49 protein-coding genes, 1 tRNA gene and 1 pseudogene (1 of these 51 running past the window's edge) are annotated in these 56,291 nt (G+C 73.8%); 23 read left to right on the forward strand and 28 right to left on the reverse strand.

Annotated features, from left to right (window positions below):
* Window positions 1–65 precede the first annotated feature (65 nt).
* The 3 genes from IF23_RS0105720 (at window position 66) to IF23_RS0105730 (ending at window position 4,045) form a co-directional block, all read left to right on the forward strand.
* Window positions 66–1,850 carry a CocE/NonD family hydrolase gene (locus IF23_RS0105720; RefSeq protein WP_281179956.1) on the forward strand — a complete coding sequence of 595 codons (1,785 nt, stop codon included), beginning with the start codon at window positions 66–68 and terminating at the stop codon, window positions 1,848–1,850.
* 171 nt (window positions 1,851–2,021) lie between these two features.
* Complete coding sequence (locus tag IF23_RS0105725) at window positions 2,022–3,431, forward strand: CoA transferase (RefSeq protein ID WP_030280474.1); 1,410 nt, start codon at window positions 2,022–2,024, stop codon at window positions 3,429–3,431.
* A gap of 62 nt (window positions 3,432–3,493) precedes the next feature.
* Entirely contained in the window at window positions 3,494–4,045 is a 552-nt protein-coding gene (locus IF23_RS0105730; protein ID WP_030280476.1) for a GNAT family N-acetyltransferase, read from the forward strand.
* 19 nt (window positions 4,046–4,064) lie between these two features.
* On the opposite strand, the gene IF23_RS0105735 is transcribed toward IF23_RS0105730, so the two are convergent.
* The gene (locus tag IF23_RS0105735; protein ID WP_030280478.1) at window positions 4,065–4,400 is read right to left on the reverse strand and encodes a DUF6204 family protein; all 336 of its coding nucleotides are present in this window, start codon (window positions 4,398–4,400) and stop codon (window positions 4,065–4,067) included.
* Between the two features lie 196 nt (window positions 4,401–4,596).
* Between IF23_RS0105735 and IF23_RS0105740 the strand changes: the two genes are divergently transcribed.
* Window positions 4,597–5,538 carry an NADP-dependent oxidoreductase gene (locus tag IF23_RS0105740; protein WP_030280480.1) on the forward strand — a complete coding sequence of 314 codons (942 nt, stop codon included), beginning with the start codon at window positions 4,597–4,599 and terminating at the stop codon, window positions 5,536–5,538.
* A gap of 245 nt (window positions 5,539–5,783) precedes the next feature.
* On the opposite strand, the gene IF23_RS0105745 is transcribed toward IF23_RS0105740, so the two are convergent.
* From IF23_RS0105745 to IF23_RS0105755, 3 genes are all read right to left on the reverse strand, one after another.
* Window positions 5,784–6,134 carry a VOC family protein gene (locus tag IF23_RS0105745; RefSeq protein ID WP_030280482.1) on the reverse strand — a complete coding sequence of 117 codons (351 nt, stop codon included), beginning with the start codon at window positions 6,132–6,134 and terminating at the stop codon, window positions 5,784–5,786.
* 100 nt (window positions 6,135–6,234) lie between these two features.
* Complete coding sequence (locus IF23_RS0105750; protein ID WP_030280484.1) at window positions 6,235–7,050, reverse strand: methyltransferase domain-containing protein; 816 nt, start codon at window positions 7,048–7,050, stop codon at window positions 6,235–6,237.
* Between the two features lie 150 nt (window positions 7,051–7,200).
* A complete protein-coding gene (locus IF23_RS0105755) occupies window positions 7,201–8,685 on the reverse strand; it encodes a bifunctional phosphatase PAP2/diacylglycerol kinase family protein (RefSeq protein ID WP_030280486.1) in 1,485 nt (494 codons plus the stop codon).
* A 236-nt stretch (window positions 8,686–8,921) separates the two neighbouring features.
* On the opposite strand from IF23_RS0105755, the gene IF23_RS0105760 reads away from it, so the two are divergent.
* The 3 genes from IF23_RS0105760 to IF23_RS0105770 all read left to right on the forward strand — a co-directional run bounded on the left by IF23_RS0105760 (window position 8,922) and on the right by IF23_RS0105770 (window position 12,055).
* Window positions 8,922–9,362, forward strand: a complete 441-nt coding sequence (locus tag IF23_RS0105760) for a GNAT family N-acetyltransferase (protein ID WP_051739293.1) — start codon at window positions 8,922–8,924, stop codon at window positions 9,360–9,362.
* 306 nt (window positions 9,363–9,668) lie between these two features.
* Window positions 9,669–10,874, forward strand: coding sequence for an aminotransferase class I/II-fold pyridoxal phosphate-dependent enzyme (locus IF23_RS0105765; protein ID WP_037677380.1), 1,206 nt, complete (start codon window positions 9,669–9,671; stop codon window positions 10,872–10,874).
* 77 nt (window positions 10,875–10,951) lie between these two features.
* The gene (locus tag IF23_RS0105770) at window positions 10,952–12,055 is read left to right on the forward strand and encodes an MBL fold metallo-hydrolase (protein WP_030280492.1); all 1,104 of its coding nucleotides are present in this window, start codon (window positions 10,952–10,954) and stop codon (window positions 12,053–12,055) included.
* Window positions 12,056–12,062: 7 nt separating this feature from the next.
* Here IF23_RS0105770 and IF23_RS0105775 read toward each other — a convergent pair whose 3' ends face one another.
* The gene (locus IF23_RS0105775) at window positions 12,063–12,701 is read right to left on the reverse strand and encodes a DedA family protein (RefSeq protein WP_030280493.1); all 639 of its coding nucleotides are present in this window, start codon (window positions 12,699–12,701) and stop codon (window positions 12,063–12,065) included.
* Entirely contained in the window at window positions 12,698–13,489 is a 792-nt protein-coding gene (locus IF23_RS0105780; RefSeq protein WP_030280495.1) for an MBL fold metallo-hydrolase, read from the reverse strand. Before IF23_RS0105780 ends, IF23_RS0105775 begins: the two co-directional genes overlap by 4 nt.
* Window positions 13,490–13,714: 225 nt before the next feature.
* Here IF23_RS0105780 and IF23_RS0105785 point away from each other — a divergent pair, with 225 nt between their 5' ends.
* From IF23_RS0105785 to IF23_RS0105795, 3 genes are all read left to right on the forward strand, one after another.
* The gene (locus IF23_RS0105785; protein ID WP_037677382.1) at window positions 13,715–15,766 is read left to right on the forward strand and encodes a phage holin family protein; all 2,052 of its coding nucleotides are present in this window, start codon (window positions 13,715–13,717) and stop codon (window positions 15,764–15,766) included.
* 377 nt (window positions 15,767–16,143) lie between these two features.
* Window positions 16,144–17,559, forward strand: a complete 1,416-nt coding sequence (locus IF23_RS0105790) for an amino acid permease (RefSeq protein WP_051739254.1) — start codon at window positions 16,144–16,146, stop codon at window positions 17,557–17,559.
* A 134-nt stretch (window positions 17,560–17,693) separates the two neighbouring features.
* Window positions 17,694–18,002 carry a 4a-hydroxytetrahydrobiopterin dehydratase gene (locus IF23_RS0105795; protein ID WP_030280500.1) on the forward strand — a complete coding sequence of 103 codons (309 nt, stop codon included), beginning with the start codon at window positions 17,694–17,696 and terminating at the stop codon, window positions 18,000–18,002.
* A 10-nt stretch (window positions 18,003–18,012) separates the two neighbouring features.
* Here the strand turns inward: IF23_RS0105795 and IF23_RS0105800 are convergent, their stop codons facing one another.
* The 5 genes from IF23_RS0105800 to IF23_RS0105820 form a co-directional block, all read right to left on the reverse strand.
* Window positions 18,013–19,104 (reverse strand): YihY/virulence factor BrkB family protein, encoded by a 1,092-nt coding sequence (locus IF23_RS0105800; protein WP_245654901.1) that lies wholly within the window; start codon window positions 19,102–19,104, stop codon window positions 18,013–18,015.
* 117 nt (window positions 19,105–19,221) lie between these two features.
* On the reverse strand, window positions 19,222–19,740 hold the full coding sequence (locus IF23_RS0105805) for a DUF6286 domain-containing protein (RefSeq protein ID WP_051739256.1): 519 nt from the start codon (window positions 19,738–19,740) through the stop codon (window positions 19,222–19,224).
* 309 nt (window positions 19,741–20,049) lie between these two features.
* Window positions 20,050–20,910, reverse strand: coding sequence for an endo alpha-1,4 polygalactosaminidase (locus tag IF23_RS0105810; RefSeq protein ID WP_030280506.1), 861 nt, complete (start codon window positions 20,908–20,910; stop codon window positions 20,050–20,052).
* 151 nt (window positions 20,911–21,061) lie between these two features.
* On the reverse strand, window positions 21,062–22,456 hold the full coding sequence (locus IF23_RS0105815) for a cryptochrome/photolyase family protein (RefSeq protein WP_030280507.1): 1,395 nt from the start codon (window positions 22,454–22,456) through the stop codon (window positions 21,062–21,064).
* Between the two features lie 51 nt (window positions 22,457–22,507).
* Window positions 22,508–23,527, reverse strand: a complete 1,020-nt coding sequence (locus IF23_RS0105820; RefSeq protein WP_051739295.1) for a DUF1266 domain-containing protein — start codon at window positions 23,525–23,527, stop codon at window positions 22,508–22,510.
* A gap of 143 nt (window positions 23,528–23,670) precedes the next feature.
* Here IF23_RS0105820 and IF23_RS0105825 point away from each other — a divergent pair, with 143 nt between their 5' ends.
* From IF23_RS0105825 to IF23_RS34785, 3 genes are all read left to right on the forward strand, one after another.
* Complete coding sequence (locus IF23_RS0105825; RefSeq protein ID WP_030280511.1) at window positions 23,671–24,648, forward strand: class I SAM-dependent methyltransferase; 978 nt, start codon at window positions 23,671–23,673, stop codon at window positions 24,646–24,648.
* 113 nt (window positions 24,649–24,761) lie between these two features.
* Window positions 24,762–25,211 carry a hypothetical protein gene (locus tag IF23_RS0105830; protein WP_030280513.1) on the forward strand — a complete coding sequence of 150 codons (450 nt, stop codon included), beginning with the start codon at window positions 24,762–24,764 and terminating at the stop codon, window positions 25,209–25,211.
* 507 nt (window positions 25,212–25,718) lie between these two features.
* Complete coding sequence (locus IF23_RS34785; protein WP_051739260.1) at window positions 25,719–26,483, forward strand: DUF2637 domain-containing protein; 765 nt, start codon at window positions 25,719–25,721, stop codon at window positions 26,481–26,483.
* A gap of 69 nt (window positions 26,484–26,552) precedes the next feature.
* Here the strand turns inward: IF23_RS34785 and IF23_RS0105840 are convergent, their stop codons facing one another.
* From IF23_RS0105840 to IF23_RS0105850, 3 genes are all read right to left on the reverse strand, one after another.
* A complete protein-coding gene (locus tag IF23_RS0105840; protein WP_030280517.1) occupies window positions 26,553–27,386 on the reverse strand; it encodes an aldo/keto reductase in 834 nt (277 codons plus the stop codon).
* A gap of 120 nt (window positions 27,387–27,506) precedes the next feature.
* Entirely contained in the window at window positions 27,507–29,333 is a 1,827-nt protein-coding gene (locus IF23_RS0105845) for an AMP-dependent synthetase/ligase (RefSeq protein ID WP_030280519.1), read from the reverse strand.
* A gap of 271 nt (window positions 29,334–29,604) precedes the next feature.
* Complete coding sequence (locus tag IF23_RS0105850; protein WP_030280521.1) at window positions 29,605–30,468, reverse strand: LysR family transcriptional regulator; 864 nt, start codon at window positions 30,466–30,468, stop codon at window positions 29,605–29,607.
* 213 nt (window positions 30,469–30,681) lie between these two features.
* Between IF23_RS0105850 and IF23_RS0105855 the strand changes: the two genes are divergently transcribed.
* Window positions 30,682–31,758, forward strand: coding sequence for a bile acid:sodium symporter family protein (locus IF23_RS0105855; RefSeq protein ID WP_037677386.1), 1,077 nt, complete (start codon window positions 30,682–30,684; stop codon window positions 31,756–31,758).
* A gap of 28 nt (window positions 31,759–31,786) precedes the next feature.
* On the opposite strand, the gene IF23_RS0105860 is transcribed toward IF23_RS0105855, so the two are convergent.
* Window positions 31,787–33,718: an exo-alpha-sialidase gene (locus IF23_RS0105860; protein ID WP_037677388.1), complete on the reverse strand. Its 1,932-nt coding sequence runs from the start codon at window positions 33,716–33,718 to the stop codon at window positions 31,787–31,789.
* Window positions 33,719–33,921: 203 nt separating this feature from the next.
* Window positions 33,922–34,866 carry a quinone oxidoreductase family protein gene (locus tag IF23_RS0105865; RefSeq protein ID WP_030280527.1) on the reverse strand — a complete coding sequence of 315 codons (945 nt, stop codon included), beginning with the start codon at window positions 34,864–34,866 and terminating at the stop codon, window positions 33,922–33,924.
* Between the two features lie 109 nt (window positions 34,867–34,975).
* On the opposite strand from IF23_RS0105865, the gene IF23_RS0105870 reads away from it, so the two are divergent.
* Complete coding sequence (locus IF23_RS0105870; protein WP_030280529.1) at window positions 34,976–35,443, forward strand: MarR family winged helix-turn-helix transcriptional regulator; 468 nt, start codon at window positions 34,976–34,978, stop codon at window positions 35,441–35,443.
* A gap of 12 nt (window positions 35,444–35,455) precedes the next feature.
* Here IF23_RS0105870 and fdhD read toward each other — a convergent pair whose 3' ends face one another.
* Window positions 35,456–36,310, reverse strand: a complete 855-nt coding sequence (gene fdhD / locus IF23_RS0105875; RefSeq protein ID WP_030280531.1) for a formate dehydrogenase accessory sulfurtransferase FdhD — start codon at window positions 36,308–36,310, stop codon at window positions 35,456–35,458.
* A 173-nt stretch (window positions 36,311–36,483) separates the two neighbouring features.
* Between fdhD and IF23_RS0105880 the strand changes: the two genes are divergently transcribed.
* Together IF23_RS0105880 and IF23_RS0105885 are read left to right on the forward strand one after the other, a co-directional pair.
* Window positions 36,484–37,185, forward strand: a complete 702-nt coding sequence (locus IF23_RS0105880; RefSeq protein WP_030280533.1) for a GntR family transcriptional regulator — start codon at window positions 36,484–36,486, stop codon at window positions 37,183–37,185.
* A gap of 121 nt (window positions 37,186–37,306) precedes the next feature.
* The gene (locus IF23_RS0105885; RefSeq protein ID WP_037677390.1) at window positions 37,307–37,675 is read left to right on the forward strand and encodes a chorismate mutase; all 369 of its coding nucleotides are present in this window, start codon (window positions 37,307–37,309) and stop codon (window positions 37,673–37,675) included.
* 52 nt (window positions 37,676–37,727) lie between these two features.
* On the opposite strand, the gene IF23_RS0105890 is transcribed toward IF23_RS0105885, so the two are convergent.
* From IF23_RS0105890 to IF23_RS0105905, 4 genes are all read right to left on the reverse strand, one after another.
* A complete protein-coding gene (locus tag IF23_RS0105890) occupies window positions 37,728–39,182 on the reverse strand; it encodes an OFA family MFS transporter (protein WP_078653800.1) in 1,455 nt (484 codons plus the stop codon).
* Window positions 39,183–39,257: 75 nt separating this feature from the next.
* Window positions 39,258–41,417, reverse strand: coding sequence for an acetate--CoA ligase family protein (locus tag IF23_RS0105895; RefSeq protein WP_051739262.1), 2,160 nt, complete (start codon window positions 41,415–41,417; stop codon window positions 39,258–39,260).
* Complete coding sequence (frc, locus tag IF23_RS0105900) at window positions 41,417–42,646, reverse strand: formyl-CoA transferase (RefSeq protein WP_030280545.1); 1,230 nt, start codon at window positions 42,644–42,646, stop codon at window positions 41,417–41,419. Before frc ends, IF23_RS0105895 begins: the two co-directional genes overlap by 1 nt.
* Window positions 42,647–42,657: 11 nt before the next feature.
* Complete coding sequence (locus IF23_RS0105905; protein ID WP_030280547.1) at window positions 42,658–44,340, reverse strand: thiamine pyrophosphate-binding protein; 1,683 nt, start codon at window positions 44,338–44,340, stop codon at window positions 42,658–42,660.
* A 395-nt stretch (window positions 44,341–44,735) separates the two neighbouring features.
* Here IF23_RS0105905 and IF23_RS0105910 point away from each other — a divergent pair.
* A tRNA-Leu gene (locus IF23_RS0105910) sits at window positions 44,736–44,820 on the forward strand.
* Window positions 44,821–44,910: 90 nt separating this feature from the next.
* Here the strand turns inward: IF23_RS0105910 and IF23_RS0105915 are convergent.
* Window positions 44,911–45,675 carry a hypothetical protein gene (locus IF23_RS0105915; protein WP_030280549.1) on the reverse strand — a complete coding sequence of 255 codons (765 nt, stop codon included), beginning with the start codon at window positions 45,673–45,675 and terminating at the stop codon, window positions 44,911–44,913.
* Complete coding sequence (locus IF23_RS0105920; RefSeq protein ID WP_157847975.1) at window positions 45,672–46,367, reverse strand: hypothetical protein; 696 nt, start codon at window positions 46,365–46,367, stop codon at window positions 45,672–45,674. The genes IF23_RS0105915 and IF23_RS0105920 overlap by 4 nt, the downstream gene beginning before the upstream one ends.
* 177 nt (window positions 46,368–46,544) lie before the next feature.
* On the opposite strand from IF23_RS0105920, the gene IF23_RS0105925 reads away from it, so the two are divergent.
* Window positions 46,545–47,492, forward strand: a complete 948-nt coding sequence (locus IF23_RS0105925) for a hypothetical protein (RefSeq protein WP_157847976.1) — start codon at window positions 46,545–46,547, stop codon at window positions 47,490–47,492.
* Window positions 47,493–47,535: 43 nt separating this feature from the next.
* On the opposite strand, the gene IF23_RS0105930 is transcribed toward IF23_RS0105925, so the two are convergent.
* Window positions 47,536–49,029: an APC family permease gene (locus IF23_RS0105930; protein ID WP_051739297.1), complete on the reverse strand. Its 1,494-nt coding sequence runs from the start codon at window positions 49,027–49,029 to the stop codon at window positions 47,536–47,538.
* Between the two features lie 41 nt (window positions 49,030–49,070).
* On the reverse strand, window positions 49,071–50,540 hold the full coding sequence (locus tag IF23_RS0105935; RefSeq protein WP_030280556.1) for an aldehyde dehydrogenase family protein: 1,470 nt from the start codon (window positions 50,538–50,540) through the stop codon (window positions 49,071–49,073).
* A 375-nt stretch (window positions 50,541–50,915) separates the two neighbouring features.
* Here IF23_RS0105935 and IF23_RS0105940 point away from each other — a divergent pair, with 375 nt between their 5' ends.
* The gene (locus IF23_RS0105940; protein ID WP_245654902.1) at window positions 50,916–51,410 is read left to right on the forward strand and encodes a DUF6314 family protein; all 495 of its coding nucleotides are present in this window, start codon (window positions 50,916–50,918) and stop codon (window positions 51,408–51,410) included.
* A 58-nt stretch (window positions 51,411–51,468) separates the two neighbouring features.
* Here IF23_RS0105940 and IF23_RS0105945 read toward each other — a convergent pair whose 3' ends face one another.
* On the reverse strand, window positions 51,469–52,335 hold the full coding sequence (locus tag IF23_RS0105945; RefSeq protein WP_051739268.1) for a class I SAM-dependent methyltransferase: 867 nt from the start codon (window positions 52,333–52,335) through the stop codon (window positions 51,469–51,471).
* A gap of 187 nt (window positions 52,336–52,522) precedes the next feature.
* Here IF23_RS0105945 and IF23_RS0105950 point away from each other — a divergent pair, with 187 nt between their 5' ends.
* Both IF23_RS0105950 and IF23_RS0105955 read left to right on the forward strand, forming a co-directional pair.
* Window positions 52,523–52,984: an SCP2 sterol-binding domain-containing protein gene (locus IF23_RS0105950; protein ID WP_030280560.1), complete on the forward strand. Its 462-nt coding sequence runs from the start codon at window positions 52,523–52,525 to the stop codon at window positions 52,982–52,984.
* Window positions 52,985–53,495: 511 nt separating this feature from the next.
* Window positions 53,496–54,311: an SAM-dependent methyltransferase gene (locus tag IF23_RS0105955; protein WP_030280562.1), complete on the forward strand. Its 816-nt coding sequence runs from the start codon at window positions 53,496–53,498 to the stop codon at window positions 54,309–54,311.
* Window positions 54,312–54,380: 69 nt separating this feature from the next.
* Here the strand turns inward: IF23_RS0105955 and IF23_RS30960 are convergent.
* Window positions 54,381–55,288, reverse strand: a pseudogene (locus tag IF23_RS30960) (helix-turn-helix domain-containing protein).
* Window positions 55,289–55,378: 90 nt separating this feature from the next.
* Complete coding sequence (locus IF23_RS0105965; protein WP_030280563.1) at window positions 55,379–55,621, reverse strand: DUF397 domain-containing protein; 243 nt, start codon at window positions 55,619–55,621, stop codon at window positions 55,379–55,381.
* Between the two features lie 214 nt (window positions 55,622–55,835).
* Here IF23_RS0105965 and IF23_RS0105970 point away from each other — a divergent pair, with 214 nt between their 5' ends.
* Window positions 55,836–56,291, forward strand: partial view of an ATP-binding protein gene (locus IF23_RS0105970; protein ID WP_245654903.1) — the 5' portion only. Its footprint extends 39 nt past the window's final position; only the first 456 of its 495 coding nucleotides appear in the window; it begins with the start codon at window positions 55,836–55,838; its stop codon lies off the right edge, out of view.

Consider the following 56,291-nt stretch of genomic DNA (forward strand, 5'->3'; position numbering starts at 1 on the left):
TGCCCAGCGTCTTCCGCCCCGCGCACCGCCGCACCACCCGCCCCGCGCTCCGCACCGCCCTGACCGTGCTGACCGCCACGGCGCTCACCGCCCCCCTCGCCCTCGCCGCCCCGGCCACCGCCGCGCCCGCCGCCCCGTACACCGCCACCGCGCTGAAACTCACCGTCGACGCGGGCGGGCGCACCTGCACCGTGGACGCCGACCTCTACCGCCCGGCGGGTGTCGACGCGGCGCATCCGGCGCCCGCCGTGATGACCACCAACGGCTTCGGCGGCAGCAAGTCCGACGGCTCGACCGCCGCCACGGCCAAGGCGTTCGCGTCCCGCGGCTATGTCGCCCTCGCCTACTCCGGGCTGGGCTTCGGCAAGTCCGGCTGCCCGGTCTCGCTGGACGACCCCGAGATCGACGGCCGGGCGGCGAGTCAGCTGATCGACTTCCTCGCCGGGACCCGCGCCGCCGACGACGGCACCCGCGTCGACTACGTCACCGAGGACCGCGCCGCCGACGGCGGCCCGGACCCGCGCGTCGGCATGATCGGCGGCTCCTACGGCGGCGCGATCCAGCTGGCCACCGCCGCCGTCGACCCCCGCGTCGACGCGCTCGTCCCCCTCATCACCTGGAACGACCTCTCGTACTCCCTCGACCCCAACAACGCGGGCCGCACCGACGGCGTGACCGGACCGGTCCCCGGGGCGTACAAGAAGGAGTGGACCGGCGGGTTCTTCCTGATAGGTGAGGCGCAGGGGCTGCTCAACCCCAGCCTGGACCCGTCCCGGATCGGCGGCGCGGGCTGTCTGCACTTCGTCGCCGACGCCTGCCGCACCAAGCGGCTGCTGGACTCCGGCAGTTACCCCGCCGACCGCACCGCCGCGATGCTGAAGTACGCCCGCGGCGTCTCCCCGGTCTCCTACCTGAAGTCGGTCAAGGCGCCGACCCTGCTCGTCCAGGGCGAGGCCGACACCCTCTTCAACCTCAACGAGGCGACCGCCACCTACCGCACCCTCAAGGCCCAGGGCACCGACACCAAGATGATCTGGCAGTCCTGGGGCCACAGCGGCGGCATGGCCGATCCCGCCCCCGGCGAACTCGACCTGGGCAAGGGCAACCTGGAGACCAGCTACGTCGGCCGCCGCATCCTGGCGTGGTTCGACCGCTACCTCCACCACCGCACCGGCACGGACACCGGCCCCGCGTTCGCCTACTACCGCGACTGGGCCGCCGACGGCGACCCGTACGGCACCGCCGACACCTTCCCGGCGGGCGGCGCCCGCAAGCTCTACCTCTCCGGCGACGGCCGACTCGTCGACAGCCGCGCGAAGGTGGTCCGCGGCAGCCGCGAGTACCGCAACTGGCTAATCCCCACCAGCCATTCGGAGAGCTCCCTCGCCGGGACGCTGGGCATGTCCGACCCCGCGCCGTACGACCTCCGCGGCACCGCCCTGGACTGGACGTCCGACCCGGTCGGCGACACCCCGCTGGACGTCGCGGGCATCCCCCGGGCGACGCTGAAGGTCGTCTCGCCCGCGGCCGAGCGGACCCAGCACAGCGCCGACGCCGCCGACCGGCTGGTGCTCTTCGCCAAGCTCTACGACATCGCGCCCGACGGCTCCCGGACCCTGGTGCACCGCCTGGTGGCACCGGTACGGGTGCCGGACGCCACCCGGGCGTTCACCGTCCAGCTCCCGGGCATCGTCCACCGCTACGCCCCGGGCCACCGGCTCCGCTTCACGATCGCCGCGAGCGACGGCGCGTACAAGGGAAACCGCGGCATCAAGCCGGTGACGGTCACCAGCGCACCCGGCGACACCGGCGTCCTCGAACTCCCCGTCGTCCAGGGGAGCGTGCGGTAGCGGCGGGGGCGCGTCCACGGACCGTGCGCGCCGTCCGGTACCGCCGACCCGGCGGCGCCGGACGGCGCGCGCCACCCCTGCCGTCCCACCCGCCCCACCACGGCCGCGGCGCTCCGGCCGCCGTCCGCCCCCGGCTACCCCTGACCCCGCGCGCGGTGCCAGACTGCGCCCATGGGGCAACGACACGGCGGGGAAACCGCGCAGGCATGGGCGGCGCTCGGCGGCGCCCCGGAGCTGACGGACCGTATCCGGTACACCGGACCACCAGGGCTGCTGCCCGCCCGGCTGCCGGTGCGGGAACTGGCCCGCGCCACGGTCGCCTGCTGCGCGCTGGCCGCCGCCGAACTCACCGCGCGCCGCACCGGCCGCCCCGTCCCCGCCGTCCGCGTCGACGAGGGCGCGGTGGCCACCGCCTTCGTCAGCGAACGCCATCTGCGCATCGACGGCCGCGCCGCGTCCACCTTCGCCCCGCTCTCCCGCTTCTGGCGCACCGCCGACGGCTGGGTCCGCACCCACGCCAACTACCCGCACCACCGCGAACGGCTGCTGCACGCCCTCGGCCTGCCCGCCACCGCCGATGTCGCCGATGTCGCCTCCGAACTCGCCGGACGGCGCGCCGAGGAGGTCCAGGAGACGGTCTACGCGGCGGGCGGGCTGGCGGTCGCCGCCCGCACGCCCCGGGAGTGGGCGGTGCACGGCCAGGGCGCCACCGTCGCCACCCATCCGCTCGTCACCCGCCAGCGCCTCGGCGCGAGCGCCCCGCCGCGCCGCCTGCCGCCCCTCACCGGCACCCCGCTGCTGCCCGCCGCGGGGCTGCGCGTCCTCGACCTCACCCGGGTCATCGCGGGCCCGGTCGCCACCCGGACGCTCGCACTGCTCGGCGCCGATGTGCTGCGGATCGACGCGCCGCAGCTGCCGGAGAGCCAGGACGCCCACGACGACACCGGGTTCGGCAAGCGCTCCACCTCCCTCGACCTGGGCTCCCGCACCGACCGGGCGGTCTTCGAGGAGCTGCTGTCCGCCGCGGACGTGGTGGTGACCGGCTACCGCCCCGGCTCCCTCGACCGCTTCGGTCTCGCCCCCGAGGCGCTGGTCGAACGCCGTCCGGGGCTGGTCCTCGCCCGGCTCTCCGCCTGGGGTGAGGACGGTCCCTGGGGCGGTCGCCGGGGCTTCGACAGCGTGGTCCAGGTGGCCACCGGCATCGCCCTCGTCGAGGCGGCCGCCGACGGCACGCCCGGCGCCCTGCCCGCCCAGGCGCTCGACCACGGCACCGGCTATCTGCTGGCCGCGGCGGTGCTGCGCTCCCTCACCGAACAGGCCGAGACCGGCGACGCCCAGTTCACCACGCTCTCCCTGGCCCGCACCGCCCGCTGGCTGGTGCACGGCACGGACCGGGACGCCCCGCCCGGACCCGCGGCCGACGGCGCGTACGACCCCGCGCACCATCTGCGGAGCACCGACAGCCCGGTGGGGCGGCTGCGGTACGCGGCCCCGCCCGTCACGTTCGACGGCGGGCCCACGGACTGGGCCACCCCGCCCGGACTGTGCGGCACGGACGCGCCCCGGTGGCGCGACGGCTGACCACCGTGCCACGGCCCGGAAAGACCTGGCCGGACCTGCCCGCGGCTCCGTACGATCGGCCGATGACCGCTGATCGTTATCTCGCGACGGGGCCCCGGGTGGGCATCCGCCACTTCACCCCGGACGACTGCGCGGAGTTCACCGCCCGGGCCCGGGAGAGCGCCGCGCTGCACCACCCGTGGCTCCAGCCGCCGGCCGACGACGACACCTACGCCGGGTACACCGCCAAGCTCCGCGAGCCGCTGCGCGAGGGCTTCCTGTTCTGCGAACGCGACGGCGGCGGCATCGCCGGATATCTGACGATCAACAACATCGTCCACGGCGCCTTCCGCTGCGGGGCGATCGGCTACGGCGGCTTCGCGCACACCGCCGGACGCGGTCTGATGGGCGAGGGCCTGCGGCTCGTCCTGCGGTACGCCTTCGACGTCCTCGGGCTGCACCGCCTGGAGGCCAACATCCAGCCCGGCAACGAACGTTCCCTCGCCCTGGTGAGCCGGGCCGGTTTCCGTCTGGAGGGGTTCTCGCCGGACTTCCTCTTCATCGACGGCGCCTGGCGCGACCACGAACGCTGGGCGATCACCAGCGAGATGCTGCCGGAGGACGAGACGCCCTGACGGCTGTCCCCACGGGGCGTCAGCGGCCCTTCCGGTTGATCTTCATGGTGTCCATGTCCGTGGCCTTGGCCCGCAGATTGCGGTAGCCGTGCCCGGCCGCCCGCAGCGCCGTCTCCGCCTTCTCCTCGGCGAGCGCCGCCGCCATCTCCTCACCGTCCGCGGCGTCCGAGACGACGGTGTAGCGGTAGCTGAACGACACCAGCGCGGCGTCGTAGACCAGCGACCCCTCGGGCGTGAACCGCAGCTGCGCCATCCCGTGGTCGGCCACCTCCGAGAGGAGGGTGGCGCGGGACGCCTCCGACAGGCGGTCCCAGTTGCCGCGGACGATCACTCGGTAGGTGTGCTGCGCTGCCATCGGCCCGACTTCCGTGTTCCGTGCGGTGCGCGGCGCCCGTCGCCCCGCATCCGTACCGTCCCGGCGCCGCCGGGAGGGCGCGGCCAGCGTAGACGTGCGGGCGCGGCGCCGCGCGCGAATTTCTCCGCCCGGAAATTTCTCCGGAGAGTTCGGGCGGACACGGAATCATCTCCGATGGTTACTCGTTGTGACGAACATGAAGGCAATCATTGCGAACAGTTACGGCGGCCCCGAGGTCCTCACGCTCGCCGACCGCCCCGACCCCAAGGTCGGCCCCGACTCCGTCCTCGTCCGCGTACGGGCCGCCGGGGTCAACCCCGTCGACTGGAAGGTCGTCGCCGGAGCGCTCGATCCGATGATGGACGTCCACTTCCCGCTGATCCCGGGCTGGGACGTGGCCGGTGTGGTGGTGGCGGTCGGCGCCGACGCCACCGAATTCGCGGTCGGTGACGAGGTCATCGGCTATGTCCGCAAGGACGCCGTCCAGCACGGCACCTACGCCGAGCTGGTCGCCGCGCCGGTGCGCACCCTCGCCCGGCGTCCGGCGGCGCTCGGGTGGCAGCAGGCGGCGGGGCTGCCGCTCGCCGGGCTGACCGCGTATCAGTCGATCCGCCGGGTCGGGCTGCGGCACGGCGAGACGGTGCTGATCCATGCGGCGTCCGGCGGCGTCGGCTCGCTCGCCGTGCAGATCGCGGTGGCGGAGGGCGCCCGGGTCATCGGCACCGCGGGCGAGCGCAACCACCCCTTCCTCCGCTCCCTGGGCGCCGAGCCGGTGGCCTACGGTCCCGGGCTCGCCGAGCGGGTGCGGGAGATGGCGCCCGACGGCGTGGACGTGGCGCTGGACTTCGTCGGCGGCGGAGTGGTGGCCGTCTCGCAGGAGGTCCTCAAGGACAGATCCCGGGTGGCGTCGATCGCCGACGGCGAGGTCACCGCCCGCGGCGGACACCTGGTGTGGGTGCGGCCCGACAGCGCCGATCTCACGGCCCTCGCGACGCTGGCGGACGCCGGTCGGCTGACCGTCCCGGTCGAGGCCACCTTCCCGCTCTCCGGCGCGGCCGACGCCTTCCGCCTCAGCCAGGGCGGCCATGTCCGCGGAAAGATCGTTCTGGAGGTGGGGGAGGCGGGGGAGGCGGGATGAGGGGAGCGCGGTGAGCGGGCGGGTGTGAGGCGACGGGGCGCCGGTCGGGCCGGGGGCCGGTCCCGCGCGGGTGACCTGCGCGGACGGCGCGCGTACGGGCGGCCTCTCGCGGGTGACCTCGCGTGGGCGACCTCGTGCGGGCGGTGCGGCCGTCGGCGCGCGGGGCCGGGGCCGCACCGCCGGTCCGGCTGTCTTGCTGTCCGGTGGTCTCCGGCGATCCTTCCGCCGGTCGGGACGACGGTGTGTCAGTCGCCCTGCCGGTCGACGTACTCGAAGATCGAGCCGTCGGGGTGGCGGGCGATGAGGTTGCGGCCGATCGGGGTGGGCAGCGGCCCGGCGATGATCTCCGCGCCGACCGCCCGCAGATCCGCCACCGCCTCGTCCACATCCTTCACGGCCAGCGTCGCGGTCACCTTCGACAGCACCGAAAGCTCCGCCTCCGGCCCGCTCATGAGGAAGAAACAGCCCACCGCCGCGACCGCGACCGGACCGCGCTGGAAGCGCACGGCCTCGGTCCCGGTCAGACGCTCGTACACACCGACGGCGGCGTCCAGATCGCCGACGCACACCCGCAAGGAGGTCCCCAGAATGTCCATACGGGGCAGGGTAGTTGAGCAGGTGGGCGGCGCGCGATCGCCGGACGGGGGAGATCGGCCGGGGTGCGTGCGGCGGGCCGCGCCGACGCCTTCGGGGGCGTCAGACCCGGCAGCGGAGTTCGCCGTGCAGCACCGCGAACCAGGCGTCCTCCTCGGCGCCCCACGCCCGCCAGGTCGCCGCGATCTCCGCCAGCTCCCGCGGGGTGGTGTGACCGCCGTCCACCGCCAGCTCCGCGTAGCCCGAGGAGACCGTGCGGTCCGCCCAGAGCCCGCTCCACCAGGCACGCTCCTCGGGGGTGCGGTAGCACCAGGTACCGGCGGTCGCGGTGATCGCCTCCGGGGCGAAGCCCGCCTGCCGCGCCCAGGCGTGCAGCCGCCGACCGGCGTCCGGCTCGCCGCCGTTGGCGCGCGCCACCCGCCGGTAGAGGTCCAGCCAGGCGTCCATGCCGGGGACTTCCGGGTACCACGTCATCCCCGCGTAGTCCGCGTCGCGCACGGCGACGATGCCGCCGGGCCTGGTCACCCGGCGCATCTCCCGCAGCGCCTGGACGGGGTCGCCGACGTGCTGGAGCACCTGATGGGCGTGGGTCACACAGAAGGTGTCGTCCGGGAAGTCCAGTGCGTGGACGTCGCCGACCGCGAAGCGGACATTGGTCAGGCTGCGGCCCTCGGCGGTGGCGCGGGCCTGCTCCAGGATCCCGGGTGCCCGGTCGAGGGCGGTGACCTCCCCGTCCGGCACCAGCGCGGCCAGATCGGCCGTGATGGTGCCGGGTCCGCAGCCGATGTCCAGCACCCTCATGTGCGGGCGGAGCGCATCCAGCAGATAGGCGGCCGAGTTGGCGGCGGTGCGCCAGGTGTGCGAGCGGAGGACGGACTCGTGGTGGCCGTGGGTGTAGACGGCGGTCTCCTGCGGCATGCGGGCTCCTTCGCGGCGTCGGACGGCGGCTCCGCGCAGCCGCGGACCGCCCCGGATGCCCCCGGGGCGCCCGCGCCGCGGCGGCACGGACGCCCTCGCGGCGTGGTGGCTCCACCGTACGCCGCCATCTCGTATCACGAGAGTGGCATCTCAGGATTCGGGCAGCAGGCGGTAGACCGTCAGCGCCTCGTTCTCCTTCGTCAGCGTCAACGGGCCCGGCGTGGTGGCGACTTCACCGTCGTAGGCGAGGTCCGTGCCGTCCGGCAGCCCGCCGATCCGCAGGGTGCGCAGCCGGGCCTCCTTGAGGACGGGGGAGGAGCGCGGGGTGCCGGTCAGCGCCGCCACCAGCAGCCGGGTGCGGGCCAGCCGCCCGGCCCGCACCACCCGTACGTCCAGGACCCCGTCGGCGAGATCGTGGCGGCGTACGGGCGTCAGGCCCAGACCGCGGTAGGCGCAGTTGCCGACGAAGAGCATCCACAGCTCCATCCGGCGGCCGTTGATCTCGGCGGACACCGGCTGCGCGGTCCGCAGCACATGCCAGGCGGCGAGCACCCCCGCGGGCCAGGCGCCGATCCTGCCCGCCCACCGCTCCCGCAGCCGGACCAGTTCCGGATAGGCGCCGATGGAGAAGGTGTTGAGGAAGTACTGCCCCGCGCGGTGCGGCGCGGTGCGGAAGCGTGCCAGGTCGACGGCGACCGCCTCGCCGTCCTCCACGGCGCGCGCGGCCTCGCCGAGCGTCTCGATTCCCAGGTCGTAGGCGAAGTGGTTGTGGGTGCCGCCGGGCAGCACCGCCAGCGGCAGCCCGTGCCGGACCGCGACGGCGGCCGCCGCGTTGATCGTGCCGTCGCCGCCGAGCACGCCCAGCGCGCCACCGCACCGCTTGGCGCTCTCCGCGGCCTCCTCCAGCGCCTTGTCCAGATCGGGGGCATCGGCCCCGCCGCAGGTGACGACGGTGGCGCGGGGCAGCACGCCGTGCACCTCCGGCCCCCGGTCCGGACGGGTCTCGCCGCGCTGGCCCGACCCCTGGTTCGCCACCACGAACAGCCCGCGGCCGCCGGGCAGCGCGGGCGCGTCGGCGCGTGGCCGGGCCGGTGGCGCCAGTTGGGCGCGGGTCGGGGCGAGGCCACGCACCGCGAAGGCCGCACCGGCGCCGAGCGCGGCGCCCGCCAGCACGTCGCCGGGGTAGTGGACCCCGGTGTAGACGCGGGAGAACGCCACGGACGCGGCGAGCGGCGCCAGCGCCAGCCCCCACCACTTGTTCTCGAACGCGACCCCGGTGGCGAAGGCGGCCGCGGACGCCGCGTGTCCGGACGGGAAGGACGAGGTGAAGGGCTGGCGCCGCAGCTGACGTATGACGGGCACCGTGTCCAGCAGCGGGCGGGTCCGCCGTACGGAGCGTTTGCCCAGGGTGTTGACGGTCGCGGAGGCCACGGCGAGGGAGGCGACGCCCCGGACGGCGGCCCGGCGGGCCGGTCGGCCGCCGAGCGCCGCGGCACCGGCCGCGAGCCCCAGCCAGAGGAGTCCGTGGTCCGCGCCGCGGGTCAGCCGCGGCAGCACCCGCTGCGCGCCGGGCCACTCGCGGGTGGCGATGGTGTCGAAGAGCCGTCGGTCCACACGGGACAGGAGAGAGCGCATGCGGCCCCTTGTACCCCAGACGCGGGGCGCGATACGGGGAGGTTGCCGGAACGGGCACCGCCGTGGCGGGGCGGCGGCTGCCGTTCGGCCGGTGCGCGGGCCGGGTTCCCGGCGCCCCGGCGCGCGGTCGGGCGGCCCGGCGGGCCCGGGCGTACCGCGCGGCCGACGGCTCCCGGACGCAGACGGCCGCCGGAAAACCGGGCGCCTTCCGGGCCCCGGTGTGCTTGTCTTCCCCGGTGATCAGGAACCGTGACGCCACCGACCTCGACGCCTGCGCGGCGGTGCTGGCCGAGGTGCACCGCCACAGCGGCTACCCCCACCACTGGCCCGCCGACCCCGTGGACTGGCTCACCCCCGACGGCCTCACCGCCGCCTGGGTGGCCGAGGAGTCCGGCGTGATCGTCGGTCATGCCGCCCTGCGCGGCCCGGAGATAAGCCGCCTCTACGTCCACCCCGCCGCCCGCGGCCACGGCATCGGCGGCCTGCTGCTGCGCACCGCCCACACCGCGGCGCTCGCCCACGGCAGCCCGCCCGTCCTGGAGGTCAAGTCCACCAATCTTGAGGCCGTCGCCCTGTACGAACGCCACGGCTGGACCCGCACCGCCACCGAGGAACAGGAGTGGCTGCCGGGGGAGCGGGTGGTGATCCACCGTTACACGGCGGGGCGGCCCGGCTGAGCGGTGCGGTCGGCCGACGTCCCGGGCCCACCGCCCCGCGCCCGCCCCGGCCCCACCGGACCGACGCCCCCGCTGCCCCATTCGGATGACGACGGCGGCGTCGGACCCGGCCGGGCGGGCGTGGCGTGGGCTCCGTTGACGTGTCGGGGGTGTGTGGGGCGCGGGATCTGCCAAGGTGGGCCGGGCGTGATTCATGTGATGGGCCCACGAACGACCCACGCGGCCGACGTCCGGTCGGCGCACCGCCGACGCCGCGTCCGGCCGTCGGCGGCCCCCCGTCCCGTCGTGTGCACTGTGGAGGTACGGATGCAGCGGACCGCCCCGGATCCGCGGCCGGAGCCCGCCCCGGAACCGTCCGGCCTCCCGGTGCTCCCCGAGCTCGCCGACCGCCTCACCGCCGCCGCCGGACGCGCCGGACCGGAGCCCTCCGGCGGCTCCCCGGAGCTGCGGACCGCCGCCGCCGGGTACGCCGGACGCCGCGGTCCGGCCGCCGGTCCCGACCGGCTGCTCGTCGGCCCCGGCGCGCCCGCCCTGCTGCTCGCGCTGTACGCGGCGGTGGGCGGCGCAGTGGTGCTGCCCCGGCCCTGCGCCGCCTGGTACGCGCCGCCCGCCCGGCTGCTCGGCCGGGCCGTGCACCTCGCGCCCGTACCGGCCGAATCGGGCGGCGCGCCGGACCCGTTCGCCTTCCTGGAGACCGTGCGGCGGGCGCGGATGGAGGGGGACGGGCCCGGGGTGCTGGTGCTCTCCGTCGCCGACGACCCGACCGGGACCTGCCCGCCGCCCGAGCAGCTGCACGAGGTCTGCGAGGCGGCCGCGGGGGAGGGGATGTGGGTGGTCAGCGACGAGACACGCCGCGATCTGCTGCACGATCCGCACGACACCGTGGTGCTCAGCCCCGCCGAGATGCTGCCCGCGGACGTCGTGGTCCTCAGCGATCTGCGGGCCACCCTGCTGCCCGCGTCCTGGCCGGTCGGGATCGCCCGCTTCCCCGAGGGGGAGCGCGGCGCCGCGCTGCGCGCCGCCGCCCTGGGCGCGTTGACCGCCGCGGCCACCCCGCTGCCCGGACCGCTCGCCGACGCCACCGGGTACGCGCTCGGCGAACCGGCCCCGGTCCGCGCCCGTACCGCGGCCGCCGCCCGGCTGCACGGCACCCTCGCCGCCGCCCTCTACCGCACCCTCACCGCCGCCGGGGCGCTCTGCCGCCCACCGCGCTCCGGCAGCCACCTCTACGCCGACCTCGAACCGCTCCGCCACCCGCTGGCCGCCGCCGGGGTCACCGGCGCGGCGGCCCTGGAGCGGGAGCTGGCGCCGTGGGCCGCGCGCGGCGGCCACCGCTTCGGCGACGACCCCGGCGCGCTCCGCGTCCGCCTGAGCACCGAGGCGCTCCTCGGCCCCGACCCGGACGCCCGCCGCCCCGTCCTGGCCGCCCCCGACCCGCTGCGCACCGCCCCGGTCGCCACCGCGCTGGCCCGGCTCGACCACACGCTGACCGTCCTGACCACCGGCGGCTGACGCCCGCACCCCACCGCCCCGCCCCCTTCGCACCCGATCCGGCCGTGTCGTCCCACCCCTCGAAAGGGAGCCCCGCGATGACCGAACAGACCGAGCGCTCCGTCCCCGCCTCCCCGCACACCGCGCCCCCGGGGCCGCCCGCGGTGGCCCGGTCCGCCGTCCGGCGCCCCGCCGCGCCCGTCCGCCCGGACGTCCCGCCGCTGACCGCACCCCGGCCACCGGGCGAACCCCGTACCTGGCCGCGGGACTTCACCGACCGGCTGACCGCACCGCTGCCCGGCGTCCGGGCGCTGGCCCGGATCGCGCGGGAGGGCAAGCTGCGGCCCGCGCCGGGGACGATGGCGCAGATCCAGGACCTGCCGTTCGCGCCGGGCCCGCTGCCGCCCGCCGGACCCGCCACCACCGCCGTCACCTGGGCCGGGCACGCCAGCTGGGTCGTCCGGATCGGCGGGCTGACGGTGCTGACCGACCCGGTCTGGTCCCGCAAGATCCTCGGCACCCCCGCCCGGGTCACGCCCGTCGGCGTCCGCTGGGAGGACCTGCCGCCGATCGACGCGGTGGTGATCAGCCACAACCACTACGACCACCTCGACGCCCCCACCCTCAAGCGGCTGCCGCGCACCACCCCGCTGCTGCTCCCGGCGGGCCTCGCGCCCTGGGCCCGGCGCCGCGGCTTCACCGCCGTCACCGAGCTGGACTGGTGGGAGGCGGTCGAACTGCCCGCGCCCGGCGGCCCGGTCCGGATCGACTTCGTCCCCGCGCACCACTGGAGCAAGCGCACCCTCCTCGACACCTGCCGCACCCTGTGGGGCGGTTGGCTGCTCACCGCGCCCGACGGCCGCCGGGTGTACTTCGCCGGGGACACCGGCTACGGCCACTGGTTCGAGGAGATCGGCCGCCGCTACCCGGGCATCGACGTGGCGCTGCTGCCGATCGGCGCGTACGACCCGCGGTGGATGCTGCGGCCGGTGCACACCGACCCCGAGGAGGCGGTCCGCGCCTGCCGGGATCTCGGCGCGCGGGCGCTGGCCCCCATGCACTGGTCGACGTTCCTGCTCTCCGGGGAGCCGCCGATGGAGCCGCTGCACCGGGTCCGCGCCGCCTGGCAGGCCACCGGGCGGCCCCGCGAGGACCTCTGGGACCTGCCGGTCGGCGCCTCCCGCGTCCTGCCCGATGTCTGACGCGGCCTCAGCTCTGGCCGCGCGGCTCCCGGGCCCGCACCCGCCGCCACAGCACCGGGACCGCACCGACCAGCACCGTCAGCGCCACCGCCGCCGCCACCCCCTGCCACGGACTGCCGAACAGCGAACCGCCCGCCAGCCCGATCAGCTGGTACGTCGCCGTCCAGGCCAGACAGGCGGGCGCGTCGCCGCGGGCGAAGGTGCGCAGCGGCATCCGCGACAGCAGACACGCCAGCATCACCGGGATCCGCCCAGCCGGTACCAGCCGCGACACCGTCAGCACCAGCACCCCGTGCGTCCGCAGCTGCTCCTGCGCCCGGGCCAGCCGCTCGGGCGCCGCCCGGTCGCGCAGCCGCTCCGGCCACCGCGAACCGCTCCCGGCGCGCAGCCCGCGGGCGCCCAGCCGGTAGAGACCCAGATCGCCGAGGAACGCCGCGACCGACGCCACCACGAAGACGCCGAGCAGGGCGAAGGGCGAGGTGTGGTGGAAGGCGACCACCGCCGCCGAGCTGACCACCGCGCCCGTCGGCACCACCGGCACCAGCGACCCCAGCACCACCAGAAGGAAGAGCGACGGATAGCCCACCGCCTGCTGCGTCGACTCCGGTGGCACCGTCGCCGCCGCCAGCACCACGGTGGGCGTCATCGCACGACCACCGGCCGGACCCGTTCGCCGTGCGCGGGCCGGTGGACCCGCACCCCGGGCGCCAGCAGCGCGACCTGCCGCTCGAACTCCTGGCCCGGCGCATGGAACTCGTGCGGCCGCACCGCGTCGAGACCGATCGGCCAGTACGTGCCGTAGTGCACCGGCACCGCGCACACCGGACCCAGCAGCGCCGCCGCCCGGGCCGCGCGCCGCGCGTCCAGATGCCCGCTCCCCAGGAACGGCCCCCACCCGCCGACCGGCAACAACGCCACCTCACACGCCCCGACTTCCTCCGCCATCGCGTCGTACAGCCCGGTGTCGCCCGCGAAGTACGTGCGCGCCGCGCCCCGTACGACATAGCCCAGGGCGGGCACGCGGTGCGGCCCGTACGGCAGCCGCCGTCCGTCGTGGGCGGCGGGGACCGCGGTGACGGTGACGGTGCCCGCGGGGTCCGCCGCGACCGTGTCGCCGGGCGTCACCTCCGTCAGCCGCAGCCCGCGCGCGAGCGCGACCCGGCGCAGCGCCGGGACCTCGGCGGGCGCGCCGCGCGGCACCACCACCCGGGTGCCGGGCGCGAGGCGGGCGAGGGAGGCGGGGTGGAGGTGGTCGGCGTGGAGATGGGAGACGACGACGAGATCGGCGCGGGCGGCCTCGGGCGGCGGCAGGGCGCCGCGGCGCCGCCGCAGATGCGCCAGGCGGCGGGCGAAGAGCGGATCGGTGAGCACCCGCACCCCGGAGTCCTCGATCGTCGCGGTGGCATGCCCCCACCAGGTGATCTCCACCGCCACCGGACCTCCCGACTCCCGGCGCCGGGCCGTCTCCCGTGCGCCGCCCGTCGATCCTGCCTCATCCCCGGCCCGCCCCGGGCCCCGGGGCAGGCGCGGCATATCCGTACACTCCCTCCCCTTCCCGCCCATCACGGGGCCAAGGCCGGGGACCGACGCGTATATGACACGCTGGAGCGGACGCCCGTGCCGCCGGCCCGGGAGCGGACCAGGAGCGAAAGGGAGACCGTGACCGGGCGGTGGAGATCCATCGGCGGCGCCGTGCTGCGGGTGCTCGCGGTCTGGGCCGTGTCCAGCCTCACCCTGCTGGTGCTCGCCGTGGTGCTGCCGGACTTCCGGCTCCAGTCGCCCGGCGGTGACAGCCTCACCCGCACCGCGCTCACCGCCGTCCTCGGCGCCGGTGCCTTCGGCCTCCTCGGCGCGCTGGTCTGGCCGCTGCTGGTCCGCGCGTTCCTGCTGGTCCCCGCGCTCGTCCTGGGCCTGCTGGTCTTCTTCCTCAACGGTTCGCTGCTGCTCGTCGCCCTCGGTCTGCTCCCCGAGGGCCGCGGTCAGGTCGCCCCCGAGACCGCGGTGATCGTCGCCGCCGTGATGTCCGCGACCTCCTCGGCCACCTCCGCCTTCCTCGCCGTCCGCAACGACGAGGCGTACCGCCGACGGCTGGTGCGGCTCGCCGGGCGCCGCGCCCGCCGCGCCGGGGCCACCGCACCCCGCACCCCCGGCACCCTCTTCCTCCAGCTCGACGGCGTCGGCCACGACCTGCTCCGCGACGCGACCGAGGGCGAGCGTCCGCTGATGCCGACGGTGGCCCGCTGGCGCGCCGACGGCCACCGCCTCACGCCCTGGCACACCGACTGGTCCAGCCAGACCGGCGCCAGCCAGCTCGGCATCCTGCACGGCACCAACCACGACCTGCCCGCCTTCCGCTGGTACGAGAAGGAGACCGGGCACACCCTCGTCAGCAACCGCCCCACCGGCGCCGCCGAACTCCAGCGCCGCGCGGTGGCCCGCACCGGCCACCCCGGGCTGCTCGCCGACGACGGCGCCAGCCGCGGCAACCTCTTCACCGGCGGCGCCGACCAGGTCGCCCTCGTCATGTCGGTCGCCGCCCGCCGTGGCCGCGACACCCGCTCCCGCGCCGGATACTTCGCCTACTTCTCCGACCCGGCCAACGCCACCCGCACCGCCGTCTCCTTCGTCGCCGAACTCTTCCGCGAGACCGGCCAGGCGCTCCGCGGCCGTCTGCGCCGCGAGACCCCGCGGGTGGGACGCGGCGGTCTCTACCCCGTCCTGCGCGCCTCCGCCACCGTCGTCGAACGCGATGTGGTGGTCGCCGCGATCGTCGGCGACCTCCTCGCCGGACGCACCACCGTCTACGCCGACCTGGTCGCCTACGACGAGGTCGCCCACCACTCGGGACCCCGCCACCGCGACACCCACCAGGTGCTCCGCAGCCTCGACCGGGCCGTCGCCCTCCTCGCCAAGGCCGCCCGGCACGCCCCGCGCCCGTACCGCATCGTGCTCCTCTCCGACCACGGCCAGAGCCCCGGCGAGACCTTCCTGGAGCGCTACGGGCTGAGCCTGGCCGACCTGGTACGCGCCGGGTGCGGGCTGCCGGTGCCGCGCCGGGTGCGGCGTACCCGCAGCGGCGCCGAGGCGCGGGAGTCGGCGCGGGCGGCGCTGCACCGGCCCGAGGACACCGACGGCCACACCACCTCCCAGCCGGTGGTGCTGGCCTCCGGCAACCTCGGCCTGGTGTCGTTCCCGGACATGCCCGGCCGCGTCACCCGCGAGGAGTTGGACCGCCGCAACCCGGCGCTGCTCGGCACCCTCGCCAACCACCCCGGCATCGGCTTCCTGCTGGTCCGCTCCGCGGCGCACGGCGCGGTGGTCCTCGGCCCCGCGGGCGCCGAACACCATCTCGACACCGGCCGGATCATCGGCGCCGACCCGCTCGCGCCGTTCGGCCCGGGCGCCGCCGACGCGGTGCGCCGCACCGACGGCTTCCCGCACGTCGCCGACATCATGGTCAACTCCGCCTACGACCCGGCCACCGGCGAGGTGCACGCCTTCGAGGAACAGATCGGCTCACACGGCGGTCTCGGCGGCGACCAGAGCCGCCCCTTCCTGCTGGCCCCCGCCGCCCTCTCACCCCCGGTCCCGGCCGACGCCCCACCCCTGACCGGCGCCGCCGAGGTCCACCACGTCCTCCGCCGCTGGCTGCGCGAGGCGGCGGAGAGCGACGGGACCCCCGCCCGCACCCCGGTCACCGACGAGGCGTGAGCGGGGACGGCCCGGTGCGGCGTCGGCAAACCGGCTGAGACGGGGAACCGGCTGAGGCGGCGAGCCGGTTGCGCCGGAGCCGGTGCGACGGCCCGCGCCTCCCGGCCGGGCGCACCGGACCGGCCACGGCACCGAGCGCCGGGCCACTGCCCGGAAGCCGGCTGCGTCCGTCCTCCCGTACGCCCCGGACCAGCGAAGACACCCGTTCGGAGGGGGTTGCGGGATTTGCGTCCGCCGGTCGCCGGGCCGGAGATCCTCCGTCCCGGCGAACGGTTGACGGGAGCATTCGCGGCGATTTTGCGCCGTGCCCCGAACCGGTGACGATGTGCACCAGTCCGGCACACCGGACACCCCGCACGACGAGAGACACCCACTCCATGCACCCCAGCCCCGACGAGCGGCACCCCGGGACGGGTGCGGCCACCGACGCGCCCGCGCCGGTCCGCCGCTTCGGTCTCGCCACCGCCACCTGCCTGGTGATGGGCAACATCATCGGCGGCGGCATCTTCCTGCTCCCCGCGTCCGTCGCCCCGTACGGCACCGTCAGCCTCGTCGCCTTCGGCGTCCTCACCCTCGGCGCGCTGGCCCTCGCCCTGGTCTTCGGCAAGCTGGCCCGTCGCCATCCGGACACCGGCGGGCCCTATGTCTACGCCCGCGAGGCGTTCGGCGACTTCGCCGGGTTCCTGTCGGCCTGGTCGTACTGGACGCTCACCTGGGTCAGCAACGCGGCCCTCGCGGTCGCCGCCGTCGGCTACGTCCACGTCCTGCTGCCCGGCCACGCCGGGCGCGGCACCGACCTGATCGTCGCGCTGGCCGCCCTGTGGCTCCCGGCCCTCTCCAACCTCGCCGGGACCCGCTACGTCGGCGCCGTACAGCTGGTCTCCACGGTCTTGAAGTTCGTCCCGCTGCTGTTCATCGCGGTCGTCGGGGTGTTCTTCTTCGACCCGGACAACCTCGGCTCGTTCACCGAGGGCACCACCGGCACCCTCGGCGGACTGTCGGCCGCCGCCGCGATCCTGCTCTACAGCTACGTCGGCGTGGAGTCCGCGGCGATGAGCGCGGGCGAGGTCCGCGACCCGGGACGGAACGTCGGCCGCGCCACGGTCCTCGGCACCCTCGGCGCCGCCCTCGTCTACCTGCTGGGCACCGTCGCCGTCTTCGGCACCGTCTCCCACGACAGGCTGGTCCACTCCAAGGCGCCGTTCTCCGACGCGGTCAACGCCATGTTCGGCGGCCACTGGGGCGGCACCCTGATCGCCGCCGCCGCCGTCATCTCCATCGTCGGCGCCCTCAACGGCTGGACGCTGATGAGCGCCCAGTCCCCGTACGCCGCCGCGCAGGACGGCCTCTTCCCCGCCGCCTTCCTCACCAAGCGGCGCGGGGTGCCGACCTTCGGCGTCATCGCCGCCGCGGTGCTGGCCAGCGGCCTGACGGTGATCAACTACCTGCTGGGCTCCGGCGGCGTCTTCGAGATCCTGGTGCTCATCACCACCTTCTCGGCCACCGTGCCCTACCTCCTCGCCGCCGGGGCGCAGATCTACTTCCTGCTCACCGGCGAACGCGACCGGGTCCGCCCGGGCCGCTTCGCCCGCGACCTGGCCCTGGCGCTCGCCGCCTTCGGCTTCACCTTCTGGCTCGTCGCCGGGGCCGGATACGCCGCGATCTACCAGGGCGTGCTGTTCCTCTTCGCCGGGATCCTCGTCTACGCCTGGATGGCCGCGCGGCGCAAGGGCCGCGGCCCGCACCCCGCACCGGCCGCACCGGCGCACTCCGGGGACGCGCCCACGCCGTGACCGGCCGCCCGGCCCCGTCGCCGGGCGGGCGCCGGGGCCCACGTGCCACGCTGGAGGCCGGTGCGGGGCACGGGTCCCGTACCGGCCCGCCCGGGGCGGAGCGGCCGCGCCGGGAGACGACGAGGAGGACCGGGATGCCCCAGCCGGAACCGCTCAGTGACCAGGACATCGCCGCACGGCTCGGGGAGCTGCCGGGCTGGTCGGTCTCCGAGGGCCTGCTGCGCCGTGGCTACCACTTCGCGGGCCACTTCCCGGCCGCCGCGATGGTCATCCACATCGCCCAGATCCAGGAGGAGCTGGGCCACCACGCCGATCTGACCCTCGGCTACAACCGGCTCGCGATCGCGGTGAACACCCACAGCGCCGGTGACCGGATCACCGCCCTCGACTTCGGCCTGGCCCACCGCATCGAGGCCGTCGCGGCGGCACACGGGGCCGACTGAGCGGCCGCGGTCAGCCCGAGGAGCGGGTGACCCCGGGACCGGGGCGCGGCACCGCGGCGTCCGGCCGGGCCGCGGGCTCCGGGTCCGGTGCGGCGGCGGGCCTCGGCACGGATTCCGACCGCGAGCCCGCCTCCGGCCCCGGACCCGCCTCGGGCTGCGGCTCCTCCTGTCCGGGCGCCTCCGGCTCCGCCGTCGGCCCGGGCGCGCCGTCGCCGTCCGCCCCCTGCCACCCCGCCCGCCGCAGCTCCACGTTGAACTGGGCGCCCGAGAGCAGCGACAGGTGGGAGAACCACAGCCAGATCAGGAAGACCACCGGCCCGGCCAGCGACCCGTAGAGCCGGTTGAAGGTGCCGACGTACGACGCGTAGAACGTGAACGCTGCCGACGAGACCAGCCAGAGCAGCACCGCGACCACCCCGCCGGGCACGGCGCGCGGCACCCCGCGTGAGGGCGGCGGGCCGGAGCGGTACAGGAGCATCACCAACACCACGGCCAGCAGCAACAGCAGCGGCCACTGGAGGAGGTTCCAGGTCTGCTCACCGGCCTCGCCCAGCCCCAGCGTCCGGCCCAGCGCCGTCGCGATCGGCCCGCTCACCAGCAGCGCCACCGCCGAGCTGATGAGCAGCGCGATCAGCAGCAGCGCGGTCGCCAGGATGCGCGGCGCCTTGCGCCACGGCGGCCGGTCGTCCTTCGTACGGTTCATGGCGTGCAGCGCCCGCCGGAACACCGCGAGATAGCTGCACGACGACCAGACCGCGCTGACCAGCGCACCGCCGACCAGCATCCACGCGGCGGTCCGCTGATGCGCCATACCCACCAGCGCCCGCCGCAGCGTGGGCCCGGAGTCGGCCGGGGCCAGCGACGTCAGGTGGTTGATCAACTGCTCGGTGGCCGGGGGATCGGCCAGCCCGATCAGCGACACCGTCACGATCGTCGAGGGCAGCAGCGCCAGCACGGAGTAGTACGTCAGGCTCGCCGCCCAGTCCGTCACATCGTCGTGCCACACCGACAGCGGCGTCCGGCGCAGCGCGGTGCGCCACTGGAGCGCCGTCGGCAGCGCCCGCCGCAACCGCCCGCGGCGCGGGGCCGCCGGGGCGCTCACCCGGACCTCCCGCGCAGACCCGGCGCCGTGCGGTACGGCCCGCGGCGGATACCGCTCCCGGCCATCTCTGTCCGTCCTTACGTGATCGGGGTGTACGTCGGTGGGCGGTGCCGGACGCTACGCGGGGGCGATCCGGATCACCAGACGCGGCGGCCGGACCAGGCCCAGCCGGTCGCGCAGCGCGCGCAGCTCCGCGGTGAGCGCGGCCCGCGCCTCGGCCGGATCGCCGAACACCAGCACCGCCCGGACCACGGCGCGGCGGCCCCGCACCCGCACCCGGGCCCGCGCGATGCCCGGCATCCGCAAGGTGGCGTCCCGCAGCAGGGCGCCGAACCCGCGCCGGTCGAGCGCGGCGTCCGCGCCGGGCAGCAGCCGCGCCCCGGAGCCCTCCCGCAGCCGGCCCGGCACCAGCGCCAGCACCACCATCGCCACGCCCAGCAGCGCGACCACCGCACCGCCCGCGACCAGCCATCCGTCGGTGAGCCGCACCGCGGACACCACCCCGTCGAGCAGCCCGGCGAGCACCCCCGCCAGACCGGACGGCCGACCCGCCCCCGCCGCCGTCAACGCCGCACAGCACGGCACCACGGCTCCCGCCGTCAGCACCGCCCGCCACCGGCGCCCCGCGCGCTCCATCGCCGTCGTCCTCCTCGTTCCCGCTTCCGGTCCCTCCGGTGCGTACCGCTCCGGATCCGCGGCCGCTCCGCGCCGCCCCGGCCGCCCGGCGGGTGCGCACCAGGCAGGGACCCTGCCGCTCCGCGCGGTCGCGGCGACCGCACCCACCCCGTACACCACGGTCCCGCCCGCCCCACCGGACACTTCCGGCATCGCGCCCGCCCTCTCTCGCCTGCCCACTGTTCCGGGAAAGTCAACCTCATCCACCGGCCCCCGCGCCCGCGAACCCCGAGGACTTAGGGGGCCGAGCCCCTGTCCCAGGGGTTGCCGTCAGCAGTGCCGGTACACGTGACCGTGCTCCCCCTCCGGCCGCACATCGCGGTCGCGCAGGGTGAGGGAGAGGCGGTCGCCCCAGCGGCGGCAGCCGGAGGTGAAGTCCCGGGCGCGGTACTCGATGTCGAGGACCCGGCCGTCGTAGGCGGAGAGGTAGCGGTCGCACTCCCGGTAGCGGGCGCACTCCTCGGTCACCGCGAAGTCGAAGCCGATCCGGGACCGCTCGCCCAGCAGCGCGGCGGTGTTCTTCTGCGCGAAGGCCAGCCCCCGCGCATGGGCCCGCCGCGCCAGCAGCCGGGCGAACGCCGCCGCGTCGTCCGCGTCCAGCCGCCCGCCGGAGCGCTCGTACGAGTCGAGGTTGTCCGCCTCCACGGCGTCGAAGCCCGCCGTGGCGCAGCCGTCGATCCAGCCGCCCACCACCTCGGCGGCGGCCGTGCGCTTCGCGGGCGTGGACACGTCCAGCAGCGGTTCGTCCCAGTCCTCGTCGATCACGAGCGGGCCGTCGTCGCCCTTCTCGTGCAGCAGCAGATCCGGCTGGTGGCGCCGCCACCAGCCGACCGCCCCACCGGGCTGGGTCTGGAACGCGTTGACGTAACAGACGTTGTAGCGGCCCGCCGCCGGTTTCTCGGTGCGGTCGCGGGAGACCACCCGGACGTCGTCCCGCGGCGGGTACGCGCCGCCCAACTGGTAGTCGAAGACGGCGTCGGCGGGTGGCAGCCGCACCTTCCCGGGCGCGGGGGACGCCGCCGCGGGCCGGGCGTCGGACGCGCCGTCGGCGGCGGGGGAACAGCCGGGGAGGGCGGCCGTCGCGCACAACAGGGCGAGCAGCGGAGCGGATCGGCGGAACAGGCGGTGCACGGCGGCATCAGCTTTCGGTCGGTTCGCCCCGGGACCGGTCGGCGGACCGGGAGCGCGCGGTCTGTGCGCTCGGAGGGGACAACCGGCAGCGTACGCACCGGGGCACGCCCACCCGTCGCGCGCCCCCTGCCCGACCGCCCGCCCGCCGCCGCTAGTCCAGCCCCCGGGCCCGCCGGAACCGCGCCGTCCCCGCGTCCAGTTCCACCACCGGCGCCGGGTAGTCCAGCGCGGCCCGCTCCCGGCCGTCCAGCCGCCACGGGCGGTGGACGGCGGCGCCCGGCAGGTCCGCCAACTCCGGTACCCAGCGCCGTACGTACGCGCCGTCGGGGTCGAAGCGGCGGCCCTGGACGACGGGGTTGAGGACCCGGTTGGGGCGGGTGTCGGTGCCGGTGCCCGCCGCCCACTGCCAGTTCAGCTGGTTGTCGGCGAGGTCGCCGTCGACCAGCAGATCGAGGAAGTGCCGGGCGCCGACACGCCAGTCCACGTACAGCGTCTTCGTCAGGAAGCTCGCGGCCAGCAGCCGGGCGCGGTTGTGCATCCACCCCTCGTGCCGCAGCTGCCGCAGCCCCGCGTCGACCACGGGGTAGCCGGTCCGCCCCGCCCGCCACGCCGCCGCCTCCACGCCGTCGCCCCGCCAGCGGTCGCCCCGGGTGCGATACTCCCGCCACGCCGCCGCCGGACGCGCCGCCAGCACCTGGTGGTGGAAGTCCCGCCAGGCCAACTGCCGGACGAAGGCGTACGCCCCCGCGTCGTCCCGGTCCGCCGCCGTGCGGACCAGCTCCACCGGGGAGACACAGCCGAAGTGCAGATAGGGGGAGAGACGTGAGGTGGCGTCGCCCGGCAGATCGTCGTGGCGGTCCTCGTACGCGGCCAGCCCCGTGCGCCGCCAGGACGCGAAGCGCCGCCGCCCGGCCGCCTCACCGCCCTCGGGCAGCGCCGGGGACGGACGGCCGCCGGGACACAGCTCCGCCCCGGTGGGCAGCGCCGCCGACCGCACCCCCTCCGGCACCGCGACGGTGCGCGGTGCGGCCACCACCGGACGCGTCCCCTCGGCCCACCACCGCCGGAAGTACGGCGTGAACACGGCGAAATGGTCCTTGCCGGAGCCCGGTCGCGACCCGCCCGACGGGACCACCGCACCCGGCGGCACCGCCGTGATCACCGCGTCGTGCACCACCAACCGCCGCCCCTCGGCCGCCAACCGGTCCGCGAGCCGCCGCTCCCGCCGCGCCGCGTACCCGGACACCCCCGCCGCCAGATGCACCTCCCCGGCGCCGCACTCCGCCGCCACCCGGCAGGTCTCCGCCACCACATCCCCCGTACGGAGGATCAGCCGCCCGCCCCGGGAGCGCAGCGAGCTATCCAGATCGGCCAGCGCCGCCGCCAGGAACGCGGCACGGTTCGCCGTCACGAACCCGGCGGCGGCCACCCCCTGGTCCACGACGAAGAGCGGCACCACCCGGGTCGCGGCCCGTACCGCCGCCCGCAGCACCGGCTGGTCGTGCACCCGCAGATCGGACGTGAACAGACACACCGCGACATCCATGCGCCCACCCTGGCGCATCCGCCGCGCCCCGGGCCACCGACGCACCCGGCGTCAGACGAAGGCCAACCCCTGCCACGGCGACGCCGGATCCTGGGCGAGCACCCGGTGGACATGCAGCGCCTCCGCGTACGGGGCGCCGAACCAGCCGTGGTCGAAGGCGAGCATCCGGCCCAGCGCGTACCCGGCCGCGTACCCCTCCCAGGAGTCGTACGCCTCCCGGGCCAGCGCACCGACCCGCTGCACCACCTGCTCGGCCTGCGGCGGGGCGCACAGCCGCGCCCCCAGTCCCAGGCGGACGAGGTGCACCGCATGGGCCAGATCCAGCGCCAGCACCGACCTCACCCGCCCGTCCGGCGGCAGCACCCCGTCCGTACGGAACCGCTCCTCGTACCGCGTCACCAGCTCCGGCACCTCGGCCGCGGCGTCGCCGTCCCGGCGGGCGCGGAGCGCCGCCTCGGTCTCCGCGGGCAGGAAACCGCCGCCGAGCAGCTGCTCCGACCGCTCCTGCCAGGACCCCGGATCCGTCACCGACCACTGCTCCCGCAGCGTCTGTGCGTCCGTGGCGTGGTCGAGGAAGACGGTGCCCAGCTCGTTCCACGGCACGCTGTGGTGGACGGCCAGCGGCGCCCCGCACGCCAGCCCCTGCGCCGACGGCCCGTGCAGCGGCCCCGTCGCCAGCGTGGTCAGCAGCCCGCCGGGGCGCACCCCGAAGTGGGCGCGCGCCTGCAACCAGGACGCCCGGTGCGCGGGCGCCGCCACGAGATACGCGGCCGACGGCGTCCCCGGGTTGACCGCCAGCCGCCACTTGTCGTTCGGCCAGTCCTGCGCCAGCTCCTCGACCGAGACCCGGTCGAAGAACTGCTGCGGCTGCCAGGGCGGCAACATCCCCCGCGTCAGCACCGGCAGACACTTCCCGCCCACGACCGGGTCGTCGTAGACCGGCAGCGGGTCCTGACCCGGCTGCGGCGCCACCAGATAGAGATCCTCGCCCGCCAGGGCCGCGATCTGCCCCGCCCCGTCGCCCCGCGCCGTCGCCTCACACAGCCGCCGCTCGGTGTCCGTCGGCGGCATCCACACCGGAGTACCCATCCGCCCGACCCTACGGCGCCCGCCCCGACCCGCCGTCACCAGGGCGTCTCCCACCGATCACCCACCGCCTTGCCGAAGCGGCAACGAAGCTTGCTCCCCGGTGCGGACCGGTCCAGGCTCGCCCCATGACCCACGACGACGCCCGCCCGCACACCCCGGCGCACGGCCACGGCGCACCCGCCCCCGGACACCACCACGGCGACGCCGACATGGACTGGGAGGTGATGGGCCCGCTCCTGGAGAGCGGCGCCGAACTCCACTCCACCGTCTTCGAACAGGCCGCCGCCTGGCTGGGCACCCTCCTCGCCCCGCCGGACGGCCGCTCCGCCGCCCCCGTCCGCCGCATCCTGGACGTCGGCAGCGGCCCCGGCGTCGCCACCTGTCTGCTGGCCCGCGCCTTCCCCGACGCGGAGGTCGTCGCCGTCGACCCCACACCCGCGCTGCTCGACCGCACCCGCGCCCGCGCCGCCGCCCTCGGCCTCGCCGACCGCGTCACCACCCACCGCGCCGAACTCCCCGACGGACTCGACGGCGACGCCGCCCCGGACGACGGCGGCCACCCCACCGGGCCGGTCGGCGACGCCGACCTCATCTGGTCCAGCCGGACCCTGCACCACGTCGGCGACCAGCGGCGCGCCGTCGCCACGCTCGCCCGCCACCTCCGCCCCGGCGGTGTGCTGGCCCTCTCCGAGGGCGGTCTGCCGCAGCGCTTCCTCCCCCGCGACATCGGGCTGGGCCGCCCCGGGCTCCAGGCGCGGCTGGACGCGGTGACCGAGGAGTGGTTCGCGCGGATGCGGGCCGCGCTGCCCGGCGCCGAGGACACCGTCGAGGACTGGCCCGCCTTCCTCACCGACGCCGGGCTGGACACCCCGCACAGCCGCAGCTTCCTCGTCGACCTGCCCGCCCCGCTCTCCGCCGACGGCCGCGCGTACGTCGCCGCCGGGCTGACCCGCGCCGTCGAGGCGTTCGGCGACGACCTCGCCCCCGACGACCTGGCCACCGCCACCCGCCTCCTCGACGCGGACGACCCGGCCGGTCTCGCCCGCCGCCCCGACGTCTTCCTGCTCGCCGCCCAGACCGTGCACGCGGCCCGCGCCCGCTGAGGGCACCCGCTCCGGCCTGCGGGAACGTGGTCGGGCGCCGGTGACCTGGCAGCCACGGTACCCCCTGGTTAAGCTCGATCGGGGGGCCGAGGACCCGATCCAGGGAGGCTCCGATGCAGCTGGCGCCCGAACCACGTGACATCGCCCCGCGCCTCGCCACCGGCGCGTTCATCCTCAACTCCGGTCTGGGCAAACTGAAGGCCGACGACGAGACCGCCGCCGGAATCCACGGCATGGCCTGCACCGCGTACCCGTTCCTGGAGAAGCTCGAACCCCACGTCTTCGTCCGGCTGCTGGCCTGGTCGGAGGTGGCCGTCGGCAGCGCCCTGCTCGCCCCGGTCGTCCCCAACCGCCTCGCCGGTGCCGCGCTCACCGGGTTCTCCGCCGGGCTCGTCGGCCTCTACCTCCGCACCCCCGGCATGCGCGAGCCCGGCAGTCTGCGCCCCACCCAGAACGGCATCCCGCTCGCCAAGGACACCTGGATGCTCGGCATCGGCCTGGGCCTGCTCGGCTCCGGCGCCCGCTGGAGCTGCTGCCGCAGGCGCCGCCGCTGCCGCCGCTGAACCGCCCGCCACACCCGCTCCCGGCCGGACGCCCGGCCGGACGCCCCGTGCGCGACACGGCAAGGCTGGGCCGACCGGCCGAACCCGTTCGCGAATCCGGGTGCTTCCGCATCACTCGAATGCAGCATGTACGACTGGCCGGTTTGTTCGTTGGACCGGGCGTGACGTCAGCACGCGCCAGTGACCGCGCGCGGCCGGGTGGCCCCGCCGCGCGCCGAGCCGAAGGACCCGGCGGGCCGCCCGGCCACCGTCCCGACGCCCGCTGCGCCGCCTGCGCGGGGCCACCACCCGCCCGCCGTACGCCCGCCCGCGCCCGGCGCATACGCCCGCGCCACCCCGCGGCCCCCGGGCGGCCCGGCCCCGTACGCCGCGTGTGAACGTCCCCTTGCGACCGCGTCCCTCACCCGACCCGGCCCCGCCACCGCGGGCCCGCCCCGGCGGCCACGCCGCGGGCGGGCCCGCGGCGCACGCGCGCCCCGGCCGGGTCCTTCTCCCGAAAGACATGACGTGCACGAGACCCAGACCTACATCCCGGCGCAGCAGACCGACGAATTCGTGCCGAGCCAGGGCACCTTCACCCGTGCGGTCCGGGACACCGACCCCCGGGTCGACATCCCGCTGTTCGCCCCGCAGCCCGACCCCTACGGGTTCGACGCGGTCGCCTGGGCGAACGTCCCGGTGTGGGAGACCGACGGTCCGGTACCCCAGGACCCGCACGCGGGCGACGGATACCCGGCGCCACCACCCACCGGACCCACCGTCAGCCATGCCCGCACCCGGCAGCACCGGCCGGGGGTGCACCGCGCCGGAGCCGTCCGGCTGCGCCGCTGGGCACGGCGGATCAGCGCCGTCGTCGCCGCCCTCACCGCCGTGATGATCAGCGTGCTGGGCGCCATGGTCTGCTACGCACCGCTGCGCGCCCTCGCCTCCCAGGGCGCCTCCGGCGACCTCGCCGACCTGTGGCCGCTGCTGATCTACGGCCCCTGGATGGTGGCGTCCCTCGCCATCCTGCGCGCCTCCGCCCACGGCCGCCGGGTCGCGCACTCGTGGTGCGTGGTGATCCTCTTCTCCGCGCTCGCCGTCGTGCTGTGCGTCGCGCACGCCCCGCTGACGCTCTCCGCCATCAGCGTCGCCGGACTGCCGCCGATCACCGCGCTGCTCTCCTTCCACCAACTGGTGCGCCAGATCGAACCTCCCGCGCCGCCGCGCCCCGCCCCGGCGGAGGAACCCGGCAGCGGCCACCACCGCAAACCGCCGAACCCGCGGCAGTGACGCCGTCCCGCGACGCGGCGCGCCGCCGCCCCGACCGAACGGGGGCGGCGGCGCGCCGTGCTGCCGGGCTCAGGCGACGTCGAACGACGCCGGGTCCGGGCCCAGCCGGGTGCCGTTGTCGAGACCGGCGACGGCCTCGATGTCGGCGTCGTCGAGCTGGAAGCCGAAGACGTCGATGTTGGCGGCGATCCGCGACGGCGTCACCGACTTCGGGATGACGACGTTGCCGAGCTGGAGGTGCCAGCGCAGCACCACCTGGGCGGGCGTCACCCCGTGCTTGGCCGCGATCTCGCCGAGCACCGGCTCCGCCAGCAGGTCCTTGCCCTGGCCCAGCGGCGACCACGCCTCCGTCGCGATGTGGTGCCGGGCGTGCGCCGCACGGGACTCGGCCTGCGGGAAGTACGGGTGCAGCTCGATCTGGTTGACCGCCGGGACGATCGAGGTCTCGCCGATCAGCCGCTCCAGGTGCTCCGGAAGGAAGTTGGAGACACCGATGGCACGGGCCCGGCCCTCCGCGTGGATCTTCTCGAAGGCGCGGTACGTGTCGATGTAGGTGTCCTTGGCCGGGAGCGGCCAGTGGATCAGGTAGAGGTCGACGTACTCCAGGCCGAGCTTGGCCAGGGAGGCGTCGAAGGCGCGCAGGGTGGAGTCGTAGCCCTGCTCGCCGTTCCAGAGCTTGGTGGTGACGAAGAGTTCGTCACGGGGGATGCCGGAGGCGGCGAGCGCCCGGCCGGTGCCCTCTTCGTTGCCGTAGATCGCGGCGGTGTCGATGCTGCGGTAGCCGGCCTCCAGGGCGTGGCCGACGGTGGCGGCAGCCTCGTCGTCCGGCACCTGCCAGACGCCGAAACCGAGCTGCGGCATCGTGACGCCGTTGTTGAGCGTGATGGTCGGGACCTGGCTCACGGGGAATCGATCCTTACGTCGTCGTGCATGTCCACCGACGACAACGATCACCCGCCGCTCCGCATTCCCGCGCGCGGGAAGAGAACGCCCTGTTCCACCCGTGCGGCGTACCCGACCGGCTCAGCTCCGGTACAGCGCCTCCACCTCTTTCGCGTACGCCGTCTCGATCGCCTTCCGCTTCAGCTTCAGCGACGGCGTCAGCAGCCCCTGCTCCTCGCTGAACTGGTGGGCCAGTATCCGGAACGTACGGATCGACTCGGCCTGCGAGACCAGGGTGTTGGCGGCGACCACGGCCCGCCGGATCTCCGACTCCAGATCCGGGTCGCGCACCAGCTCCATGGGGCGCATGTCCGGTTTGCCGCGCATCGTCAGCCAGTGGGTGACGGCCTCCGGGTCCAGCGTCACCAGCGCGGCGATGAACGGCCGGTCGTTGCCGACCACCAGGCACTGGGCGACCAGGGGGTGCGCCCGGACCCGGTCCTCCAGAACCACCGGCGAGACCGTCTTGCCGCCGGAGGTGACGAGCACCTCCTTCTTGCGGCCGGTGATCGTCAGATAGCCGTCCTCGTCGAAGGCGCCGAGGTCACCGGTGGCGAACCAGCCGTTGTGCAGCACGGCGCCGGAGCCCTGCGGATCGCCCAGGTACCCCTGGAAGATCTGCCCGCCGCGCAGCCAGATCTCGCCGTCGTCCGCGACATGGACGGTGGTGCCGGGGATGGGCGTGCCGACCGTGCCGAACCGGGTGCGCTCGGGCGGGTTGGCGGTCGCGGCGGCGGTGGACTCCGTCAGGCCGTACCCCTCGAAGATCCGCACGCCCGCCCCGGCGAAGAACAGGCCCAGCCGACGCTCCATCCGGGAGCCGCCGGACATCGCGTGCCGCACCCGGCCGCCCAGCGCGTCACGGACCTTGCTGTAGACCACCTTGTCGAAGAACTGGTGCTGCATCCGCAGGGCGGCGCCGGGCCCGGAGCCGGTGCCGAACGCCTTGTGCTCCATCGCCTCGGCATGCCGGACCGCGACATCGACCGCCTTGTCGAACGGCCCTTCCTTCCCCTCGGCCTCCGCCTGCCGCCGGGCCGCCGCGAAGACCTTCTCGAAGACGTACGGCACCGCGAGGACGAACGTCGGCCGGAAGCTGCGCAGGTCGGGCAGGAGGGCGCGGGCGCTCAGCTCCGGCTGGTGGGCCAGCTTCACCTTGCCGCGGAGGGCGGCGACCTCGACCATCCGGCCGAAGACGTGCGACAGCGGCAGGAAGAGCAGGGTGGACGCCTCGTCGCCGGGGCGGGAGTGGAACGCGGTGTCGTACCGTTCGAGGACGTTGTCCGCCTCGGCCATGAAGTTGGCGTGGGTCAGCACACAGCCCTTGGGGCGGCCGGTGGTGCCCGAGGTGTAGATGACGGTGGCGATGGCGTCCGGGGTGACCGCCATCCGGTGCCGGTGCACCACGTCGTCGTCGAGGTGCGCGCCCGCCGCGGTCAGCTCGGCCACCGGGTCCGCGTCGAGCTGCCAGAGCCGCCGCAGCTGCGGCAGTCGGCCGATGACCGAACCGACGGTCATCGCATGGTCCTCGTGCTCCACCAGACACGCCGTCGCGCCCGCGTCGTGCAGCATCCAGAAGACCTGCTCGGCGGAGGAGGTCGGGTACAGCGGTACGGACTGGCCGCCGATCGCCCAGACGGCGAAGTCGAAGACGGTCCACTCGTAACGGGTGCGGGACATGATCCCGACCCGGTCGCCGAACCGGACGCCCTGGGCGAGCAGGCCCTTGGCCAGCGCCATGACCTCGTCCCGGAACTGCCCGGCGCTGACGTCGACCCAGCGCCCCTCGGCGTCCTTACGGGCGAGCGCGGCCCGGTCCGGGTCGCGGGCGGCGTGGTCGAAAACGGTGTCCGCCAGCCCACCGACCCGGGGCCCGGTAGCCAACGGCTCCACGGTGAACTCGCGCAATGACCCAGCTCCTTGTGGTACTCCTCACACGGCCGCGACCGTACCCCACGGTTTCGCCCAGTGGGAGGGCCTTACCGGGTTCCGGACGGCGGCGGGCGCCCCCAGGTGGTCCGGAGGAAACGGACCACTCCCCGGAAGAGTGGACATGTACCGGTCATCCACCGACGGAACGATCACTACCTGGGGACCGTATCTGCACCAAATCTCTGCACCCGAAGGGTGAACCGCCCGGCTTCCCACGGACGGGGTCCGGCGCCCGGTCGCACCGCCGTCAGGGCAACTGGAGCCGGTCGCCCCCGGCCAGGATCGCGTCGGCCAGCGCCTCCGCGGGACCGCGGGCGGCGGAGCCGCGCCGCCCGTGCAGCAGGACGAAATCCACCCCGCCCAGCTCCGGCAGTCCGGCCCGCGGCGCCATCCGCACCAGGCCCGGCGGGATCATCCCGAGGGTGTGCGCCATCACCCCGAGCCCGGCGCGGGCGGCGGCGACCAGCCCGTTGAGGCTCCCGCTGGTACAGGCGATGCGCCAGGCCCGGCCGTGTTCCTCCAGACACTCCAGCGCCCGGGCGCGGGTGACCGCGGGCGGCGGGAAGACCACCAGCGGCACCGGGCGGTGCGGATCGAGCCGCAGCCGGTCGCTGCCCACCCACACCAGCCGGTCCCGCCACACCAACCGCCCCGCGGGCCCCTCCGGACGCCGCTTGGCGAGGACGAGGTCGAGTCGCCCGGCCGTGAGAAGTTCGTGGAGGGTCCCCGACAGTTCGACGGTCAGCTCCAGATCGACCTCGGGGTGGGCGTGCCGGAACCCCTCCAGGATCTCCGGCAGCCGGGTCAGCACGAAGTCCTCGGACGCCCCGAACCGGAGCCGCCCGCGCAGCCGCGTCCCGGTGAAGAACCCGGCGGCGCGCTCGTTCGCCTCCAGGATCGTGCGGGCGAAGCCGAGCATCGCCTCGCCGTCCTCGGTCAGCTCCACCCCGTGGGTGTCGCGCGCGAACAGCCGCCGCCCGGCCGCCTCCTCCAGCTTCCGTACGTGCTGGCTGACGGTCGACTGCCGCAGCCCCAGCCGGTGCGCGGCCTGGGTGAAGCTCAGGGTCTGCGCGACGGTCAGGAACGTACGCAGCTGGGCGGGATCGAACACGGGGCACCTCGGGTGGGCGGCGGTCCGGCCACCGTGGGGTCGCCACCCGGGGGAGCGGCGTGGCCGGAACGGGCCGGTCTGCGGCCATGGTAATCACGTTCCGGCATCACAGTGAGTGCGGCGAACGGGGTTCCCGATATCCGTGGGGCCCGGCACTCTGGAGAGGGCACCGTCCATGCCGCCGTCCGTACCGACCCCGACCGAAGTGAGATCATGCGCCGCCCTGCCCTCGCCCTCCCCTCCTGGCTCCCCGTGGACGGATACATCCTGGCGCTCCTCGCCACCGTCGGACTGGCCGCGCTCCTCCCGGCCACCGGCTCCGCCGCCACCGTCGCGGACGGCGCCGCCACCGGGGCCGTCTCCTTCCTCTTCTTTCTCTACGGCGCTCGCCTCTCGACCGCCGAGGCGATGGCCGGACTCCGCCACTGGCGACTCCATCTGACCGTCCTGGCCTGCACGTTCGTGCTCTTCCCGCTGCTCGGACTGGCCGCCCGCGGCCTGGTCCCCTACGTCCTGCCGGGCGGGCTGTACACCGGCGTGCTCTTCCTCTGTCTGGTGCCGTCGACCATCCAGTCGTCCATCGCGTTCACCTCCATCGCGCGCGGCAACGTCGCCGCGGCGATCTGCGCCGGATCGTTCTCCTCCCTCGTCGGCATCGTCGTCACCCCGCTGCTCGCCGCGCTCGTCCTGGACGGTGAGGGGCCCGGTGTCTCGGGCGGGGCGCTGGTCTCGATCGTCTGCCAGCTGCTGCTGCCGTTCCTCGCCGGGCAGGTACTGCGCCGCTGGATCGGCGGTTTCCTCACCCGGCACAAGAAGGTTCTCGGCCTGGTGGACCGCGGCTCGATACTGCTGGTTGTCTACAGCGCCTTCAGCGCCGGGGTGGTCGCCGGGATCTGGCACCAGGTCTCCCCGGTGCGCCTGCTGGTCCTGCTGGGCGTCCTCGCGCTGCTGCTCGCGGTGATGCTGGTCCTGACCTGGTACGGCTCGCGGAAGCTGGGCTTCGGGCGGGCCGACCGGATCGCGATCACCTTCGCCGGGTCGAAGAAGAGCCTGGCCGCCGGGTTGCCCATGGCCAGCGTCCTCTTCGGCGCCCAGGCGGGCCTTGCGGTGCTGCCGCTGATGCTCTTCCACCAGTTGCAGCTGATGGTCTGCGCGGTGCTGGCGAAACGGTTCGCGGCGCGGGCGGAGCCGGAAGGTGCCGAGCCGGACGCCCCGGAGGACGGCGGCCCGGCGGACGCCCCGGCGGCGACCCGCGACGGCGAGCCGGTGGCCGCCGGGGAGTCCCGGTGACGGCCCCCGCCGCACGGGGCCGCTCCGGTCAGGGCGCCGTCACCCGGTCCAGACCGAGGCGGAGCGCGACGGGTCCGGCCGGGGCGTGGCCCGGGGTGCGCAGGGCGGTCAGTTCGGCGTCGGACAGCGCCCGCCGGTAGACGCCGACCTCGTCGAGGGCGCCGGTGAAGTGGGCGCGGTCGTCGAGCCGCGCGCCGAGGCGGACGCCGAAGGCCGAACCGCGGCTGACCGACCCCGGGGTGTCCGGTGCGGTGGTGGCCGCGGCGGCGTCCACCGTCAGCCGCAACCGGCCGCCGCCGCGGCGCAGCGCCAGCAGATGCCAGCGACCGTCGTGGTACGCGCCCGCCGTCGACAGTGTGGTGGTGACCGGCGGCGCGGCGCCCGCCACGGTGGTCACCGTCGCCGTGATCCGGCCGCGCGCCGGGTCGCCGACCAGGGTGACCTGCGGGGAGCTGCCGCCCGAGCCGCCCAGCCAGAGCATCGGCTGCTCCCCGCCGGTCGCGTCGTAGCGGAACCACAGGGCGCAGGTGAACGGCGCCTCGCCCAGCGGGAGCGAGGCGCGGAAGGGGACGTCGACGGCGTCGTCGGTGCCGTCGAAGGCCAGTGCCCGGCCGAGGACGCCGGAGGTGGTGCGGGCTCCGCCGAGGACGGTGGCCGGGCGGGCGCCGGGTGCGCCGTCCGGGGTGGTGGGGTCGGGGCCGCGGCGCGGGCCGAGCCAGGCGTCGGTGAAGCGGGCGAACCGCATCTCGTCCCGGGCGTCGGCGGCGCCCGCCTCGTAGAAGAGTCCGGTGACGCCGGGGGAGACGGGGACCAGGTCGGAGTAGCCGGACCAGTCGCCGGTGACGCGGGCGCCCCGGTCGGCCGCCTCCCAGGTGCGGCCCTCGTCGTACGAGGAGTGGAGCGTCATGGCGCGGCGGCGGTCCGGGTCGGCGGGGGCGGCGAGGAGGGTGCGGCTGCCGCCCCCGGCGGTGGGCAGCCGCAGCACCGACGCCTGCACCATCGGCGCGAGGAAGCCGGGCAGGGTGCGGAACGGGTGGGTGAAGGACGCGCCGCCGTCGTCGCTGACCGCCGCGGTGCGGTTGCCGAGGTCGGTGCCGTCCTGTTCGCGGGCGTTGACGTAGACCGAGCCGTCGGCCCGCTCCAGCAGTGTCATCTCGGACGGCTTCTGACGGAATGTGCCGTCGGGGGCGACCGGCCAGGTGTCGACGGCGCCGACGCGCCAGGTGGTGCCGCCGTCGTCGCTGTGGACCAGCGCGGCGTGGTTGGCGGTGACCCGGCCGTTGGCGTAACTCTCGGCGTTGACCCCCAGGACGAGCCGCCCGGCGTGGCGGCCCCGGGTGAGCTGGATGCCGTGCACCGGGCCCGTCGCGTACCAGGAGTTCCATCCGGCGGGGCGCAGTGCGCGGGTCAGATCGCGCGGCGCCGACCAGGTGGCGCCGTCGTCGTCGCTGTACTGGAGGTGCGGGGTGCGGTCGCAGGGCGTCGTGCAGCTGAGGCCGTCGGTGCGGCCCTTGTTGTACGTCTCGGCGAGGACGATGCGGCCGGTGCGGCGGTCCACGACCGGCGCCGGGTTGCCGTGGGTGTCGCCGCCGCCCGCGTTGACGACCTGGAGCGGGCCCCAGGTGCGGCCGCCGTCGGTGGAGCGTTTGAGGACGAGGTCGATGTCCCCGGCGTCGCCGCAGTCGTGCACCCGGCCCTCGGCGAAGGCGAGCAGGGTGCCGCGGACGGAGCGGACGACCGCGGGGATGCGGAAGCAGGCGTAACCCGGGTCCTGGGCCGCGCTGAACAGGACCCGCTGGTCGAAGCCGCCGGGCGGTGCGGCGCCGCCGCCCGCGGCGCCCGCGGGGGCGGCGGGGAGCAGGGTGAGCGCCAGGGCGGCGAGGGCGGTGAGGGCGGCGACGGCGCGGCGCCGCCGGGGTCTCGGGTGGGGGCGGGAGGGTGCACGGAGAAGTGACGTCATGGTCCGGCCTGCCCTTCGAGGCATCGGCGTCATCCACAGGACATCCCACGTCCCATGTCATGTGTGACGGAACGTACTGCCGTCACTACACCCCGACAAGAAGGGTGCGGCCGTTCGCCCGCGACCCCGCCGAATTCACCCGTCCGGCCCGCGGCCCACCGGGGCCGGAGGCCGGGATGTGGGCGGCGCCGCGCCCCCGGCGGCTACCGCGCCGCCCCGGCGTCCGGCCGCAGCACGATCTTCCCCAGGTTCGCCCGTGCCTCCATGAGCCGGTGGGCCGTCGCGGCGTCGGAGAGCGGCAGTTCGGCGTGGATCGCGGCCCGCAGCCGCCCGGACGACGCCTCCTCCCAGAGGTGTGCGCGGTGGTGCGCGTACCGCTCCGGGCGGGTGGCGGCGAAGTGGCGCATCGTCAGCCCGGTGACGGTCTTCGCCCCGGCCAGCAGCTCGTACGCGGGGACCGTGCCGCCGCCGGAGCTGAAGAACACCAGCCGCCCGCCCGGTGCCAGCGCGCCGAGCGCCCGCGGCAGCAGGTCGCCCCCGGCGCCGTCCAGCACGACATCGACCGGCGCGCCCCAGGACTCCTGGCCGTGAACGACGGTCTCGTCGGCGCCGAGCCCCCGGACGAACTCCGCCTTCTCCGGGGTGCCGACGGCGGCCACCACCCGCGGGACGCCCCGCGCCTTGGCGAGTTGGACGGCGAGGTGGCCGGTGGCGCCCGCCGCCGCGGTGATCAGCACCGACTCGCCGCCCCGGGGCGCCGCGGTGTCGAGCGCGGCCAGCGCCACATGCCCGCCCCGGATCAGCGCGACGGCCTGCGCCGCGGCCAGCCCTTCGGGCAGTCGGGAGGCGAACGCGGCCGGGGCGAGGGCGAGTTCGGCGTAGGCGCCCGGGAGGCCGAACGAGGCGATGCGGTCGCCGACGGCGAAGCCGGTGACGCCCGGGCCGAGCGCGACCACCTCCCCGGCGACCTCGTCACCGGGCAGCCCGGGCAGCGGACCGCCGCCGCGCACCCGGCGCACGGTCGGCAGCGTGACACCGCTCGCCTCCGTCCGCACCAGCAGCTCACCGGGGCCGGGCACCGGCGGTTCGGTCTCCTCGGTGTACAGGACCTCGGGACCGCCGTGGACGTCGTGACGGATACGGCGCACGGGCACGCACCTCCCGGAATCGTTGGGGGCGCCAACGGTAGCCGCATTCATGGGAGTAGCCAACGGATTTTCGTTGGGGATTCCCAAGGACCGGCGCTACCGTGGACCCATGAGCGACGCCCCGTACGCCCCCCGCCGCATCCGTGTGCTGCCGAGCTGGTTGCTGGGGCGGGCCGCGGCCCGTGGGCACCGGCTGGTCGCCGAGGCGCTCGCCGCCGAGGGGCTGCGGATGATGCACCACGCGGTGCTCTCCGCGGTCGCCGAGAGCGGGCCGGTCTCCCAGGCGGAGCTGGGCCGCACCCTCGGCATCGACCCGAAGGACATGGTCGGCGTCGTCAACGATCTGCAACGGGACGGCCTGGTCACCCGGACACCCGACCCCGGGGACCGCAGGAAGAACGCCGTCGAGGTCTCCACGGCGGGACGCCGCGTCCTGCGCCGCACCCAGCGGCTCGGCGACCGCGCCAACGACGAGCTGACCGCCGCGCTGACCCCCGCCGAGCGCGAGCAGCTGATCGCGCTGCTCACCCGCATCGTGCGCCCGGCCGACGACGGCGCCGGGCCCGCCCGCGGCTGACCGGCGCCCGGCTCAGCTCCCGGTGTCCGCCTCGTCCAGACCGAGGCGGTGCGCGCCCGCGTAGACGTTCATCGAGCTGCCGCGCAGAAAGCCGACCAGCGTCAGACCCGTCTCGGCGGCGAGGTCCACGGCGAGCGAGGACGGGGCGGAGACGGCGGCGAGCACCGGGATCCCGGCCATCACCGCCTTCTGCGCCAGCTCGAAGGAGGCGCGGCCGGAGACCATCAGGACACAGGACGACAGCGGCAGCCGGTCGTCCTGGAGCGCCCGTCCGACGACCTTGTCGACGGCGTTGTGCCGCCCGACGTCCTCGCGTACGTCCAGCAGTTCACCGTCCGGCGTGAACAGCGCCGCCGCGTGCAGCCCGCCCGTGCGGTCGAAGACCCGCTGGGCGGCGCGCAGCCGGTCGGGGAAGGTGCTCAGCAGCTCGGGTGTGAGCCGGACCGCGGTGCCGGGGGAGGAGTCCGGTGCCCAGCGCGCGGTGGTACGCACCGCCTCCAGGCTCGCCTTGCCGCACAGCCCGCACGACGACGAGGTGTAGACGTTCCGCTCCAGGCTGATGTCCGGCACCGCGACGCCGGGTGCGAGGCGGACGTCGACGACGTTGTAGGTGTTCGCGCCGTCGTCGGTGGCGCCGGCGCAGTAGACGATGTTCGCCAGCTCCGCGGCGGAGGCCAACACGCCCTCGCTGACCAGGAAACCGGCGGCGAGCGCGAAGTCGTCGCCCGGCGTGCGCATGGTGATCGCCAGCGGCTTGCCGTTGAGCCGGATCTCCAGCGGCTCCTCGACGACGAGGGTGTCCGGCCGGGCCCCCACGGAGCCGTCCCGTACGCGGATGACGCGGCGCCGTTCGGTGACCCGTCCCATGTCTGCCTCCACCCGCCGTAGGGCGCCCCGGTGTGCCGTCGCCGGTTGCGGGCGCGGCGGAACGGCGACAACCGTACAACGTACTCGGTAAACTGTAGACGATAGCCAATGGGCGGGCCGTCCGGTGCCGCCCCCGAGGGCCGCGCCCCGGCCACCACACCAAGGGGGACCCGATGCTGTCCAGCGGACTGCCGCACGGAGCCGTCCCGAAGCTCGAACGGCCCGGCCCGTTGCGCGAGCGGGTCTACGAGGCACTGCTCGACCTCATCACCACCCGCGCCCTGCGCCCCGGCGCCCATCTGGTCGAGAGCGAACTCGCCGGACACCTCGGCGTCTCCCGGCAGCCGGTCCGCGAGGCGCTCCAGCGGCTGAACACCGACGGCTGGGTCGATCTGCGGCCCGCCCAGGGCGCGTTCGTCCACGAGCCGACCGAGGAGGAGGCCGACCAGCTGCTGACGGTCCGTACGCTGCTGGAGGCCGAGGCCGCCCGGCTGGCCGCCGCGCACACCGGGTCGCCCGGCATCGCCGCCCTGGAGGAGCTGTGCGTCACCGGGGAGCGCGCGGTGCGCGAGGACGACGTGGACGGCGCGGTCGCGGCCAACGCCGCCTTCCACGCCAAGGTGATGGAGCTGGCCGGGAACGCCGTCCTCGCCGAGCTGGCCGCCCAGGTCGGCCGCCGGGTGCGCTGGTACTACACCCCGGTGGCCCGGCAGCGCGGCGCCCAGTCCTGGATCGAGCACCGCGAGCTGATCGCCGCCATCGCCGACCGCGACGAGGCCCGCGCCACCGCCGTGATGCGCGCCCACACCGAGCACACCCGCCGGACCTACCACGAGCGGGCGCGCGAGGACGGACCGGACGGACGGCACCCCTGAGCACCGGGGCGGCCCGGCCGCCCCGCCCGTTCCGCTCCCCGAGACGCCACTGACCGGCGCCGCGGCGGACCGGTAATCTGCATCCGATCACGCACCACCGATGACGAATGGCGAGACACGTATGAGCGAGGAGAGCGCACCCGAGGCCGGCGAGGCGGCCGCCGTCTCCGACCGGGCGGCCCGGGAGCGGCTGCTCTACCTGCGCAGCAGCATCGACAACCTCGACGCGGCGCTGGTGCATCTGCTCGCCGAGCGGTTCAAGTGCACCCAGCAGGTCGGCGAGTTGAAGGCCCGGCACAGCCTGCCGCCCGCCGATCCGGCCCGCGAGGCGGCCCAGATCGAGCGGCTGCGCACGCTCGCCGCCGACGCCCGGCTCGACCCGGCGTTCGCCGAGAAGTTCCTCAACTTCATCATCAGCGAGGTGGTCCGCCACCACCGCGCCATCGCCGAGGGCACCCACGAGGCACCGGGCACCCCCACCGACGGATGACCGGAGCGGGCGGCGCCTGCCCCGGCACCGCCCGCCCCGATCCGTACCCCGCTCAGATCAGCTCCCGGCTGACCTTCCGCTCCCCGGCCACCGCCGCCCGCGGCCGTTCCCGGCCCGGCTGCCGCAGCAGCAGCGTGCACCCGGCCGCCAGCAGCGAGATCCCCCCGGCCAGCGCGTAGGCGCCGTCGTACCCCCAGGCGCCCACCACCATCGAGCCGAGCCCGCCGCCGAACAGCCCGCTGATCAGCTTGCCGCTGTAGACCAGGCCGTAGTTGGTGGCGTTGTAGTTCTCCCCGAAGTAGTCCGGGGTCAGCGTCGCGAAGAGCGGGTAGAACGCGCCGCCGCCGAAGCCGGAGAGGAACGCGAAGAAGAGGAACAGCCACTCGCTGTGGACGTTCCCCGCCCAGATCACCCCGAACTGCGCGAGACCCAGCACCACGATCACGACGACCAGCGTGGTCTTACGGCCCCACAGGTCCGACAGCCACCCCACGACGGCCCGCCCGACGCCGTTGACGACGGACATCACCCCCATCGACGAGGCGGCCACCAGCGGCCCGAAGCCGACCTCCCGCGCGTAGTCCACCTGGAACGAGATCCCGAAGATCGACACCCCGGCCGTCAGCACCACCGACAGCCACATCAGCGGCAACATCCCGCTGCGCAGCGCCTCCTTCGGGGTGAACTGCCGTACCGCGGGCGGGTTCTTCGCCAGGCTCGCCGCGCTCCGCCGGTCGCCCGCGGGTGCCACGCCGCCCGGCTTCCCGGTCGGCGGCGGGATGTGCGGCGGCCACCAGTTCGGCGGCGGATCCCGGAAGAACCACGCACAGGCCGCCACCACGACCAGCACGTACACCCCGATGAGGTCCAGCACCTCGGCGTAGTCGGAGGTGTCGAAGGCGTAGTTGAAGAGGAAGATGAACGGCAGCGCGCCGTAGGCGAAGCCGCCGTTGACGAAGCCGGTCTTCGCGCCCCGCCGCTCCGGGAACCACTTGCCGACCATGTTGATGCAGGTCGCGTAGATCAGCCCCGAACCGAGACCGCCGACCACGCCGAAACCGACCAGCGCCCACGCCACGCTCTCCAGGTGCGCCAGCGCCGCGAAGCCCACCAGGCACAGCACCGAACCGAGGTACATCGCCCACCGCGCGGTGAGCACCCCCCGCTCCCGTAACCACCCCGCCGGGAAGGCGATGCCCGCCTGGAAGAAGACCCAGACGCTCAGAATCCAGAAGGTGTCGCTCTGCGACCAGCCGTGCGCCCGCGAGAGCGTGTCCTCCGCGGAGCCGTACGCGTACTCCGACACGCTGATCGCCATCATCGCGACCCACGGCAGATACACCATCAACTTGCGGGAGTGGCCCAGTAGTTGGCGGTCACTCTCGCCGATCCGGTAGACCCGCCCCTTGCCGTCCGTGACATTGCGGTACCCGGCCCGCCGGTCCGCGCCGCCGCCGTCCCCGTCGTCCCCGTTCCTGTCCTCGTCCCGTTCCGTCTCCGTGCTCATCGTCCGTCGCCTGCCCCTCGCATGGATGCCGTCAGTTCCCCCCTGTCCGCACTCCGCACGTCCCCGTGCCCGCTCTCACGGCAGCCGCCCCGCGGCCCGCGCCCAGCGGTACTTCGCCCTGAGCACCGCCACCGGCTTCTCCGTCGTGTACGGATACGCCACGACGCCCCGCTCGAAGAGGTACGCGCACGCCTCCTCGACCTCGGTGTCCCCGGCCAACGACGCCACCACCGGCTTCTCGATCCCGCGCGCCCGGAACTCCGCGACCAGCCGCGCCGTCAGCTCCGCGAAGACCATCGGCGGGGTGACCAGCGTGTGCCAGTAGCCGAGCACCAGCGCATGGATCCGGGGATCCGTAAGGCCCAGCCGGATCGTCGCCTCGTACGTCGACGGTGGCTCCCCGCCCGTGATGTCCACCGGGTTCCCCGCCGCCCCGAACGGCGGGATGAACCGCCGGAACGCCGCGTCGAGATCGGCGGGGATGTCCATCAGCCGCAGCCCGTTGTCGACGATCGCGTCCGACAGCAGCACCCCCGAACCGCCCGCACCGGTGATCACCACGACGTTGTCCCCGGCGGGCGTCGGCAGCACCGGCAGCGCCCGGGCGTACTCCAGCATCTCCGCCAGCCCCGGCGCCCGGATCACGCCCGCCTGCCGCAGGATGTCGTCGTAGACCGCGTCGTCCCCGGCCAGCGCCCCGGTGTGGGAACCGGCCGCCCGCGCGCCCGCGCTCGTCCGCCCCGCCTTCAGCACCACCACCGGCTTGTGTGGCACCGTCGCCCGCGCCGCCGCCACGAACGCCCGGCCGTCCTTGAGATCCTCCAGATGCATCGCCACACAGTCGGTGCGCTCGTCCTCGGCGAAGTAGGTGAGCAGATCGTCCTCGTCGACGTCCGCCTTGTTGCCGAGCCCGACGATCGCCGAGACGCCCGTCCCGGTGGCCCGCGCGAAGCCCAGGATCGCCATCCCGATCCCGCCGGACTGCGAGGTCAGCGCCGTCCCGCCGCGCACGTCGTACGGCGTGCAGAAGGTGGCGCAGAGGTCCTGCCAGGTGGAGTAGTAGCCGTAGATGTTCGGCCCCAGCAGCCGGATGCCGTACTCCTCGCCGATCGCCACCAGCCGCTCCTGGAGGGCGTGTTCACCGGTCTCGGCGAAGCCGGAGGGGATCAGTACGGCGTTCGGGATGCCCTTGCGCCCGGCCTCCTCCAGCGCCGCGGGCACCAGCGGCGCCGGAATGGCGAACACCGCCACATCCACCTCACCGGGCACCTCACCCACCGAGCGGTACGCCTTACGGCCCAGGATGTCGTCGGACTTCGGGTTCACCGGATGGATCTCGCCGGGGAAACCGCCGTCGACGAGGTTGCGCATCACCGAGTTGCCGATCTTGCCGGGCTCCGCCGACGCCCCGATCACCGCGACCGACCGCGGACGCATCAGCCGCCGCATCGCGGTCAGGATCTCCTCCCGCGAACGCCGCCGCCGCTCGACCGGCGCGCCCTGCGCCAGCAGGATCCGCACATCCGCGGCGCGCACCCCGTCCGCCGACGCGAACACCGGGTTGAGATCGATCTCCGCGATCTCCGGGAAGTCCCCGGCCAGTTCCGAGGTCCGTACGATCAGCTCGGTCAGCGCCGCGCGGTCCACCGGCGGCGCGCCCCGCACCCCGCGCAGCACCTCCGCCGCCCGGATCGAGTCCAGCATCGACGCGGCGTCCGCCGTGTCCGCGGGCGCCAGCCGGAAGGTGACGTCACCCAACGCCTCCACCAGCACCCCGCCGAGCCCGAACGCCACCACCTTCCCGAACGTCGGATCCGTCACCGCCCCGACGATCACCTCCTGACCGCCGGAGACCATCTCCTGGACCAGCACCCCGTCGATCCGCGCCCCGGGGGAGTGCGCCACAGCGCTCCGGACGATGTCGCAGAAGGCGGTGCGTACCTCGGCGGCGGATGCCAGCGCGGTCCGCACCCCGCCCGCCTCCGTCTTGTGCACGATGTCCGGCGAGACGATCTTCAACGCCACCGGGAACCCGATCCGGTCGGCCAGCGCCACCGCGTCGTCGACGGTCTCCGCCAGCCCCTCCGCCGGGGTCGCGATGCCGTACGCCTCGGCCACCCGACGGCCCTCGGGCGCGGTCAGCGCGGTACGCCCCTCGGCCCGCGCCGCCGCCAGCACCGCCCGCACCATCTCCGTCCGGCCGTCCAACGGCCGGTGCTCTCCGTGCTCCGCCATCAGATGACTCCGTTCTCCTCGAGCAGCCGCAGTTCCTCGTCGGCGAGCCCCAACTCGCCGCCGTACACCTCCTGGTTGTGCTCGCCCAGCAGCGGCGAACGGTCGACGTCGACGGGGGAGTCGGACAGCTTCAGCGGCGAGCCGACGGTGGTGAACGCGCCGCGCTCGGGGTGGTCGACGGTCACCACCATCCCGTCGGCGACCAGCGACGCGTCCTCGATCAGCTCCTTCGTCGACAGCACCGGACCGCACGGGATGTTGTGGGCGTTGAGCCGCTCCAGCACCTCCCACTTGGGCAGCGTCGCGCTCCACTCCTCGATCAGCTGGAACATCTTCGCCAGCTTCGGCAGCCGCGCCTCCGGCGTCGCCCACTCCGGATCGTCCGCCAGCTCGGGCCGCCCGATCAGTTCGGTCAGCGGACGCCAGCCGACCGGCTGCACGATCACGTACACGTAGTCGTTCGGACCGCCGGGCGCGCACCGCACCGCCCAGCCGGGCTGCCCGCCGCCGCTGGCGTTGCCGCTGCGCGGCACCTCCGCGCCGAAGCTCTCGTTCGGGTACTCGGCCAGCGCGCCGTGCGCCAGCCGCTGCTGGTCCCGGATCTTGACCCGGCACAGGTTCAGCACCGCGTGCTGCATCGCGACGTTCACCCGCTGCCCGCGCCCCGTGCGTTCGCGCTGGTAGAGCGCGGCGAGAATGCCCGCGACGCAGTGCACACCGGTCCCCGAGTCGCCGATCTGGGCGCCGGTCGCCAGCGGCGGTCCGTCCTCGAACCCGGTCGTCGCCATCGCCCCGCCCATCGCCTGGGCCACCACCTCGTACGCCTTGAACGCGGTGTACGGGCCGTCGCCGAAGCCCTTGATGGAGGCGTAGACCAGCCGCGGGTTGATCTCCTGGATGCGCTCCCAGGGGAAGCCCATCCGGTCGACGGCGCCGGGGCCGAAGTTCTCCACCAGCACATCGCTGCGGGCGATCAGCTCGGTGAGCAGCTCCTTGCCGCGCGGGCTCTTGGTGTTGAGGGTGATGCTCCGCTTGTTGCAGTTGAGCATCGTGAAGTAGAGGGAGTCGGCGTCCGGTACGTCGCGCAGCTGCCGCCGCGTGATGTCCCCGGTGGTCGCCTCCAGCTTGACCACGTCCGCACCGAGCCAGGCCAGCAACTGCGTGGCGGAGGGACCGGACTGCACATGCGTCATGTCGAGGACGCGAATGCCCTCAAGTGCCTTGGTCACGACGGTTCACCTCACTTGTACATCGTCTGGTTCATCGTTCCGGGGGCGTAGGCGTCCGGATCCACCCACACATTGATCAGCGACGGCTTCCCGCTCTCCCGCGCCCGCTCCAGCGCCGGCCGGATCTGCGCCGGATCGCGCACCTCCTCGCCGTGGCCGCCGAGCATCCGCGCGAACTGGTCGTACGGCACATCGCCGAGGGTGTTGCCGACCCGCTCCCGCGCGTCGCCGTACTTGGCGCGCTGGCCGTAACGGATCTGGTTCATCGAGGAGTTGTTGCCGACGATCCCGACGAACGGCAGGTCGAAGCGGACCAGCGTCTCGAAGTCCCAGCCGGTCAGCGAGAACGCGCCGTCCCCGAAGAGCGCCACGACCTCCTTCTCCGGCCGCGCCTGCTTCGCCGCCATCACGAACGGCACCCCGACGCCGAGCGTCCCCAGCGGCCCCGGGTCCATCCAGTGCCCCGGCGCCTTCGGCTGCACCACCTGCCCGGAGAAGGTGACGATGTCGCCGCCGTCCCCGATGTAGACCGAGTCCTCGGTCAGGAAGTCGTTGATCTCGCTGACCAGCCGGTACGGGTGGATCGGGTGCGCGTCCGAACGCAGCTGCGGCAGCCGCTTCTCCAGCGCCGCCCGCTCCACGCCCCGCAGCTCCTCCAGCCACTCCTTGCGCTGCACGGACCCGCCCGCCGACTGCCCGGACGCGGCCTCGGCGACGGCGGTGAGCACCAGCCCCGCGTCGCCCACGATCCCCAGATCCACATCGCGGTTCTTGCCGACGGTGCGGTAGTCCAGATCGATCTGGACGACGGTGGCGTCCGGCGACAGCCGCTTGCCGTACCCCATCCGGAAGTCGAACGGCGTCCCGACGATCACGATCACATCGGCGCGCGAGAAGGCGTGCCGCCGCGAGAGCTGGAAGTGGTGCGGATCCCCGGGCGGCAGCGTCCCGCGCCCGGCGCCGTTCATGTACGCGGGGATGTTCAGCTCCCGCACCAGCGAGGTGGCCGCGTCGGTGGCGCGCGTCGTCCAGACCTGGCTGCCCAGCAGGATCGCCGGACGCTCGGCCCGCACCAGCAGATCGGCGAGCTTCTGCACATCGGCCGGGTCGCCCGGCGACCGCGTCGAGGCCCGGTACCGCCCGGCCTGCGGCACCCGCGCCTGCTCCCGCGGCACCTTGGCGTCGAGCACGTCCCGGGGGATCTCCAGGAACGACGGCCCGGGCGCACCGTGGTAGCACTCGCGGAACGCCATCGAGACCATGTCGGCGGCGCGCGCGGTGTCCGGCACGGTCGCCGCGAACTTGGTGATCGGCGTCATCATGTCGACGTGCGGCAGGTCCTGCAGCGACCCCATCTTGTGCTGGGTGCTCGCCCCCTGCCCGCCGATCAGCAGCATCGGCGACTCCGCCCGGAAGGCGTTGGCGACCCCGGTGACCGCATCCGTCGTCCCGGGCCCCGCGGTGACCACCGCGCACCCCGGCTTCCCGGTGATCCGCGCGTACCCGTCCGCGGCGTGCGCGGCGACCTGCTCATGCCGTACGTCGATGACGTCGATGCCCTCGTCGACGCAGCCGTCGTAGATGTCGATGATGTGCCCGCCGCAGAGGGTGTAGACGACGTCCACACCCTCCGCCTTGAGCGCCTTCGCAACCAGGTGCCCGCCGGAGATGAGGTCCTGTGCGTCCTCGGGCATGGGGCATCGCTTCCCTTCGTGGGACCACCCGCGGACGGCCCCTGACGTGGTCGGATGTGGATTGCATACAGTCGACGAATACTGTATGAACCCGTTATCCCGCATCGCCCCGCCCGCTGTCCAGAGGGGGAAGGGTGGCGATCGAGCCAAGGATTGGTCATGCGCACACCGCACTCACGGAAAGCCCACGGTCACTGCCGACGACCGGGTTCCCGGCCGGCCCGGGGCGCCTGGGACGGCTGATCCACACGGGAACACCGCTCACCCGCGCACGCTTCGTCCCCTATCCCGCACTACGCACCGATCTGTCCAGCAGATGCGCAGGTGAAAGGCACTTCGAAACCTTGGTATTGTTGTCCATGTCGCCGCGGGGAACACCCCGCGAAGACCACCTGGTCCGGGTGGCGGAATGGCAGACGCGCTAGCTTGAGGTGCTAGTGCCCTTTATCGGGCGTGGGGGTTCAAGTCCCCCCTCGGACACATGTGAAGGCCCCAGTCTTTCGGCTGGGGCCTTCGTCGTGGAGATCCGCAGATGAAGCCTACGGTGCCCCTACGCAGACGGTGTCCTCGCTACAGAGGGTCAAGGAGTCCGCGAGTCTCCACCGACTTCTCGCCTGCGTAGGTGATGAAGATGGTGTCTTCTTCGATGTGAACGAGCGCTTTGTCGTCGAGGGAGCGCACTGTGCGGCGCAGGTTCGCCCGTGCAGAGCGGGGTACCCATTGCGTCAGCTCCGAGAACCCTGCGCCGCGCGCGCCGCGGATGTACAGATGGATCAGGATGTGATCGCTGACCCGCAGATCAGGGCGGAGCACCTTCTGGCGTGTTCCGAATCCTTGTACCGCAGGCACCTTGCGGGTTACCAACTCCTCTACGAGGGCGCGAGCATGCTCCGGTGTGGTCCCTCCGCTGAGCCTTACGAATTCGGCGAGCACCCAGTCCAGGACTGCCACGACCAGCGTTGCGTCCTGAAGGTTGGGGTCGATGCCGTCCGCGAGATGCGCGGCATCCCGGCTGTTGCGGATGTCGTAGACCAGCCGAAGATGGCGAGGGATGTGGATGCGGATCGATTTCGGGTGGTCCGTGGAACGGAGTGACTGGAGCCGCTTTGTCACCCGCTCCGTGTCCAGATTCCCGTTGAGCGGCGTGAATTTGCTACCCGCCGCGTACTCAAGGAGGCGGTAGGCGGCCTCGCAGAACCGTCCGCCCTCCACCGCGCTGAGTCGATGTCCCCCTAGGTAGAAGTTGCGTTTCGCCTCCTCGTACGCGGTGACCAGTTCGTGGACGAGGGTTTTGTCGTAGGACTTGGACAGGACTTCGGTGACGGTGACGTTCACTCCTCATCCTTTCCCTGAGGCTTGGCGCGCCTGCTGCTGTCACGTGAGCGCCTGCTCTTGAAGGGGTTGTTGCGGAGGGCCTGCTTCACCGCGTCTCTGTCCGGAAGCGCCTCGACCACTGCCTCGCCGCGGGGCGTGATCTGTTTGAGGCCGATTCCCGCAGAGACCAGGTATCCGTTCTGTCGGTCAGCGTTGTCGAAGTCCCGCGAAGGGTTCCCGAACTTCTGGGAGGCGGCCTCCGTGTTCAGCTGGACGATTTCCTGGATGCGGAAATGCGGGGTGTCGCGGTAGTGGCTCAGGTAGTAGCCGAGGCATGCCATACGCTCCACCAGGGACTGCGGTTTCTTGCTGCTGATGAAGTCGCGAGGGCGGGAGGTTTGGGGTGTTGCTCCGGATGGGCTGATGAGTGCCCCATCGGCTGCGTAGCCTGTGGCGCCGGACAGGTCGGGTACCGATACGTCGAGAGCCTCGATCAGCCACCGCAGCACCCGGCCTCGGTTCTCTTCGTCGAGTGTTTCCAAGGCGGCGTAGGAGGTGTGCAAGGCTCTGATCGATGCGTAGACCATGCCGGAACTCCCGCTGCGGAGGGCGAGCGCGCGGCTGACGGGTTCGGGGGCCGGGAACGGCGCCGGAGCCGGGGCAGGGGAGGGGGATGGCACTCCCTTGATGTCATGGTGCAGTGAATCGCTCATGGATACCTCTCTCGTGTCACGGGCCGCCGATGCTTGACCCGATGTGTTCGGTGGGTCAATCTCACAATGCTTAAGTCGCAGGTACGTCGCAGGCAGGGGTGGGCGTGTCGAGATGAGTGGCAAATCATTGGTGTGGCGGTGGACTTGCGCCCACGGTATGGAGTGGGAACTCAATACATGAGAGCTACACAGATTGCGGCGTGTGGAGAGCATCAGGAGATCAGGGAGTGGAACATCCAGGCCACGGGAAAGCGGCTGAGTGAACTTCTCGCTACCGTTCCTGCGTATGTGATGCAGTGGCGGAGATACGTGAAGCGGTCGCCTCGAGGGCTGAATCAGAACGCCATCGCGAAAGTTATCGACGAATATCTGTACGAGACTGGTCAGAGGGGAGAAGAATTCCATGCGCGGGCACTGAAGGACCGGGTGTCCCGGGCGCTTTCCGGAGCCTTTCTCACTGCCGAGACCTTGAACTGGTTCATGGATGCCTTCTGCATGAGTCCGGAGGACCGAGCAATCTTGATGGATCTGCTCGACGGCAAGGACACTCCGTACAACGGCTTCTCCCACACTCTGCGGAAGAGGCATGACCTCCCGCACCGGCAGCGGCATCGCACAGTCATTGCGGTGGAACGCTATGACGTCGGACCATCAGGCTCGCTGTCCGGCCGCAATACGCACCAGGTGATCCGGGCTGCTGAGGACGGGGTCGACACCTACGTCTACAACCATGAGCCGGGAGCTGTGTCGACCGAGGTGATGCAGGGCGGGCGGCCGGGGCGTCGCTTCGAGTACGGCGAGGGGCTCCTCGGCATGGAGATCATTCTCCCGCGCCCCTTGGCACGGAATCAGACCACCCTGCTGGAATACCAGACCGTCTTCCAGCCTGACATTCGCAGCCGGGCAGAGGTTCGCAGAGCCGCTTTCGCCCGTGTGGAGAATGTCAGTCTCGTGGTGCGTTTCTCTTCCTGCCGTAGGCCGCGGGCGGCATGGTGGTGCGTTTGGGATGACCATTTCGGCGACAGCCCCGTCCGTGAATGGAGTGTGCCCTTTCAGGACATGCTGCTTCAGCGGTATGTCCCACACGCGGAGGAGACCGTGGTGGGGTTCCGTTGGGAGTGGTGAGGCTGGGGCCGTGGACCACCGGTAGGTCCACGGCCCCGGCGCTTCACGACCCCGCGGCATGCCCCTCCAGCACCCCCGTGCGTTTGCGTTGGACGAACCAGTAGTAGAGGAAGCCGCCGCCGGCGACGACGCCGATGAAGAGGAAGGCGCCCCAGCGGAGGTACCAGTGCTGCGGGCCCGTCGCGTTGTAGACCGCTGCGCGGGGCCAGGCGAGGTTGAGGGACATCGCCAGGCCCCACAGGACGGCGAGGATGTTGACGGGGAGGCCGAAGCGGCCCAGGGAGAAGGTGCCCTCGGCCGGGGTCCAGCGGCCGCGGAGCCGTTGGACCAGCATCGGGACGGTGACCATCAGATAGGCCAGGTAGATCATGATGATTGCGATGCTGGTGATCACCGAGAAGATCTGCGGCTGATTGACGTTGATCAGCAGGATCGCGACGCCCACCAGACCGATGATGATCGCGGGCAGCACCGGCGTCTGGAAACGCGGGCTGACCTTCGCCAGCAGGGAGGCGGCGGGCAGATTGTTGTCCCGGGCCATGGCGAAGGCGAGGCGGATGCCCGCGGTGTGCACCGCCAGCTCGCAGACGGTGATCGCGATGACCACACACCACAGCACGATCTGACCGACCGTCGAGCCCAACGTGGAGAGGACCACGTACTGGAGTCCGTCGACGGACAGCTCCTTGGCGTGCAGATCGGGCACCGCGAGGAGGGCGAAGAGCAGGATCAGACCGCCGATGAGGAACGAGGCGGTCAGGGCCCGCAGGATGGCGCGCGGGGCGTTGCGGCCGGGGTCCTTGGACTCCTCACCCAGCGAGGACGCGGTGTCGAAGCCGTACATGACGTACGCCGAGGCGAGCGAGGCGGTCAGGAAGGCGCCGAAGTAGCCGAGGCTCTGCCCCGTGCCCAGGCCGAAGGTCTTGGTCACCGCGGACGGGCCGCGGGTGATGTGCGCGGCGAGCAGGATGATCAGCACGATCGCGGCGATCAACTCGATGGCGACGCCCGCGGAGTTGATGCGCGCCATCAGCTTGACGCCGAACGCGTTCACCAGCGTGGTGAAGAGGATGAGGATGCTGCCCAGCAGTACGGCGTTGGCCGCCGCGTCCGTGCGGCCGCTGCCGTTGCCGATGAACTGGAACCACGACGAGATCTGCGGCAGCGTCACCTGATACGCCAGGGCCACCGCGGCCAGCGACACCATGGTGGCGGTGAGCATCATCCAGCCGCCGAGCCAGCCGACGTGCGGGCCGCCCATCCGCTTCGCCCAGTTGTAGATCGACCCGGCCACCGGATAGCGGGCGGCCAGCTCGCAGAAGCAGAGCGCCACCATCAGCTGCCCGCAGAACACCATCGGCCAGGACCACCAGTACGCCGGTCCGCCGTGGGTGATGCCGAAGTAGAACAGCTGGAAGGTGCCGGTGAGGATGGAGATGTAGCTGATTCCGGCGGCGAAGGTGTGGAAGTTGCCGAGGGTGCGCTTCAGCTCCGGCTTGTAGCCGAACTCGGCCAGCGAAGCGTCGTCGTCATGCATGCCGTTGTCCCGGGTGCCGGGCGGCGGCGGGCCCGCCTCGCTCACTCGAACCACCTCTGCGGCCGCGGCGCGGTGTTCCGCCACACGTGCTTGGCCTCCTGGTACTCGGCGAGGCCCGCGGGCCCCAGTTCCCGTCCGACACCGGACTGCTTCATGCCACCCCACTCGGCCTGCGGGACATACGGATGGAAGTCGTTGATCCAGACCGTGCCGGCCCGCATCCGGGACGCCACCCGGTGGGCCTTCCCGGCGTCCTGCGTCCAGACCGCCCCGGCCAGGCCGTACACCGTGTCGTTGGCGAGCCGGACCGCCTCGTCCTCGTCACGGAACCGCTCGACGGTCAGCACCGGCCCGAACGACTCGTCGTGGATCACCGACATGTCCGGGGTGCATTCGTCCAGCACCGTCGGCAGGTAGTAGAAGCCGTCACGGAGCGCCGGATCCTGCGGTGGTCCGCCGCCGCAGCGCAGCACGGCGCCCTCGGACAGCCCCGTCTCGACATACGCGGCGACCTTGTCGCGGTGTGCCGCGGAGATCAGCGGGCCGGTCCGGGCGTGCTCGTCGAAGGGGCCGCCGAGCGGGATCCGCCGGGCGCGGGCCACCAACTCGTCGACGAACCGGTCGTGCAGGTCGTTCTGGACGAGCAGCCGGGCGCCCGCCGAGCAGACCTGGCCGGAGTGGAGGAACACCGCGGTCAGCGCGTGGTCGACGGCGGTGTCGAACTCGGCGTCGGAGAAGACGATGTTCGGGTTCTTGCCGCCCAGCTCCAGGGCGATCTTCTTGACGGTCGGAGCGGCCGCGGCCATGATCCGGCGGCCGGTGACCAGACCGCCGGTGAACGAGACCAGATCCACCCGCGGGTCCTCGGTCAGCGGGGCGCCGACGAGCGGGCCGGTGCCCGGGGTGAGGTTGGCCGCGCCGTCCGGCAGGCCCGCCTCGGCCAGCAGCCGCATCAGATGGATCGCGGTGTGCGGGGTCAGCTCGCTGGGCTTGAGGACGAAGGTGTTCCCGGCGGCGAGCGCGGGGGCGACCTTCCACGCCGTCTGCAGCAGCGGGTAGTTCCACGGGGTGATCAGGGCGCAGACACCGACCGGCTCGTGGCGGACGGTGCTCTCGATCTCCGGCTGCCCGGTGTCCACCACCCGGTCGGTGCCGCCGGACGCCGCGAGGTTGCCGAAGTAGCGGAAGCAGTTCGCGATGTCGGCCATGTCGTAGACGCTCTCGACCAGCCGCTTGCCGGTGTCCAGCGATTCGGCGCGGGCCAGTGCGTCGGTGTCGCGCTCCAGCAGTGCGGCGACGCGCAGCAGCAGGGCGCCGCGCTCGGCGGCGGGGGTGCGCGGCCAGGGCCCGTCGTCGTACGCGCTGCGGGCGGCGCCGACCGCAGCGGCCGCGTCCTTGGGGCCGCCCTCGTCGACGGTCGCGACCAGGGTGCCGTCCGCCGGGCAGCGGATCTCGCGCCGCCGTCCGTCGGCCGCTGAGGTCCAGCGGCCGCCGATGAACAGGTCCGGCATGGGAATGCCTCCGGTGTCCGGTTGTCGCGCCAGGCCGGCGGTGGGCGGGGCGCCGCCTGCCGCCGGGGTGCGGGCGCCGCGGGCCGCGGCCCGGCGATCCGCACCCGGGTGATGATCTCGGTACCGAGCGTAGGCGCGGCGGTGCCGCTCCGCACGGCACGGCACCCCGGGCTTTCCCCCGAGCGTCGCGACGACAGCCCGTAAGGGTGCCGGGCCACCCGGCCGGTCCATCCCGGGGCACACCGCCCGCGGAGACGGCGCGTCCGCTCCTTTCGCCCCGGAATGACGGGACCCGGCACCGCTCACACCCCGTAAGGGAGCCGACCGGCCGCCCGTACGGGAACGGCGGCGCGCCCGGCGGGGGAGAATCGGTCCATGCCCACCGCACCCGGCGGCCGTCCGCAGCCCCCGCACGCCTCGCCCCGCGCCGCCCGAACCTGCCGTCCGGTGCCCGATGTGGCGGCCTATCTCACCGGCCGCTGGAGCATCGAGCGGCGCGTCGTCGACGTACGGGCCGGGGCCGAGGGCAGCTTCCGGGGCATCGCGGAGTTCCGGCCCGAGGGTGCGGACGGTGCGCTGCTGCATGTCGAGGAGGGCGAGCTGACCTGGGCGGACGCGGTGCATCCGGCCGGACGGACGCTGTGGCTGCGGCCCCGGCCGGACGGTACGGCCGCGGTGGAGTTCGCCGACGGCCGCCCCTTCCACGACCTCGATCTGCGGACCGGACACTGGCAGACCGTCCATCCGTGCGCCGCCGACCGCTACGCCGCGACGTTCACCGTGACCGGGCCGGACACCTGGGAGCTGGAGTGGCGGATCGAGGGACCGGCCAAGCAGGCGGTGCTGCGCTCGGTCTACCGCCGCCGGTAGACCGGGTGCGGCACCGGCCGCCCGGCGCGGCAACCGGCCGCGCGGACCCGGCACGGCGTCAGCCCTTCGTGGCGCGCAGCGCGTAGAGCATCGGGAAGATCGGCTCGTCGGGCGGCAGCCGCCACCAGCCGTTGTCGCCGGGGACCATGGTGTCGAACCGCTTCCACGGGGCCTCCTCCGTCTCCCGCAGCACATCGACGCGGAGCCCGGCGCCGGACACCGCCGTGACGACCTCACCGATCCCGTGCCGCCACTCGTAACTCGTCCTCGCGTCCACCAGCTCCGGCCCGTCGGTGTACGTGTGCGGGCTGTCGCTCCGCAGCGGACCGCGTCCGGCGAGGTAGTCGTGGCGCAGGAGCAGTTCCTGGTTGTCGGGGGTCGGGGTGGGGCCGAGCGCGTCGAGCAGCGGGTGGAACTCGACGAGGTAGAGCATGCCGCCCGGGCGCAGCAGCGAGGCGATGATCCCGGCCCAGGCGGTGAGGTCGGGGAGGTAGCACAGGGCGCCCTTGCCGGTGTAGATCACGTCGAAGCGGCGGTCGCCGAGGGCCTCGGGCGCGCGGTGGACGTCGGAGTGGACGAAGGTGAGGTCGCGGCCGCCCTCGGCGGCGAGCCGCCGGGCCTCGGTCAGGGCGGCGGCGGAGAAGTCGAGGCCGGTGGCGCGGGCGCCGCGGTCGGCGAACGCGGCGGTCTCGGTGCCGAGGTGGCACTGGAGGTGGAGGAGGTCGCGGCCCCGCAGATCGCCCAGGTCCTGCCATTCGAAGGGGGCGAACCAGTCCTCGGCGGTGCGGGAGCCGTCCAGTCCGTAGAACTCGCTGGCGACGTGGACGGGGGTGCGGGCGTCCCAGTTGGCCTCGTTGGCCTTCACCATGTCCGCCACGGTCGGCCCGCTGTGCGGCGGTGTTCCGCTCTGCTCCGGCTCGCGCATCTGTGTGGTCATGGGGGACTGCCTACCCGGTGTGGCGGGTGGGATGACAGATGCCGCCAGGATGACGGCCGGTTCCCGGGCCGCCACCCGCGCCACCCGCTGTGACCAGGGGTGTTGTTGCCTGCCGCGCGCCCCGCCCCGTAACCTCGCTTATCAGTGGATTTTACCGATTGGTAGGGAGTTTTCCGTGGCCGATGACGTCCGGGACCGATTGGCGGAGCTGGACTTCGCGGGGGTCACCCCCGAGGAGTTCGCCGGGATCGTCAAGGGGCTCAGCGCCCGCCAGATCACCGAGATCGCCACCGGGGAGCTGCGCACGCGGGTGCTGGGGGAGATCTTCGGGCGGATGGGCGAGCAGTTCCGTCCGTCGGCCGCCGGGGAGTTGCGGGCGCTGATCCGGTGGCGGATCACCGGGGAGTCCGAGGCGGTGTACGAGACCGTCATCGCCGACGGACGGTGCACGGTCACCGAGGGCCCGTCGGCTGCCGACGCCCGGCTGACCCTGGTGATGGGGGACGCCGCCTTCCTCAAACTGGTCTCCGGCAACGGCAGTCCGGTGACGATGTTCCTCACCCGCAAGATCGTGGCCAGCGGCGATCTGTCCCTCGCCGCCGGGCTCCACCGCTACTTCGACATCCCCGGGGCCTGACCCGGCCGCGGGCCCGCGGACCGTCCGTCCGCAGAAGGCAGGTGTAGGACGCGCCGGGAGTGGTAGGCGCCGGGTGCGCGCTCCCTCCTGCGGCGGCCGGTCTTCGGGTGACCGGGCGGTGCCGGGAGCCGGTACGGATCAGGTGTTGCCCCCGCGTGGGGCCGGTCCGTACCGCGGGGCGTACCCGGCACGGGTGACGCCGGGACAGGGAACGGGCCGCCGCCCCTGAGTGGCGTGGCGGCGGCCCGCCCCCGAACGGGGGTACTGTTCCCGGCCACACCGAGCGGCGGTCCGGCCCGCGCGCCGCCGCCCGTTCCGCCCGGCTGCCCGCCCCGGGCCCGACGGCCCGCCAACTGCCCTCCCGCACAGGGGTGCTGGACGATCGATCCCCGCTCCCAACTGCAACAACCGCACATCCGTAGGTATGTTGGGGGCGAGCCCGGCCCGGCCGTCCGTTCGTACGGCGGTCGTAGAACCATGCCGGTGGCGCCGAACGACGGGAACGTTAGTCATGAGCCAAGAGCCCCAGCCGCTGTCCACCGCCGTCGATGTCAGCATCCCGAGCGTGGCCCGGATGTACGACCACTACCTCGGCGGCAAGGACAACTACTCCGTCGACCGCGAGGCGTGCGAGGAGCTGGACAAGGTCGCCCCCAGCACCAAGGCGCTCGCCGTCAACAACCGCCGCTTCCTCCAGCGGGCGGTGCGCTGGCTCGCGCAGGAGCAGGGCATCCGCCAGTTCATCGACCACGGATCCGGCCTGCCGACGCAGGACAACGTCCACCAGGTCGCCCAGGCGGTCGACCCGGAGTCCCGGGTCGTCTACGTCGACAACGACCCGATCGTCCTCGCGCACGGCCGGGCGCTGCTGGAGGAGGACCACCGCACCGCCGTGATCCAGGCGGACATGCGTGACACCGACGGCATCTTCGCCCGGCCCGAGGTCGAGCGGCTCATCGACTTCGACCAGCCCGTCGCCGCGCTCTTCGTCTCCGTCCTGCACTGCATCAAGGACGAGGACGACCCCAAGGCGCTCATAACCCGCGTCGCCGAGAAGCTCTGCCCCGGCAGCTTCCTGGTGGTCTGCCAGCTGGTCAGCGAGGACCAGGCGACCCGGGACTTCGTCACGGAGTTCATGCGGGTCTCCACCCAGGGGCAGTGGGGCCGGGTGCGGCGGGCGAGCGATCTGGAGGCGTACCTGGAGGGGCTGGAGATCCTGGAGCCCGGGCTCGTCGAGGTCTCCACCTGGAAGCCGGACGGCAGCATGGGGCCGAAACAGGCGACGATGGAGTGGATCGAGTACGGCGGCGTGGCGCGCAAGAACTGATCCGCAGGGAAGAGAGGAGGGAGGCGGGGCCGCCGGGCCCCGCCTCCCTCATGTGTGCCGCCGGACGGCTCAGCCCAGCTCGTGGAGGAGCTTCTCCAGGATGGTCAGCGAACCGCGCGGCGATTCGGCCTGGGCGCTGAGCCGGTCCATGAGGCGAGGTAGTGGTCCACGTCGTCCCGCTTGTCCAGGTAGAGCGCGCTGGTCAGCTGCTCCAGATAGACGATGTCCGGGAGATCCGGCTCCAGGAACCGCAGGATCGTGATCGGCCCACCGGCCGCCGCGAGCCCGCCGAGGCTGAACGGCGCGATCTGCAGTGTGACGTTCGGGAGCTTCGCCATCTCCAGCAGATGACGCAGCTGGTCGGCCATGACCTGCGGGCTGCCCAACGGGCGCCGCAGCGACGCCTCGTCTATCACCGCCCACAACCGGGGCGCGTGCGGCGCCGTCAGCAGCTTCTGCCGCTCCACGCGCAGCGCCACCCGCCGGTCGATGTCCTCGGCCGACGCCCGCGGATGACCGAGCCGGGCCACCGAACGGGCGTAGTCCGGGGTCTGCAACAGGCCCGGGACGAACTGCACCTCGTACGTCCGGATCACCGACGCCGCCTCTTCGAGACCGATGTGCGTCTCGAACCAGCTGGGCAGGACGTCGCTGTACTGGTGCCACCAGCCCGGGGTGCTGGTGCGGCGGGCGAGTGCGAGGAAGTCGGCGCGCTCCGCTTCGGCGGTGACGCCGTAGAGCGTCAGCAGATCGGAGATGTCGCGTTCCTTGCAGCTCACCCGGCCCAGCTCCAGGCGGCTGATCTTGGCGTGGGAACCGCGGATCGCGTCGCCCGCCGCTTCGCGGGAGACTCCGGCGGCCTCCCGCAGTCGGCGCAGCTGGGTGCCGAGGACGATGCGCAGCACCGTCGGACCGCCACGCGGGTTGTCGAGGTAGTGGCGCAGTGAGGGTTCGCGGCTCGGCTGCGCGGCGGTCATGCTGACTCCCCTGGACGGTTGGGCGAGCGCCAAGTGTCCCACTGCGGAAGGGATACGTACAGCGGACCGATTATCCGGACGACATATGCGTCAGTCACGGCCGATCAGATCGTCGAAGTCGCCGTCCTTGGCGCCCTGGACGAATGCCGCGATCTCGTCGCGGGTGTAGACCAGGGCCGGTCCGCCGATGTGCCGGGAGTTGCGCACCGCGACCCCACCGTCCGAAAGAACCGCCAGTTCAACGCAGTTGCCGCTGGGGTTGCTCCGTCGGCTCTTGCGCCACTGGGCCCGCTCGATACGGGTCGACTGAATGCCGTTGGGCACCGTCTCCATCACTGTCGCTCCCTTGCTGGAGGCGCGGCCTCCTACCGTTCCCGGGCCGTCGTCCACGATGGCGTGAACAAGCCCCTGTGCGACCGTCCTTACCGATGTAATTGCAGATGCACTTGCAGCGGGGGGCGGCTGACGAGGATATTAGCTGTCCCGAGCAGTGCAGCCCAGACCAGAAGCGCCCCTTCGCGGAGACGTGATGACGACACATCCGGCAGTGCCCGTGTACGCAACACCGCGCAAGGGAGCGCGCGACGACGGCTGGTGGGTGCCCGGACCCGACTCCTTCGCCGCCTGCGCGCTCAGCGCCTCCGCCCGCACCGTCGCCGACGCCCGGCGCTTCACCCTCGCCACCCTCCGCGGCTGGCGGATATGCACGGCCCTCACCGACGACGCCGCCCTGATCGTCTCCGAACTCGTCAGCAACGCCCTGCGCTACGGCGTCCGCAACGCCGTGGGCGAAGCCGGCTGCGGCCGTGTGGCGGGCCCCGTCGTCACCCCCGCCTGGCTCGCCCTGACCCGGCGCGACGACGGCGTCATGTGCGCGGTCTCCGACGGCGGCGAGGACGCCCCGGTCATCGGCACCGCCGACCCGCTCGCCGAGTCCGGCCGCGGTCTGAGCATCGTCGAACAGCTCAGTGACGCCTGGGGCTGGACGCTGCCGGACAGCTCC

It is taken from the genome of Streptomyces catenulae, from assembly GCF_000718015.1.
GTDB classification, from domain to species: domain Bacteria; phylum Actinomycetota; class Actinomycetes; order Streptomycetales; family Streptomycetaceae; genus Streptomyces; species Streptomyces catenulae.

What these genes read in the sequence shown, in the direction of transcription:
- IF23_RS0105740 (WP_030280480.1), top strand. Translation starts at nt 4,597, where the DNA reads ATGAAGGCAATCATTGCGAACAGTTACGGCGGCCCCGAGGTCCTCACG.
- IF23_RS0105890 (WP_078653800.1), bottom strand. Translation starts at nt 39,182, where the DNA reads ATGAGCACGGAGACGGAACGGGACGAGGACAGGAACGGGGACGACGGG.
- IF23_RS0105795 (WP_030280500.1), top strand. Translation starts at nt 17,694, where the DNA reads ATGCCCCAGCCGGAACCGCTCAGTGACCAGGACATCGCCGCACGGCTC.
- IF23_RS0105775 (WP_030280493.1), bottom strand. Translation starts at nt 12,701, where the DNA reads ATGACGCCCACCGTGGTGCTGGCGGCGGCGACGGTGCCACCGGAGTCG.
- IF23_RS0105920 (WP_157847975.1), bottom strand. Translation starts at nt 46,367, where the DNA reads ATGAGCGATTCACTGCACCATGACATCAAGGGAGTGCCATCCCCCTCC.
- IF23_RS0105940 (WP_245654902.1), top strand. Translation starts at nt 50,916, where the DNA reads ATGCCCACCGCACCCGGCGGCCGTCCGCAGCCCCCGCACGCCTCGCCC.
- IF23_RS0105860 (WP_037677388.1), bottom strand. Translation starts at nt 33,718, where the DNA reads ATGACGTCACTTCTCCGTGCACCCTCCCGCCCCCACCCGAGACCCCGG.
- IF23_RS0105930 (WP_051739297.1), bottom strand. Translation starts at nt 49,029, where the DNA reads ATGCATGACGACGACGCTTCGCTGGCCGAGTTCGGCTACAAGCCGGAG.
- IF23_RS0105725 (WP_030280474.1), top strand. Translation starts at nt 2,022, where the DNA reads ATGGGGCAACGACACGGCGGGGAAACCGCGCAGGCATGGGCGGCGCTC.
- IF23_RS0105885 (WP_037677390.1), top strand. Translation starts at nt 37,307, where the DNA reads ATGAGCGAGGAGAGCGCACCCGAGGCCGGCGAGGCGGCCGCCGTCTCC.
- IF23_RS0105880 (WP_030280533.1), top strand. Translation starts at nt 36,484, where the DNA reads ATGCTGTCCAGCGGACTGCCGCACGGAGCCGTCCCGAAGCTCGAACGG.
- IF23_RS0105825 (WP_030280511.1), top strand. Translation starts at nt 23,671, where the DNA reads ATGACCCACGACGACGCCCGCCCGCACACCCCGGCGCACGGCCACGGC.
- IF23_RS0105925 (WP_157847976.1), top strand. Translation starts at nt 46,545, where the DNA reads ATGAGAGCTACACAGATTGCGGCGTGTGGAGAGCATCAGGAGATCAGG.
- IF23_RS0105905 (WP_030280547.1), bottom strand. Translation starts at nt 44,340, where the DNA reads ATGCCCGAGGACGCACAGGACCTCATCTCCGGCGGGCACCTGGTTGCG.
- IF23_RS0105955 (WP_030280562.1), top strand. Translation starts at nt 53,496, where the DNA reads ATGAGCCAAGAGCCCCAGCCGCTGTCCACCGCCGTCGATGTCAGCATC.
- IF23_RS0105935 (WP_030280556.1), bottom strand. Translation starts at nt 50,540, where the DNA reads ATGCCGGACCTGTTCATCGGCGGCCGCTGGACCTCAGCGGCCGACGGA.
- IF23_RS0105745 (WP_030280482.1), bottom strand. Translation starts at nt 6,134, where the DNA reads ATGGACATTCTGGGGACCTCCTTGCGGGTGTGCGTCGGCGATCTGGAC.
- IF23_RS0105750 (WP_030280484.1), bottom strand. Translation starts at nt 7,050, where the DNA reads ATGCCGCAGGAGACCGCCGTCTACACCCACGGCCACCACGAGTCCGTC.
- IF23_RS0105855 (WP_037677386.1), top strand. Translation starts at nt 30,682, where the DNA reads ATGCGCCGCCCTGCCCTCGCCCTCCCCTCCTGGCTCCCCGTGGACGGA.
- IF23_RS0105805 (WP_051739256.1), bottom strand. Translation starts at nt 19,740, where the DNA reads ATGGAGCGCGCGGGGCGCCGGTGGCGGGCGGTGCTGACGGCGGGAGCC.
- IF23_RS0105790 (WP_051739254.1), top strand. Translation starts at nt 16,144, where the DNA reads ATGCACCCCAGCCCCGACGAGCGGCACCCCGGGACGGGTGCGGCCACC.
- IF23_RS0105815 (WP_030280507.1), bottom strand. Translation starts at nt 22,456, where the DNA reads ATGGATGTCGCGGTGTGTCTGTTCACGTCCGATCTGCGGGTGCACGAC.
- IF23_RS0105755 (WP_030280486.1), bottom strand. Translation starts at nt 8,685, where the DNA reads ATGCGCTCTCTCCTGTCCCGTGTGGACCGACGGCTCTTCGACACCATC.
- fdhD (WP_030280531.1), bottom strand. Translation starts at nt 36,310, where the DNA reads ATGGGACGGGTCACCGAACGGCGCCGCGTCATCCGCGTACGGGACGGC.
- IF23_RS0105730 (WP_030280476.1), top strand. Translation starts at nt 3,494, where the DNA reads ATGACCGCTGATCGTTATCTCGCGACGGGGCCCCGGGTGGGCATCCGC.
- IF23_RS0105765 (WP_037677380.1), top strand. Translation starts at nt 9,669, where the DNA reads ATGCAGCGGACCGCCCCGGATCCGCGGCCGGAGCCCGCCCCGGAACCG.
- IF23_RS0105830 (WP_030280513.1), top strand. Translation starts at nt 24,762, where the DNA reads ATGCAGCTGGCGCCCGAACCACGTGACATCGCCCCGCGCCTCGCCACC.
- IF23_RS0105965 (WP_030280563.1), bottom strand. Translation starts at nt 55,621, where the DNA reads ATGGAGACGGTGCCCAACGGCATTCAGTCGACCCGTATCGAGCGGGCC.
- IF23_RS0105735 (WP_030280478.1), bottom strand. Translation starts at nt 4,400, where the DNA reads ATGGCAGCGCAGCACACCTACCGAGTGATCGTCCGCGGCAACTGGGAC.
- IF23_RS0105945 (WP_051739268.1), bottom strand. Translation starts at nt 52,335, where the DNA reads ATGCGCGAGCCGGAGCAGAGCGGAACACCGCCGCACAGCGGGCCGACC.
- IF23_RS0105820 (WP_051739295.1), bottom strand. Translation starts at nt 23,527, where the DNA reads ATGCCGCCGACGGACACCGAGCGGCGGCTGTGTGAGGCGACGGCGCGG.
- IF23_RS0105895 (WP_051739262.1), bottom strand. Translation starts at nt 41,417, where the DNA reads ATGGCGGAGCACGGAGAGCACCGGCCGTTGGACGGCCGGACGGAGATG.
- IF23_RS0105870 (WP_030280529.1), top strand. Translation starts at nt 34,976, where the DNA reads ATGAGCGACGCCCCGTACGCCCCCCGCCGCATCCGTGTGCTGCCGAGC.
- IF23_RS0105770 (WP_030280492.1), top strand. Translation starts at nt 10,952, where the DNA reads ATGACCGAACAGACCGAGCGCTCCGTCCCCGCCTCCCCGCACACCGCG.